Origin of the sequence: Synechococcus sp. CC9311 (assembly GCF_000014585.1) — a bacterium.
In the GTDB taxonomy this organism is placed as follows: Bacteria; Cyanobacteriota; Cyanobacteriia; order PCC-6307; family Cyanobiaceae; genus Synechococcus_C.
In genome coordinates this window covers 2078698-2134627 of the sequence record NC_008319.1, presented here as the reverse complement: position 1 = coordinate 2134627, position 55930 = coordinate 2078698, and the positions used below count along the sequence as shown (strand labels likewise).

At 51.1% G+C, this 55930-nt stretch carries 59 protein-coding genes, 1 tRNA gene and 2 pseudogenes (2 of these 62 running past the window's edge); 28 read left to right on the top strand and 34 right to left on the bottom strand.

All coding sequences use genetic code 11. The annotated features are described in order from the left end of the window. Together SYNC_RS11155 and SYNC_RS11150 are read left to right on the top strand one after the other, a co-directional pair. Positions 1–171, top strand: partial view of a histidine phosphatase family protein gene (locus tag SYNC_RS11155; protein WP_041427107.1) — the end only. It extends 420 nt beyond the left edge of the window; the window shows 171 of its 591 coding nt (coding positions 421–591); the start codon falls outside the window, past its left edge; the stop codon is at positions 169–171. Positions 172–455: 284 nt separating this feature from the next. Continuing rightward, positions 456–665 carry a hypothetical protein gene (locus SYNC_RS11150; protein WP_011620340.1) on the top strand — a complete coding sequence of 70 codons (210 nt, stop codon included), beginning with the start codon at positions 456–458 and terminating at the stop codon, positions 663–665. A 197-nt stretch (positions 666–862) separates the two neighbouring features. Here SYNC_RS11150 and SYNC_RS11145 read toward each other — a convergent pair whose 3' ends face one another. Together SYNC_RS11145 and SYNC_RS14415 are read right to left on the bottom strand one after the other, a co-directional pair. Then, complete coding sequence (locus SYNC_RS11145) at positions 863–1309, bottom strand: superoxide dismutase [Ni] (protein WP_011620339.1); 447 nt, start codon at positions 1307–1309, stop codon at positions 863–865. Between the two features lie 471 nt (positions 1310–1780). Further along, positions 1781–2509, bottom strand: coding sequence for a hypothetical protein (locus tag SYNC_RS14415; RefSeq protein WP_148201904.1), 729 nt, complete (start codon positions 2507–2509; stop codon positions 1781–1783). A gap of 1117 nt (positions 2510–3626) precedes the next feature. On the opposite strand from SYNC_RS14415, the gene SYNC_RS11130 reads away from it, so the two are divergent. Together SYNC_RS11130 and SYNC_RS15180 are read left to right on the top strand one after the other, a co-directional pair. Continuing rightward, positions 3627–3983, top strand: a complete 357-nt coding sequence (locus SYNC_RS11130; protein WP_041426713.1) for a hypothetical protein — start codon at positions 3627–3629, stop codon at positions 3981–3983. Positions 3984–4244: 261 nt separating this feature from the next. Continuing rightward, positions 4245–4379, top strand: a complete 135-nt coding sequence (locus SYNC_RS15180; RefSeq protein WP_255321987.1) for a hypothetical protein — start codon at positions 4245–4247, stop codon at positions 4377–4379. A gap of 19 nt (positions 4380–4398) precedes the next feature. Here the strand turns inward: SYNC_RS15180 and SYNC_RS14410 are convergent, their stop codons facing one another. Beyond that, on the bottom strand, positions 4399–5076 hold the full coding sequence (locus tag SYNC_RS14410) for a hypothetical protein (protein ID WP_148201903.1): 678 nt from the start codon (positions 5074–5076) through the stop codon (positions 4399–4401). A gap of 275 nt (positions 5077–5351) precedes the next feature. After that, positions 5352–6407, bottom strand: a complete 1056-nt coding sequence (locus SYNC_RS14405) for a hypothetical protein (protein WP_011620335.1) — start codon at positions 6405–6407, stop codon at positions 5352–5354. A gap of 2146 nt (positions 6408–8553) precedes the next feature. Here SYNC_RS14405 and SYNC_RS13915 point away from each other — a divergent pair. After that, positions 8554–8727 (top strand): metallothionein-related protein, encoded by a 174-nt coding sequence (locus SYNC_RS13915; protein ID WP_011620331.1) that lies wholly within the window; start codon positions 8554–8556, stop codon positions 8725–8727. Positions 8728–8962: 235 nt separating this feature from the next. Here the strand turns inward: SYNC_RS13915 and SYNC_RS11110 are convergent, their stop codons facing one another. Together SYNC_RS11110 and SYNC_RS11105 are read right to left on the bottom strand one after the other, a co-directional pair. Continuing rightward, a complete protein-coding gene (locus SYNC_RS11110) occupies positions 8963–10315 on the bottom strand; it encodes a cytochrome P450 (protein ID WP_049750360.1) in 1353 nt (450 codons plus the stop codon). Positions 10316–10591: 276 nt separating this feature from the next. After that, the gene (locus SYNC_RS11105) at positions 10592–10747 is read right to left on the bottom strand and encodes a hypothetical protein (protein WP_237699212.1); all 156 of its coding nucleotides are present in this window, start codon (positions 10745–10747) and stop codon (positions 10592–10594) included. 1492 nt (positions 10748–12239) lie between these two features. Between SYNC_RS11105 and SYNC_RS11095 the strand changes: the two genes are divergently transcribed. The 3 genes from SYNC_RS11095 to SYNC_RS14815 all read left to right on the top strand — a co-directional run bounded on the left by SYNC_RS11095 (position 12240) and on the right by SYNC_RS14815 (position 14744). Continuing rightward, the gene (locus SYNC_RS11095) at positions 12240–14024 is read left to right on the top strand and encodes a hypothetical protein (RefSeq protein WP_237699211.1); all 1785 of its coding nucleotides are present in this window, start codon (positions 12240–12242) and stop codon (positions 14022–14024) included. Between the two features lie 154 nt (positions 14025–14178). Continuing rightward, the gene (locus SYNC_RS15080) at positions 14179–14322 is read left to right on the top strand and encodes a hypothetical protein (protein ID WP_237699210.1); all 144 of its coding nucleotides are present in this window, start codon (positions 14179–14181) and stop codon (positions 14320–14322) included. 266 nt (positions 14323–14588) lie between these two features. Continuing rightward, entirely contained in the window at positions 14589–14744 is a 156-nt protein-coding gene (locus SYNC_RS14815; RefSeq protein ID WP_167897225.1) for a hypothetical protein, read from the top strand. Positions 14745–14957: 213 nt separating this feature from the next. Here SYNC_RS14815 and SYNC_RS11090 read toward each other — a convergent pair whose 3' ends face one another. The 5 genes from SYNC_RS11090 to SYNC_RS14800 all read right to left on the bottom strand — a co-directional run bounded on the left by SYNC_RS11090 (position 14958) and on the right by SYNC_RS14800 (position 18694). Further along, positions 14958–15407 carry a hypothetical protein gene (locus tag SYNC_RS11090; RefSeq protein WP_011620322.1) on the bottom strand — a complete coding sequence of 150 codons (450 nt, stop codon included), beginning with the start codon at positions 15405–15407 and terminating at the stop codon, positions 14958–14960. Between the two features lie 511 nt (positions 15408–15918). Continuing rightward, the gene (locus SYNC_RS11080; protein WP_011620321.1) at positions 15919–16137 is read right to left on the bottom strand and encodes a hypothetical protein; all 219 of its coding nucleotides are present in this window, start codon (positions 16135–16137) and stop codon (positions 15919–15921) included. An 804-nt stretch (positions 16138–16941) separates the two neighbouring features. Then, positions 16942–17346 (bottom strand): hypothetical protein, encoded by a 405-nt coding sequence (locus SYNC_RS14810; protein WP_041426707.1) that lies wholly within the window; start codon positions 17344–17346, stop codon positions 16942–16944. Beyond that, entirely contained in the window at positions 17312–18097 is a 786-nt protein-coding gene (locus tag SYNC_RS14805; protein ID WP_041426706.1) for a hypothetical protein, read from the bottom strand. Before SYNC_RS14805 ends, SYNC_RS14810 begins: the two co-directional genes overlap by 35 nt. Before the next feature lie 450 nt (positions 18098–18547). Further along, on the bottom strand, positions 18548–18694 hold the full coding sequence (locus tag SYNC_RS14800) for a hypothetical protein (protein WP_167897110.1): 147 nt from the start codon (positions 18692–18694) through the stop codon (positions 18548–18550). Between the two features lie 788 nt (positions 18695–19482). Between SYNC_RS14800 and SYNC_RS11060 the strand changes: the two genes are divergently transcribed. The 4 genes from SYNC_RS11060 to SYNC_RS11045 all read left to right on the top strand — a co-directional run bounded on the left by SYNC_RS11060 (position 19483) and on the right by SYNC_RS11045 (position 21881). Continuing rightward, on the top strand, positions 19483–19938 hold the full coding sequence (locus tag SYNC_RS11060) for an ester cyclase (RefSeq protein WP_083756096.1): 456 nt from the start codon (positions 19483–19485) through the stop codon (positions 19936–19938). Positions 19939–20557: 619 nt separating this feature from the next. Continuing rightward, entirely contained in the window at positions 20558–20908 is a 351-nt protein-coding gene (locus SYNC_RS11055; RefSeq protein ID WP_148201997.1) for a hypothetical protein, read from the top strand. 375 nt (positions 20909–21283) lie between these two features. Next, on the top strand, positions 21284–21526 hold the full coding sequence (locus SYNC_RS11050; protein WP_041426705.1) for a hypothetical protein: 243 nt from the start codon (positions 21284–21286) through the stop codon (positions 21524–21526). A 91-nt stretch (positions 21527–21617) separates the two neighbouring features. After that, on the top strand, positions 21618–21881 hold the full coding sequence (locus SYNC_RS11045; protein WP_011620314.1) for a sulfiredoxin: 264 nt from the start codon (positions 21618–21620) through the stop codon (positions 21879–21881). Positions 21882–21940: 59 nt separating this feature from the next. Here SYNC_RS11045 and SYNC_RS11040 read toward each other — a convergent pair whose 3' ends face one another. Then, positions 21941–22312 carry a hypothetical protein gene (locus SYNC_RS11040; protein ID WP_041427105.1) on the bottom strand — a complete coding sequence of 124 codons (372 nt, stop codon included), beginning with the start codon at positions 22310–22312 and terminating at the stop codon, positions 21941–21943. A gap of 328 nt (positions 22313–22640) precedes the next feature. Between SYNC_RS11040 and SYNC_RS14795 the strand changes: the two genes are divergently transcribed. From SYNC_RS14795 to SYNC_RS11015, 4 genes are all read left to right on the top strand, one after another. Beyond that, entirely contained in the window at positions 22641–22787 is a 147-nt protein-coding gene (locus tag SYNC_RS14795; RefSeq protein WP_011620313.1) for a hypothetical protein, read from the top strand. 924 nt (positions 22788–23711) lie between these two features. Next, entirely contained in the window at positions 23712–24200 is a 489-nt protein-coding gene (locus SYNC_RS11025) for a L,D-transpeptidase (RefSeq protein ID WP_011620310.1), read from the top strand. Between the two features lie 143 nt (positions 24201–24343). Continuing rightward, a complete protein-coding gene (locus SYNC_RS11020) occupies positions 24344–24616 on the top strand; it encodes a DUF1651 domain-containing protein (RefSeq protein ID WP_011620309.1) in 273 nt (90 codons plus the stop codon). A gap of 282 nt (positions 24617–24898) precedes the next feature. After that, a complete protein-coding gene (locus SYNC_RS11015) occupies positions 24899–25081 on the top strand; it encodes a hypothetical protein (RefSeq protein WP_011620308.1) in 183 nt (60 codons plus the stop codon). Between the two features lie 533 nt (positions 25082–25614). Here SYNC_RS11015 and SYNC_RS11010 read toward each other — a convergent pair. Together SYNC_RS11010 and SYNC_RS11005 are read right to left on the bottom strand one after the other, a co-directional pair. Beyond that, the gene (locus SYNC_RS11010) at positions 25615–27261 is read right to left on the bottom strand and encodes a SulP family inorganic anion transporter (protein WP_011620306.1); all 1647 of its coding nucleotides are present in this window, start codon (positions 27259–27261) and stop codon (positions 25615–25617) included. Between the two features lie 3 nt (positions 27262–27264). Continuing rightward, positions 27265–27633: a hypothetical protein gene (locus SYNC_RS11005; RefSeq protein WP_011620305.1), complete on the bottom strand. Its 369-nt coding sequence runs from the start codon at positions 27631–27633 to the stop codon at positions 27265–27267. Between the two features lie 115 nt (positions 27634–27748). Here SYNC_RS11005 and SYNC_RS11000 point away from each other — a divergent pair, with 115 nt between their 5' ends. The 4 genes from SYNC_RS11000 (at position 27749) to SYNC_RS10985 (ending at position 32683) form a co-directional block, all read left to right on the top strand. Beyond that, positions 27749–28729 (top strand): DnaJ C-terminal domain-containing protein, encoded by a 981-nt coding sequence (locus SYNC_RS11000; RefSeq protein WP_011620304.1) that lies wholly within the window; start codon positions 27749–27751, stop codon positions 28727–28729. A 42-nt stretch (positions 28730–28771) separates the two neighbouring features. Further along, complete coding sequence (gene hemB, locus SYNC_RS10995; RefSeq protein WP_011620303.1) at positions 28772–29773, top strand: porphobilinogen synthase; 1002 nt, start codon at positions 28772–28774, stop codon at positions 29771–29773. A 91-nt stretch (positions 29774–29864) separates the two neighbouring features. Next, entirely contained in the window at positions 29865–30266 is a 402-nt protein-coding gene (locus tag SYNC_RS10990) for a VOC family protein (RefSeq protein ID WP_011620302.1), read from the top strand. Then, on the top strand, positions 30266–32683 hold the full coding sequence (locus SYNC_RS10985; protein WP_011620301.1) for an endonuclease MutS2: 2418 nt from the start codon (positions 30266–30268) through the stop codon (positions 32681–32683). The genes SYNC_RS10990 and SYNC_RS10985 overlap by 1 nt, the downstream gene beginning before the upstream one ends. Positions 32684–32692: 9 nt before the next feature. Here the strand turns inward: SYNC_RS10985 and SYNC_RS10980 are convergent, their stop codons facing one another. Beyond that, a complete protein-coding gene (locus SYNC_RS10980) occupies positions 32693–33925 on the bottom strand; it encodes an ABC transporter ATP-binding protein (protein WP_041427102.1) in 1233 nt (410 codons plus the stop codon). Between the two features lie 60 nt (positions 33926–33985). Here SYNC_RS10980 and cgtA point away from each other — a divergent pair, with 60 nt between their 5' ends. Next, positions 33986–34975, top strand: a complete 990-nt coding sequence (cgtA, locus tag SYNC_RS10975; protein WP_011620299.1) for an Obg family GTPase CgtA — start codon at positions 33986–33988, stop codon at positions 34973–34975. A gap of 76 nt (positions 34976–35051) precedes the next feature. On the opposite strand, the gene SYNC_RS10970 is transcribed toward cgtA, so the two are convergent. The 4 genes from SYNC_RS10970 to SYNC_RS10955 form a co-directional block, all read right to left on the bottom strand. Next, entirely contained in the window at positions 35052–35270 is a 219-nt protein-coding gene (locus tag SYNC_RS10970) for a CP12 domain-containing protein (protein WP_041426702.1), read from the bottom strand. Between the two features lie 134 nt (positions 35271–35404). Continuing rightward, on the bottom strand, positions 35405–37324 hold the full coding sequence (locus SYNC_RS10965) for an ABC-F family ATP-binding cassette domain-containing protein (protein WP_011620297.1): 1920 nt from the start codon (positions 37322–37324) through the stop codon (positions 35405–35407). Continuing rightward, on the bottom strand, positions 37321–37983 hold the full coding sequence (locus SYNC_RS10960; protein ID WP_011620296.1) for a DUF2301 domain-containing membrane protein: 663 nt from the start codon (positions 37981–37983) through the stop codon (positions 37321–37323). Before SYNC_RS10960 ends, SYNC_RS10965 begins: the two co-directional genes overlap by 4 nt. Then, positions 37980–38972, bottom strand: coding sequence for a glutathione S-transferase C-terminal domain-containing protein (locus SYNC_RS10955; RefSeq protein ID WP_011620295.1), 993 nt, complete (start codon positions 38970–38972; stop codon positions 37980–37982). The genes SYNC_RS10960 and SYNC_RS10955 overlap by 4 nt, the downstream gene beginning before the upstream one ends. Positions 38973–39027: 55 nt before the next feature. Here SYNC_RS10955 and SYNC_RS10950 point away from each other — a divergent pair, with 55 nt between their 5' ends. Continuing rightward, positions 39028–39966: an aspartoacylase gene (locus tag SYNC_RS10950; protein ID WP_041426701.1), complete on the top strand. Its 939-nt coding sequence runs from the start codon at positions 39028–39030 to the stop codon at positions 39964–39966. On the opposite strand, the gene SYNC_RS10945 is transcribed toward SYNC_RS10950, so the two are convergent. The 4 genes from SYNC_RS10945 to SYNC_RS14790 all read right to left on the bottom strand — a co-directional run bounded on the left by SYNC_RS10945 (position 39955) and on the right by SYNC_RS14790 (position 41371). Further along, entirely contained in the window at positions 39955–40323 is a 369-nt protein-coding gene (locus SYNC_RS10945; RefSeq protein WP_011620293.1) for a hypothetical protein, read from the bottom strand. The genes SYNC_RS10950 and SYNC_RS10945 overlap by 12 nt on opposite strands. A gap of 65 nt (positions 40324–40388) precedes the next feature. Beyond that, positions 40389–40757, bottom strand: a complete 369-nt coding sequence (locus SYNC_RS10940; RefSeq protein ID WP_049750359.1) for a hypothetical protein — start codon at positions 40755–40757, stop codon at positions 40389–40391. A gap of 90 nt (positions 40758–40847) precedes the next feature. Next, entirely contained in the window at positions 40848–41198 is a 351-nt protein-coding gene (locus SYNC_RS10935) for a hypothetical protein (protein WP_011620291.1), read from the bottom strand. Between the two features lie 32 nt (positions 41199–41230). Beyond that, positions 41231–41371, bottom strand: a complete 141-nt coding sequence (locus SYNC_RS14790; protein WP_167897223.1) for a hypothetical protein — start codon at positions 41369–41371, stop codon at positions 41231–41233. A gap of 198 nt (positions 41372–41569) precedes the next feature. On the opposite strand from SYNC_RS14790, the gene psbA reads away from it, so the two are divergent. The 3 genes from psbA to SYNC_RS10915 all read left to right on the top strand — a co-directional run bounded on the left by psbA (position 41570) and on the right by SYNC_RS10915 (position 44401). Further along, the gene (gene psbA / locus SYNC_RS10930; RefSeq protein ID WP_011618340.1) at positions 41570–42649 is read left to right on the top strand and encodes a photosystem II q(b) protein; all 1080 of its coding nucleotides are present in this window, start codon (positions 41570–41572) and stop codon (positions 42647–42649) included. Between the two features lie 303 nt (positions 42650–42952). Next, positions 42953–43729: an SDR family NAD(P)-dependent oxidoreductase gene (locus SYNC_RS10920; protein WP_011620288.1), complete on the top strand. Its 777-nt coding sequence runs from the start codon at positions 42953–42955 to the stop codon at positions 43727–43729. A gap of 165 nt (positions 43730–43894) precedes the next feature. Further along, the gene (locus SYNC_RS10915; protein ID WP_049750407.1) at positions 43895–44401 is read left to right on the top strand and encodes an HIT family protein; all 507 of its coding nucleotides are present in this window, start codon (positions 43895–43897) and stop codon (positions 44399–44401) included. Between the two features lie 6 nt (positions 44402–44407). Here the strand turns inward: SYNC_RS10915 and SYNC_RS10910 are convergent, their stop codons facing one another. Beyond that, positions 44408–45661 (bottom strand): DUF389 domain-containing protein, encoded by a 1254-nt coding sequence (locus SYNC_RS10910; protein ID WP_049750358.1) that lies wholly within the window; start codon positions 45659–45661, stop codon positions 44408–44410. Positions 45662–45820: 159 nt separating this feature from the next. Here SYNC_RS10910 and SYNC_RS15070 point away from each other — a divergent pair. Continuing rightward, positions 45821–45913: pseudogene (locus SYNC_RS15070) on the top strand (metallothionein); the annotation flags it as partial. A gap of 226 nt (positions 45914–46139) precedes the next feature. Here SYNC_RS15070 and SYNC_RS14785 read toward each other — a convergent pair. Continuing rightward, a complete protein-coding gene (locus tag SYNC_RS14785) occupies positions 46140–46313 on the bottom strand; it encodes a hypothetical protein (protein ID WP_011620284.1) in 174 nt (57 codons plus the stop codon). A gap of 136 nt (positions 46314–46449) precedes the next feature. Between SYNC_RS14785 and SYNC_RS10900 the strand changes: the two genes are divergently transcribed. Continuing rightward, positions 46450–47106, top strand: a complete 657-nt coding sequence (locus SYNC_RS10900; protein ID WP_083756076.1) for a phosphoribosyltransferase family protein — start codon at positions 46450–46452, stop codon at positions 47104–47106. A 99-nt stretch (positions 47107–47205) separates the two neighbouring features. Here SYNC_RS10900 and SYNC_RS10895 read toward each other — a convergent pair. Next, positions 47206–47278 (bottom strand) — tRNA-Thr (locus tag SYNC_RS10895). 41 nt (positions 47279–47319) lie between these two features. On the opposite strand from SYNC_RS10895, the gene SYNC_RS14780 reads away from it, so the two are divergent. Continuing rightward, positions 47320–47577, top strand: a complete 258-nt coding sequence (locus SYNC_RS14780) for a DUF3493 domain-containing protein (RefSeq protein WP_071813692.1) — start codon at positions 47320–47322, stop codon at positions 47575–47577. 186 nt (positions 47578–47763) lie between these two features. Here SYNC_RS14780 and SYNC_RS15065 read toward each other — a convergent pair. The 8 genes and pseudogenes from SYNC_RS15065 to grrA all read right to left on the bottom strand — a co-directional run. After that, a pseudogene (locus SYNC_RS15065) lies at positions 47764–48324 on the bottom strand (low-complexity tail membrane protein); the annotation flags it as partial. Beyond that, positions 48324–51713, bottom strand: a complete 3390-nt coding sequence (gene infB / locus SYNC_RS10885) for a translation initiation factor IF-2 (RefSeq protein ID WP_011620280.1) — start codon at positions 51711–51713, stop codon at positions 48324–48326. The gene infB and the pseudogene SYNC_RS15065, both read right to left, overlap by 1 nt. A 62-nt stretch (positions 51714–51775) precedes the next feature. Continuing rightward, complete coding sequence (locus SYNC_RS10880; protein WP_011620279.1) at positions 51776–52057, bottom strand: YlxR family protein; 282 nt, start codon at positions 52055–52057, stop codon at positions 51776–51778. Further along, entirely contained in the window at positions 52054–53559 is a 1506-nt protein-coding gene (gene nusA, locus SYNC_RS10875; RefSeq protein ID WP_011620278.1) for a transcription termination factor NusA, read from the bottom strand. Before nusA ends, SYNC_RS10880 begins: the two co-directional genes overlap by 4 nt. A gap of 55 nt (positions 53560–53614) precedes the next feature. Then, entirely contained in the window at positions 53615–54082 is a 468-nt protein-coding gene (gene rimP / locus SYNC_RS10870) for a ribosome maturation factor RimP (protein ID WP_041426698.1), read from the bottom strand. Between the two features lie 113 nt (positions 54083–54195). Further along, positions 54196–54705: a hypothetical protein gene (locus SYNC_RS10865; RefSeq protein ID WP_011620276.1), complete on the bottom strand. Its 510-nt coding sequence runs from the start codon at positions 54703–54705 to the stop codon at positions 54196–54198. Between the two features lie 17 nt (positions 54706–54722). Continuing rightward, positions 54723–55874, bottom strand: coding sequence for a cyclophane-forming radical SAM/SPASM peptide maturase GrrM/OscB (grrM, locus tag SYNC_RS10860; protein WP_011620275.1), 1152 nt, complete (start codon positions 55872–55874; stop codon positions 54723–54725). Next, on the bottom strand, positions 55868–55930 hold the 3' end of the coding sequence (gene grrA, locus SYNC_RS10855) for a GrrA/OscA1 family cyclophane-containing rSAM-modified RiPP (protein ID WP_011620274.1). Its footprint extends 252 nt past the window's final position; only the last 63 of its 315 coding nucleotides appear in the window; its start codon lies off the right edge, out of view; the stop codon is at positions 55868–55870. Before grrA ends, grrM begins: the two co-directional genes overlap by 7 nt.

The following is a 55930-nucleotide window of genomic DNA, read 5'->3' as shown; positions in this document are numbered from 1 at the left end:
TGGAATCACAGTGAGATTCAACATATCGCTCGAGACCTCGGGGTGAAAAATCCACCACAATGGAGTGGTAAAGATTTCGATAGTATTTGGGCCATCACTTTCAAAAACGGTAAAGCTGCATTGGATATCAGTAAACAAGGAATAACTCCGTCGCCCGACTGCAACTATTAGCATTAGTGTTTGCCTAACAATCTCCTGCAGATATTTGTAGTTGAAGTTCTTCTCCGCATTGCGGTATTCAAAGCTGGGGTGTTTCATGGTTCCAAAGAGAGACTTTGACCTCTTTTCTTTCACCTCTGTCAGCTGTGTCCGAGGATTCCTTCGTGACTCGATTGACTGACACCAGAGATACCAGAGACACCACGGACAGCTCTAACGGGGCAATTATTCGCTGGGCTTAAAAGAATTTCTGGGCCGTTCTCAGTGGTGATGGCATTGATCTCCTAGCCTCTGTTATGGCCATCACCCCACTGCCTTTGGTCTTCAAGGCGCATTGCAACGAGCAGGAACACACAATCAAGTCGGTATCGGCAGGCATGTCGCTGTCAGTTCGCGACAACAGCGTCTTCTTCTTTGATGCACTGGAGAACGTCAACTTCGCTGATTACAGCAATGACAGCATCATCATCATCTACACCAATGTTGCTGGAACAATCATCAGTTGATCACCTCGGCATTGTTATTCACGTTCCTGACTAATTGATGCCGTGCAGTCCGTTAAGGATTCAAGCTTTAAATAATAGTGCATTTTGAAAACCAAGGGATAGACTCAAAGGATTAGATTGGTCTCGGTAAGCATCACTTCTTTGCCGATGCAATTCTTTACAGGGCGGCTAGATATTGGCCGCCCTTATTGATCAGTCTAATTTGATTGTTTTGGGTAGTATTCTTCCAGCTCAACGATTGTTGCTTTTAAGTCGTCAACATGTTGTAAGTCTGAATTTTGTTTTGCTTTCATCGATGCAATGATCACTGCATGATGCTTTTTGAGCCGCTCGGTGTAGTCGTCTTGACTGGGTTTGACGCGTTGAGTTAAAAAGTAGTCACTAATTGTTTCTATGATTGATTGTGCGTGAGATTCCTTGTTGGCAATTGATCTTACTAGCTGATTGTTGGATTGGGGATCATTCTTTCCTGAGTTGTCTTTAATCAGAATGACTGTCTTTTGAATGGTATCAGCGTCTTCAAGCATCGAGTGAATGCGTGCATGGTCATCGTAAATACCGCACGGTAGTTGGCAATGGCTGTGGGCAACGCCAGTGCTTAGCAGCGCTGTTGTAAGAGTGAATCCGGTGAGCAGGAGTTTCATGAAGGCTTTTTCTTCGGAATGAATCCAATTAGCAACTTATCGATTTCTCATCTATTTATCATGCTTTTTTGGCCAATTAATCCTATTTTCATGAACTTCTCACTTGCTCTTAATGTAAATCTTCTTGTCTGATTTTCTGTGAAGAGTTCAGAAGAAGCATGCACACCATGACGACTCCACCCTGATAGATGGCTTCCCCTGCGACTTCACGAAGCTGGACGGCAACGTCTACACCGACAGCAACCGATGGGCGTTTAAGTTTCCTGCCGCTGAACAGGGAAAGACCTACGAGCTGTAGAACACTGTCGATTGACCGTATATCAATCCGGCAAGAAGCCGAACGAGCCGGACGGCTGTTAACGACGGAAGCCGGGTGCTCTAGCTCCTGTGTATTGATGAAGGACTTACGCAAATCGGGTTTGCGTGCTGAAGGCCAGGAGCTACCAATACGACAATTTTTTTTGACGTCCTTTATGGGCAACCATCGTGAGGAATTTTCAAGCCTTTCCCTGGATCTGTTTTTGAATTGTGGCCTGACACTTTAACTTCAACCTTGCAGGCTTTCCACTTCAGGCCTCCCAAAAGCTTTTTAATGGCATCTTGATTTTTATATGCTGAAAGATTGTCAAAACTCACATGGAGTTTTGTTGGTTCGTCTACGAACTCCACAAATTGACTGTTGAGTTTTAATGCTGACTTCAGCAATGAGAAGCAACTTTTTGATTTGCAGACGAGTGGATATTTTACATACTTAATGCTTCCTTCGCTAACCTCAGGCTTGCCCCAGTTGGAGTACCCTATGTGATACGAGTGTGAGATCTTGTTATTGAAACTCCTTACTCCTTTGGTCATAGACTCATTATGTTTTTTGCAGCCTGAGCTTATCTTTTTCTTTGAATTCGATGGCAAAGCAAATCCCGTCAACGTGATATGTACAGGCACCTTGGGTGCTCCCCAGTATCTGTTTTTTACGATCTGAGATAGTTTTTTTGATGGATTCCAGTTGGTAGGGATTAAGTACATCGCAATGACTGATTCAGTGATGGGCTTGCATTTTTCGACAGGATTCCCTGCAAAAGCGCTAGGGCTGCTCAATAGGGAAAAAAGAGTTGTTGAGCAGCAGCCGACAACAATTAATTTTGTTTTTTTCAATGGATTGAGTTTATGTAGATGTCTCTTTTGTGTAGCATCTTTTGCCAATTCTGGCTCTCATCTGTAATCAACCTGTTTGAGCTGATTCAACCGTGCAGACTTGTTTTGAGAGTTTCAGGGAATCAGTACCTTCATCAATAGCTGCTGATATTGCTGAGGCCAAAGAGTCGGCGGAGCATTGGACTGTGCCCGCAACCGCAATGTTGGTTCTTCTTCAGCCGTGTGCCGGGTACCATCCCGGCGAGGTCCTGCCAGTGCGCCTATCAACATTCAGGCCCGCAGAGTCAAGGCATTTTAAGGGCTAAGACTGGCCCTTCTGAGCAGCGTGGACAGCCTTTTTAGTGAAGTCTGATCGGTTCCTCCCTACCCATTGCTATCAAGTGCAAGCGATCTTCGGTAACGTTTTCTGCGTTTTCGTCTTCAATCACACTGAGCTATGGGTGTGGTTTAGTTATTCATCCAACTTGTTCAATTCAATCTGCATAATGACTAGATCGACTAGTCATAGACACAAGTCATGCAGTATTGATTGCTTGATGCTTGAGATCAGAGAAAGAACGCTCCAATTAATAAGCCAATGATTAGCCCTTTAGCCCACACAAGCGCTGCCATCTGATAGTTGCCTAGTCCAAGCTTACTTTGAATCCAGTAGTAAGCGTCTCTATCTGCGAAAACAGTGGCACGGATGGGCTTAATAATCCAGTTCTTTATGCTCTTGTTCACTGAACCTCATTTGATATCAATAATCAAATTGTCCTCAACCCACGTCTAATGTCAATACAATTGACTCAAAGCTTCTTGCTTCTCATCCTAGTCCTTGGTTGGAGTTCTTGTACTTGTCTATTCGGTGGGAATTAGTTGACGATTGTTGAGTTGTATTCGCATCGGTTGCGGAGGATGCCGGTGTCTAGGTTTTTGCGACCGTAGTGAGCGATCTAAACAGCTCCCAATCACAGACTTTGTCCTTGCTAGGCCCGGATCGCAAAACGCGAATCAGAGTTTTATAAACTCGAGCAGGCCAGTTGCTGTCTTAGCGATAGTGCGTCATGCTCTTGAGTTTCTGCTGCAGTGGCTGTTTTGGCTTTTCTGCTATTTGGTTGGCAATAAAAAATCTCCCACTTGGCTGAAATGTTGCTATTAAACCTGTAGATCGGCACCTCAACCAATGCATAACAACTTCAAAGGCTTAATGAAGTCCGTCGGTGCTCTATCGGGCTTGTGCTTGTTGGCGGCATTTACTCCAGCTGAACTCAAAGCAGAAGAGTGCATTGTCCAAGGATCATCTTTGAGCTCTAAGCAAGTTGCCAATCTTCAAGTTGGAAATGTCGGTGATTCTCCAGTGCGCCTATCGTGGATCAACTTCCAAGGGAACCGCCAAGAATGGGCTGTGATAGAACCAGGAGGATATACCGATATTCAGTCATATGCCACGCACTTATGGGTTATTGAAGATGTTGGAAGTGGTGATTGTGAGGCATCAGTCCGAGTCGGTAAAACAGTGTTAGTAAAAGTGGGTAGATAAACAATTGCGGTAGTCACAGCTTTGCTGATGCTTCTCACGCCAATGTCCCCCGCATTGCGCAGCATTGGTTGTTATTGAATTGCAGTAAAGATGTTTTGTAAGACAGTATGTTCAGTGTGAAGTATGTGTATGAAAGGCTATTCAGGGTGATTTGGGTCAATACTCACACCATTTATGAACCACCGGCAACGCTAAGACTGCCCACGGTAGTGGTCAGCAGCACCAAAGCCTGGACATCTTTTGCGGAATTTATCAAGCTCTATGCTGAGTCGCCTCTCTTTAGGGCTTCTGGCTTCTGTCATCTATTTGTTGCTTTATCTGCCATTGCTCATGAAGGCATTGCTGATGGCCAGTGCAGCAGCGGTGAGTGTGGCAAGGATCATTCCCCAATTCTAGGTTTTCGACGATCAACGATTTAATTGCATCGCCAGATTCCATCAGTGAATTTAATACCTGAACCTTGCTCGGAGCAGCCGGTTTTAATCGCAGCTGGATCAAATTGAGTTGTTTGATTCACTTGCTTTTTGTCACTGCAATACCACCCTGCACCTAAGGATCCTGTGCTTGAAAAGCCTGGAGTGCTAGAGCAACCCCTGTGGATGTATGCCTTCTCTAGGCATTCCCAGCTTTTGCTATCCATTACATAGCCTACATAGTTTTTGTCGCTTGTACAGCCCTTGCGAATATTACATTTGTCAAAACTAGTATTTGTATTGACAGGTTTTCCATCCGTGCAATACCAACCTACTCCCATGCTGTTGTCACTGTTGCTGCTATATCCAGCACCAGCTTTGCAGTCAGGATGGATGAAGCATGGGTCGTAATTCCCATCGGTAGATGAGGTGTTGGAGTTAGAGTTGTCGTCATTCGAACCCGAATTCGAGTTGTCGTTTGTGTTTGAGTCTGAATTGTCGTTATATGAGTTAGAGCTGTTCTCGTTTGTGTTTGAGTCGGAATTATCGCTATTCAAGCTTGAGTCTGAATTATCGTCTTTAATTTCAAGCTTAGGTTTCCCTCCTCCAAGCTTTAAATCAATTCCGATTTCAGCAAAAGCCTTGGGACTTGCTGTGAAGCTGAAAACGCCAAGAGCCAAGCAGGCTGCTAAATGAATTGATCGCATTGTGCTAAATGAGATTTCATTGATGGTTTATTGATTCTACGTATGCAAAATAGAAAAAGTTGGAATTACTCCTGATTGAAATGATTTGCATTAACTAATGCGTCAACGTATAGGCTAGATGGCTAGATGATTGCAGGGCATTTGGCCAAAGCTCAAAAGAGACATCGGCGATGAGAGTTCTGCTTTAAATGTATAAACTTGTTCAATTTATTTTGGGGGATAGGATGTTTTGCTATCTGCTTTTCATCCTACCAAGGGCTTCCGTATGGCTCTAGAGTCCATTGGCCTAATGATCTCATTGTCATGCTGTTGTTGTCTAAGGTATAGCCTCTGACGTCCAGATATTTCTTTTCGTTGTCTGTTATGAGATTCATCCAATAAAGATTCATTTGTGGTGGCCAATATGGGTCCAGTGCTTTTTTGTCTCCACTATTTGCCTGGTCTTCGGCCTCACCAGGGGCTCCACTTTCATTATCCCAGTAGCACTTTACGCCTGGAGTATTGGTTTGAGTAAACAAGCCATTCGTGGCGTCACCCTTTCCAATACCAGTGCATACCCAAGGAAATGTCATCATATAAAGAACCGGTCCTCTGCTGTTAGGAAAAGGATTTCGAATGGAGAGAACCGCATTCTCTGCATGTTGAGACCAGGCTCCTGTTGCCGCTGATCTAAAATTTGTCAAATCAATTTGAGTTGAACGATCTCCCCATTGCCACATGCCAGCTTCGTAATTCTCGTAAATATGGCCAGTCCCTGGATGCTTGAACTGGCATTGTCTGCGGTTGGAGTTTGGATCGTTTTTTCGCGAAGCCACTTGGTTGATCGTGATTGAGTGTTCACCGTTTTCACCTTGGCACCAGACTGTTGATTGGTCTTTTGACCACCCGTAAAAACGCTCCAAGAACAGAACATCACCTTTGCAATCTGGCATAATGCCAGCTCCATCGCAGCCGTGAAAGACCCAATAACTTGTATCCTTAGAGCCATTCCCCTTGTTAAACATCCAAGCTTGAGATTGATATGGCCCACCAGCTATGTCTTTGACCGTATCTGACATGCAAAAATTATTTTTCTTGTTTCGGTTTCCGACTCCGGTTTGATTGTTATAGCTCCATGGTTTGTAAGCAAATGGCGAGCAACTCATTTGATCAATAACATTCCCTGCGGTGCTACCGCCGCCACACCAAGCCTGGCTCCCTTCGCCTGGGCAAAATTCAGCTCGAGCCGGTGTGGCCAGTGAAATCGCTCCAGCGCCACATGCGAGCAAAGCAAAAGTCAGTACCTTGCTCAATTGATATGTCATTTGATACCTTTTCGCTTTATAACTTTACTCAAGCCCTTGCAATATGCCGTCAAGACGCATGATTTGTTAATCTTTTGTCCAGGCTGATTTGTGGGATAGTTTGTAGCAGGTCTCTGCGAGATCAATCACAAAGTGACACGTTGCATCTTCTTGTTCCGCTTTCTCATATTGTTTCTTGATGGATCGAGGCTGTGACTGTTTCATCTTCGGAATGCATGGATGACACGTCTGTGCAACTTTGTCTAGACAAGCTTTCTTGGTAAGCATGGCTAGCTAATTGCCTGGTTTTCATATCTGCTTGTGTGTCGCCCCTCCAAGAGTGAGATTTTTATCAAATAAGCTGGGTTTACGCCGATTTGGTGATCTGGATTGTTTGTGTTTTAGATGGACTGGAGGCGGCAATATAGTCAGCTATAAAAAGGCCCCGTAAGACAGATGTCCAACGGGGTGGGTGATGGGGAACCATAAGAATGGTTTGTATTTAATCATTGTCAATGAACAAGACAGTTGAAAACATACCCGCAAAACCACTTATGCACCAAAAAAGCAGAGGTTCTCCAATCCTCTGCCTTGGTGTGTGAGGTGGAACCACTGCTCCCCAGCGTTGGCTCCCTTTCAAGATGGCTCCGCTACTGGTTTGCTGACCTTGGATCAGCAGTTAGGCGCAAGACCTCAATGCCGCAATGATCAGCGAGATTCTTTCCACTAGAGCTTTCCAGCCGGTGGATTCAGAGCAGACCGTTGTTCTTGATCATCTCATCATTGAGCATCACTCCCCGATCGAGAGGACAAAGAGCCCCACTCCAATCACTAGAAAGACCCCGAGCGCTGCAAACATTCTCTTAAGGCGAATGAATCAGGTCTAAGTAGAAACACTTGTTTACTGTGAGTTTTTTCTTGAGAGTGATCCTGACCTTCCTGATATGCAAAGAGGAAGGCCGCCCTCCCCAGTGGAAAGACGGCCTAACTCGCTCGTTCATGCATGGTTGAACCCATCACGACAGTAAAGATGAGGGGTCGAAGCTTCTGGCTAGAGGCGCCCTGGGGCTATTGCTCTAGGTGTTGGGTCGGTTTCTCCTAGGGCACCTGGGGCGGTGCAAGCGGAGCATCGATGGCGTGACGTATCTGATGTGTACCTACCAATCGACCAACCCAGGTCATTGTTGAGACTGTTGGAGCAGGGGCCAGAAAGTCAGTCTGCTTCAGCGATCTGCGCTGGTGGAGTGTCGGCTGTCATTAGCTCCTCCGATCTCGATGAACTTAGTTTCCATCCGTTGCATGCTTCCTGCCATCGGTCAAATCGCGCATTGCCTTCAATGGCAAAACCTCCAATAGTGGTAATGGCGTGCTCACGCTCGGTTGCAGACCACAACTGATGCTGTTGGGTGCTTCCCTCTCACTGCAGCCCCGAAATCTTGACCATCAAAAGCTGTTACAGCGGGGATACCCACTACAACCACCGGTTAAAGATCCGGTTGGCCTGTATGGACACCCCCGAGCTGAGGGGCAAGAGCGCCAACCAATTTCATGTAATGGTTGCAAGCGACTACGCCGAAATCTTTTGGAAGTAGGTGCATCATTGCTTTTCACAAATTCAAACACCATATCAAGTGCTTAGCTGTCACCCACGTCCTCCATATATAGCGTTTGCCAATAAGCTCTTCCTAGATGATTGATTCTGATTGCTTTTGGTTGTCGTGGGCCTATTTGGTCTCGAAGCTACGTTGACTTGATCTGTAGGCAGTGTTGTTCCGTTCATTGAAAAAATGCTTGTCTGTTTTCGCGCAGTGGGCTCTTTGTCGGCTTCTTTGGCGTGATCCATTGACAACTCAGTCGTTGGATCAAACGTAATTGCTTAAATTAAGAAGTCAGCTTGTTACATTGAAGCCAGTAATCATGACCCCAAAAGAAATTCAAATATTGCATCAGATGTATGTCGCTGCTGCTTCACTAAAGAGTGTCCATTAACTGGTTCTTCAATCAAATGAAATAACCTCTAAGAACATTCTTGACTGATCAGAAGAAGAGTCGCTTTCGTAGAGCCTCCTTAGGCAAGTCTTGAAACCGAACCTTTTATTACGGCTGTTACACCTTTCAAGCTGCCTGCAGCAGGCATAGACCAAAGAGGTCGATTTCGGAGATTCCCATGACAACAAATCTTGTTCGGTGCGACTGCCCACCTTGTACATGCAGTATCGAGGAAGCAACAGCAGCCATGTATGGGAACAAGCTTTTCTGCTCAGAAGCTTGTGCAACTGCGCACATCAATCAAGAACCATCCAACAGCGCAGAACATACCGAGTGTAGTTGCGGCTGTTAACCAATCATCACGCCTGCAGCTTCTACGGGCGTGATGCTTTTTATCTTCTGGCAGCCGAGGTTATGAGTCCTTGCTATCTGCTTGATCAGCCCTGAGACAATTAGCTTGTGAAATCATGTCCTGAAAGCTCCAGCCGTACAACTGAGGGCGGTTGTCTCAGCTCCCTGCCCTCGTGAATTGTCCATAGAGGACCTTGTTGAGCAGCGAAAGTGATTGGCAAGGATATGTCGGGCAATCAAGGACGTAACGACACCATCTTTAACTTCACAGGAATCGAAGGCCCAAGAGTGAAGCCGCGCCGACGTGGTTTGTTCCAACGATTGCTTTTAGGAGTGAGTTCGAACTGATTGTTTAGGAGTATTTTGGCTAAAATTAATTTCATTTCATAGAGAGCTAGAGCTGCGCCAATGCAGCGTCTAGAACCTCCGCCGAAAGCAAGAAATTCATGGAGACCGTAGGTCTGATTCATGAAACGTTCAGGATTAAATTGCAGTGGTTTGGGATAAAGATCAGGGCGTTCATGGACGGCCTGAATACATGCCATCACCACATCACCCGAGCGGAAGGCATATCCTCCCAATGTGATGGCGGATTCGATGCGACGAGGGAACGTCAGCATTGCTACCGGATGGATGCGCAGAACTTCATTTACGACTGCTGATAGGTATGGGAGCCTTGCAATCGCTTCGGGATCGGAGTGGTCAAGTAAACCATTGAGTTCATTCATCAACCGCTCTAGGACTAAGGGATTGCGATGGATCCAGTAGAACGCCCAAGTCAGAGCTGTAGCGGTGGTCTCGTGACCTGCAAACAAAAGCGTCAGCAATTCATCGTGTAATTCATCGTCACTGAGCCCCTGTCCTTCATCATCTTTGCAGGACAGCAACAGGCTGAGAATATCGGCTGACATGTTCTCTTCACCGCATCGTTCCACCGCTCTGCGTCGTGAAGCGATCTGTTCGAGTAACAACCGCCGGATGGCGGCATCTGCTGCTTTAATCCGTCCTCCTGGACTCCATCTCCCAAGATCCCTGCGAAGAAAAGGGAAGAACAACAGGAGAGACCCAAGTGGACCGGAACGGATGCTGATGCTCGAAGCGAGCGACCGTTCAAGTTGTCGAAAAGCATCCCCTTCATGCAGACCAAAAACTGCGGTGAGAATCACTCGCATGGTGATGCCCTGCATTTGTTCCCGTGCGTCAAAGACATCTCCAACATTGAGATCTATCAGGGATTGATCAGCTAAGGAGGAAATCAACTGTCCATAGGCTTTCAGCCGTTCTCCATGAAATGGAGGAGTAAGCAACTTCCTTCTCTGACGATGCGTAGCGGGTGCGAGCAAAATGATGGAGTGTTTGCCTAAAACTTGAGACAGCAATCCGTTCAATTGTCCTGGTGCAGTGATATGGCGACCCCCGTCTTCATTAATCAGCTCTTTAATCACAGATGGATCGCTGATGAGCACCTGCTGGGGAGGCAGAGTGGGAGACATTCTCACGCGAACGACACCGGAGTTGCGGAAAAAGCAGCGTCGGTAGTAGGCGATCGGCCTGAGAATCGCCTCCAGCATCTGCCAATGGGGAGCCATTGACAATGCTGGAATGGCCTTCCCCTGAGTACTTTGAAAATCGCCTTTAATGACTGATTGATTCATTAAATAAAATTTAGATGGGTTTCGGGTGTGGTCTGCTCTACTCAGGCATGCCAGCTCTTATTTCAATATTTTATTGGGTAAGTTTCTGATTAGGGCTTAATTGCTAGTGCATCAATGACTATTTAGGGGCAATACTTTGCTTGCGACCAAGCTCTGAGGTCTTGTTTGCGGGTGTAGCCAGGTGGCGGTGATGTTTGCCCACGAGTCGCTTTATGGGTTGGCCTTCTTGTAATTCTCTACAGCTATTGCAATGCAATCTTCGTCAGATTCAGTTGCTTGATCATCATCAGCAACATCTTCGAGGCATTTCTCAGTGATGTCACTCATGACATAGTCAGGTACCCCAGGAACAGCTGTAACAGCCATGGGTGCTGCAAGAGCTATAACGAGTGTGGCGAGTGCAGGTCTCATAGGGCTTGAAGATCACTATCAACGTCTAGCTATACAAAACACATTTGGGTAGCCGCTGGGATTGGCATCTCTGCCTTGCCTCACTGTCAAGTCCCTCACTGGATCGAGGTAGAACTCAGCCCTCTTTCCGCGAGGGGTTCTACGACGGACGTGGACCAGTCTCCCTAGTCCCTCACTAGAGAAAATCCGACGGACTGATGATCACAAAAATAGAAACGAGGACATCTATTTCTAAGCACATCTACTCAGTGCGCATGAGCAGGGACTGGTCCCATCACCTGCGGTAGGTGATGACTATCCAGTGCCCATCAGCAGGCGTAGCCGTGGAGTATTACGACGGTGTCGTCGCCAGCTAGATACAGCATCTAGTGGGATTGCCGTCATGCCAATGGATCTGGCCATGCCATCGGTCATGGATGTGATGATGCCCCCTCAGAATCGCCTGTGAGCGGCCTGCAGCGGTAGCTGTGGCACCGAGGGCCAGGCCGTCCTCCCCAATGATTTCACCTACCCCCAGGGCCTGCTTCGATTGCAAGAGGGGTTTCGATTTCTCGAACGGAGGCCGGCCACGGGGGGAATCGCCGCCGTCGCGTTATGGGTAGTCCCTTCAGAAAAATATCTCATTTCTTTTTGAAGGTGACACTCAGGAGGCTCTGTAAGCGTCGAAAGGTTATCCCTTATGCATCTCTGTAGCTAACACTTAAGGTGACTTCCAGGGGCATGCAGGAGCCTCTCAGGATTAATTAGATAGGGTTGCTGGTCCCAGGGCTATTACTTAAGCTTGCCCTGGATCATTGAATAGCTTGGTTGAGAACAACGGCACCAGCCTGGATGCCTTGTAAGCATCTCAGCAGCACGTAATTCAGTGGCAGTCAGTGTAGCCTCAGCTTCACATCGAGCACACTTCAGATAATAAGATTGAGTGGTCATTGTTTGATTCGATATATCGTCCAATCGCCTGAGCAACAGCATGATGCTGAGCAACAGCATGATGCTGAGCAAGCATGTTGTGAGCTATCAGGTCATTGACTGAGTCGATATGAGTAAGACTTGAGTTATGTCCCGTAGGACCAGTCCTTACTCTCTCGATCTCTTCCAGACGCCATGCGTACATGGGTCGATCCGTGATGACGGTGCGAAAGCTGCTGGCTTGCATCGCTATGACGGTGCCCAGGACTTTATCGAATCGACGAAGAATTAAGCGAAGATCTTCGAGCTGAATCTTCAGCAGGACCAGCCGCTCTATGTCGAAGTCCTCTGCGAAGCGGCGGGCATGGTGCTAAATGTTATAATTAATGAGCCCAAGTAGCAAGCTGCACGCTATCGTGAATCGTTTTTTGTTTAATAGAATATGCCACTAATCATCCATCTTTCGCTTTTATTCTTTTCATGGATATTTTATTTCTTGGGAAGCAATCAGTCAAGCGATAGCAAAGTAAATATACTCTTGGGCCAGGATCCCAGCGCGACAACAGAAGCCTTATCCGCCAATATCTTACTGCCTGAAGATGCAATACAATTAGCAAAAAATGAGTTTATTGTTGCAGACACCGGCAATAAATACCTTAAACGCCTTTATGATGGGAAGCTTTCTGTTGTTGCCGGCAGCGGTGGACAAGCATCAAAATTAAATTTATCAACCATCAGTACCCCCAGTGAAAATTTAACAACTTTCAGAGTCATTAAGTTAAACCATTCTCAATGGCTGTCATTTAGCAAAGAAGGAATACGCCTTCATAGCCCTAAAAAAATTAAATTTATTGCAAATAGTTATACGCTTAATGACGAGAACTATGTACTGAATTTTCCACAGTTTGCGAAAAAAACCGAACGAGGAATTTTTGTTTTTGATGGAGAAGTCGGAAGAAAACGTTTCTTGAAGCTTCAAGACAACTTATTAATTCCAGCCAAGCTTTTATCCAGAGAAATTTTAAATCGCAATTTAATGGGTTTTGATATTTGTGGCGAAAGGTTAGTAATTTCCCTTCAAAATATTAATGGAGACGTAACATTTTATCGTGAATCAAAAAATGGTGTCGAATATTTATTTTCAGACAGACCCTATTCCAATGGAATCAAGTGTATCGACGACAATGGTTTCATTTATGGTGCTCGATGGGAATTAAAAATGTTTAAAAATGGCACCACATCTGTATTGTCTGATAGGTTTGTGCATATTTCCTCAATTCGAGATAGCCTCAAGGCAAATACCTTCGTCATCACTGACTCTGATTCAGACGAGATAAGTCTTTTTGATCTTGAAACAAAAAGGAAAGACGTTGTCATATCCAGAGAAAATGCTTTTTTGTCATCAGTAATTACACAGTTTCAGCTACTGGCTGACGGGAAAACATTGCTTGCAATGACACCTACGGGATCTATTATTAGATACAACATATCAACAAAATCTTTTCATCGTTTGATAGATCCAAATAGAACTGCCATTTGGAACCATTTATTGAATGGACATAAATTTGAATCTCTTAGAGCTTTTGCATTGGATGAAATAAATAATTTTTTATATTTGGCCTCAAACCATGGCATATTTAAATTGAACTTACAAAATGGAGAATTTGCTTTGTTCGCAGGCTCCGAATCTGAATATGGAAATTCAGATGCCTCAAGATTAGAGGCTAGATTTGCGGTAATACGAGATTTACTTTTATTTGATGGGAGTTTGTACATTGCAGATGCATGGAATGACAAAGTACGTCAAATCGACCTTAAAAGTGACATGGTAAAAACAATTCTAGGATCTGGCATGAATGAGATTTACAATGAAAATGTTGGCATTGATGTGTGTATGCCTGCACTGGATATGGCGTTGAATCGACCGTTGTCTTTGGCAGTATTTGAAGATAAATTGATAGTCGCTAATAGTTACAGTCACTACTTAGTTTCTTTGCCTCTTTCTAATATGGATGAAGTTTGCCTTTTCGCTGGGCGACCCATTCCCTCTAAAAACCAATATGGAGGATCTTTTCTTGATGGCTTTAGAATGAGCGCGTCTTTTAACGGTATTCAGCATATTAGTGTATCTGGTCAGAAATTAATTGTGACCGATATGTTTAATAATGCAATCAGAACCATAGACGCTAATGGAAATGTTAAGACACTATTTGCGTTTAAGACTCACACCCCTCAAGCGGCAATATTTCATGGTGGCAATTTAATATTTTCAGCACTTTCTGGCACTTTAAATTCAGCCAGAATTAATGATAAAGATCTGTGAATTAGATTTTCGGGCAGAAAGTTTCACGTCATCAAGGTAACTCAAATGCCAAGAGAGTCGTCATAAGACTGGAGGTGAGCACATCTTTCGCCTAAATGAGTTACCACTACACAGGCAGCCCGCCTATGAACTTGGCGGACTGCGAGGCGTTCTGTTGATAACGATGCTCCGCTACGTCAAAGGGCTTTTCACATCATTAGATGAGCTTGATGAGTTGCTGCTGATCCAAACGATTGCAGACAATCTGATGAATGAGCAGGATCTTGCTGATGATCAAGTTGAAGGTAAGGACCAGTGACTCAAGGTCCTCCCTTGAGGAATACATGGTTGTCAGGCTGACCTTCCCAAGGCTTCTCACTCGATTGCATGCCTTCCCGAGCATCCACTTCTGGGCGTCTAGGTCGTTACCTATCGCCTTGCTAAGGGTCACTAGATACATCTGCGCCATTGGATCTCCCGTGGATGCACGCAGTATTGCATTGGTTCATACCTAAGTGTTAAGCCTTGCTACCCTATCCGCTGTTGATATGCTCCGGTCATCAATCCCACTAGCAGGATCAACCCTTGCCAATCGACGAGACCAAGAATGTCAGGATCGTCTTCGTTGTCAGTCATGAGACGAGGGCCGAGCTTGAGGTGCTAGCGAAGAAGGACCGCAGGCCTCTGGGCTCTTACCTCAGAAACCTCTGTGAAGACCACGTAGAGGAGAAGAAGGCGTGAGTCTTTGTGTTTGCCCGGGACCAGTATCTAGCTATTGTTAATGACACTTTTAAACCTTGCTCCTCTCAGGATTGCCTACAATAGGCCTCTGATTGGCCGAAGGATGAGAGATCTCGCCTATGAGGTAATTAAAGCATGCTTCAGAGGCACGTAGTCACCTTAGAGAGGACGTATCTGTTTATCTTCGCCCACCAAGCTATCGAGCTTGTTTGATTAGCAGTTTCGTCCGAAGTGATCTCGAGGGCAGTATTCATAATCGGAGGGAGTAGGCGACAGAATTATTTCTGGGAGCTTATCCAAAGCAAAAAAGAAACGTTCAGGAAGAACGAAGACATACAGCACCATCCCTCCCCAATAGCCGAATCGGTATGCAGCACTCTTTTTGTTCTTTGGGCAAGCCTCTTCTTCCTTCTTTGTCTTAAACGAATCACGGATCTTGGCCATCTGCTCTTCGTTTGGAGCTTCTCCCGGTGCAACGCCAGCAGCAGCTCTGAGAGCCCCAACTTTCGTGTAGAGATCAATCCCAGGGGCCTCTCTAGGTTCTCCTCTTGCAACTCGTTGGCATCCCGAGTCTCCACGCACAGCAGTTTTTGCTAGTTCTGCGTACTGCTTGATCGTTACCGGCGTTCCGCAGATGAGGCAGGGGAGTGTTTTAGTCGACATAGTCCCTTACAGGCTTGACGACCAGCCAAGTCCACCAGCGGTTAGCCCTTTCCCACTTAGCTAATCGGCCCTTTCCCCCTCCCGGATGAAGTATGTCTCGCTCGACCATTGGGCACTCTCTCTCGTACTTGGCCTGAAGGTAAGGTCTTAAGAAATTAAGGGCCGCAACGGAAATACCAAGAAGCGAAACAACGAAAAGAATCCACTGCCTCATCGAATAAAGCCCGCCTTGTCTAGTCACTCAGTCATGAGCTCACCTTATAGCTGTCGATGAAGGACCGGACTGTGAGTAGCTGCTTGGGTTTAGGTGAAAGTTGACTGAACGTGTCAATGAAATCGTTGACGGTCATACCACTATCAATCCCACCAACCATGTGATGAGAGATCGATTGGGTCTGGTCCTGGTAAGTAATAACGGCCTGTGTAGGCCTGTGTGATTGCACGGCAGGTGCAACCTTGTGCCTGACATAGGCACCCTCGGGGCCAGTCCTTGTCCTGCAAATGTAGTTAGTTAATCCAAAACATATTTGTCATAGAAATCTCGCCATCCAATATTTTTACCCTCATCGCACATCTCCTCGAGCATCTCAATAGTCTCTTCTATAACCATGCCAAACCTGAACTCGGTAAATCCGCCGCTAGATAAGTCTTTGGGTAAATCATTTGCCTGAAAATCCTGAGTTGCTTTCAATGCGGCCTGCTCTACTGCCCAGCACTGTCCTCTTTTCAAGCTTTTCGTCCACCAAACATCACTTACCTCACCCTTTTCGAATCTTGCCTGTGGATCAAATGCGATCCAGATCTTGTCGAATTGACCCCCAATTTCAACTAAGTAGATAAGGCTTTACCTCTCGGCATATTCAGGATCTCCTGCATAAGCTCTGTGCCCTTCGTTATGGAAGTTAAGTGGTCGAGTTTCTAAGCCAAGGCAGCCACAGCTTTGTGTTGCTCCGGATTTGACAGCTCCAATCGGAAGAACAACACTATTTCCACAATCACATAACCATTCCCAGTCTCCAATTGGTCGTCCATTTCTCCTAATCCTTTGCTCCTCATCTGGCAACCTTCTTACTGCAGCAAGTCTTACGTACCTTTTGCCTGTGATGTCCTGGAGGCGAAGTTGCCTGGGTACCTCTACTACTCTGCAGCCACAACTTTGAGTGTGACCACTGCGTAAATGCTTCCCGCTTACGACAATCTCTCCTCCGCAATCGCATTTGCAAAGCCATGCTCGTCTTTTCTGTCCACTCCAGGCAAGACTTTCTGATCTCTTGACTACAGTTAGCATCCCATATCTTTCACCAATCTTTTCAGTTTTACCTCCTCCTTTCTGGCACCCGCACGACTCGACTCTTCTGGCTAGAAGTCTTGATGCAGAGGTTTCTACGGTCTCTCCGCAATCACAATCGCATCTCCAATAACCACGCCGCGTAGGCTTTTTCTCAAACTCTTTTACAAAATACTCACGGGCAACAAGAAGCCCAAAGCGTTTACCTGTTAATCCTTTGGCTTTTTGGGCATTATTTGTTTGTCCTCATTGGACTGGTCCTACCCACTCGTCGAGCTGTTCCCAGGCAGGAGCCACAGCCTTCCTCATCGCCTCTGCTCCGTACTTGCCGCCATGCCTGTTGGCCATATCGGAGTGACTGAGCCTGTGACCCAGCATTGCTTCGATAGCGATCTCATTCGACTGGAGATCTCTGCCCAGCTTGGTGAGCCCATGCCTGAACGAGTGTGATGAGAGATCAGGGTTGATTGTCTGGATCTGTTTGTTGATGTGAGCAGCTGAGCCCCAGACAAAGTCGAAGTCCCTCAGTAGATCCAACACAACAGGAGGGAGAGGGATGGTTCTCTCGCTTGCCTTGTTCTTGGCTGTTTCCACCACTACCTCCATGGTTCCCTCGTCAAGGTCGAAGTCTTCCGCCTTGCGTCTCCTCACCTCTGAGATCCGACACCCCGTGTAGGTCTGAATGAGGATCGGGATGAGCTGTCTCTTCAACAGAGTTGGGACCAGTCCCTTCAATCCTCTGTAGTCCTGCTCCTCTGCAGGTGGGATGTGATTGGCCTCGCCTGCTGCGTAGTCCACCAAGGCGAATGGGTTCGAGTGTCCAGCTAGGAGTCCTGACTTGATGCAGGTGTGCACCAACCCAGAGAGCAAGGAGCACTTGCTGTTGATGGTCAGGCCACTGAGCCCATCCCCTTCCATCGTCTTGATCCATGCCCCTGATGGTTGTCGGTGATGCCTCCTGAAGAGTGAACGGGCACTGCTTGATCGCGATGCCGACATTCCTGTGCCATGAGGCTGAGTAGGTCTTCTTGTGCTTGCGCTTCAGCACGCCCTCGGCTTCCCTCACTAGCTCCAACCAGTCGGTCTGCTTGATCAGGTCATCGTTGGCTGCAACCTTTCCCCAGGTTTTCTGCTTGGCAACTGCTTGGGCGTAGTCGTTTCTTCCGTCTGGAAGCGTCGGGATGTCCCACTCAGTTACCGCTGTATCTGCTCTCCACCTGCTCTCGCCTCTCGCTGTTGCTGCCTCTGCCTCTAGCTCTTGCATTGCCTGCTGTGCCCTTGCTGCTGCCTTGACCGGGTCCCGTGTCTCAAGGGACTTCACTCGGCGCTTGCCATCTATCCAGAGCTGAACACACCAGATACCATTCGGTCTTCTCTGTAGTGGCTTCTTCGGTCTGCCCATGGGCTTAGTTCTACGAGTTCTACTACGACGACGTGGTGAAAACACAGTGAAAGCCTGTGGTCGTCTGTCCGTAATGTCATCGCAGCCTTGACCACATGCGGAAGCCTCGGTTGGGGGATGGGAACCAACCAAATCTCACCCGATCGGGGATGTTCAGATAGGGGTGCTTCGCTGCAGTGATTTAGAAGCCATGTGAGCAAGATCACAGGGCCGCTTAGATTGACAAGGCTTGCCGAGTAACAGGAAAGAAACAATTGAGAGATAGAGATCTATCTCTAGATGTTCGTCATCTATTTGATAATTCCAACTGCTCTCACTTGTTGGATTTATCAGAAAAATGTTGGTCGTAGCGTCTTTAATATTCCGACTTCCACTCATGGAAGGTTGGCTCGGAGTGTAGCCAAAAGATTTTTTGCATTTAATATCTATGGATGACGTCAATTCCGTTTGTTAATAGTCGTTGACTAGTCGTTCACTCCAATACACAACCGCTCCTTGAGCTTCAAGTTCAGTCCGCCTGTGGCGGGCCATGGAGACGGGAACGGTTTCCTCAGTACGTCGGCCAGCTTCAAGCCATCGAATCAAAACCATGGACATGATTAACCCTCTGTCTTTGGTGTGAGCTTTAAGCCACTGCTCCTCAACGTTGGCTCTTTTTCAGAGTGGCTTGATTCAAGGTTCGTGTCCTCGAAACTGCAGATAGTCGCAAGACCTCAAAAACTCATTGCTTCTTTGGCAGACATAAAAAGGGACAGTTGTCTGATGCTGACTACCTTCTTGAGCGCAGTCGAGCAGATGACCTTGGAGCCACGTTAAGACGCAAGTCATTAAAATCCCAAAGACATGCTGGCCGAAATGAATGGGTGCTTGCGGCGCTATACAGCATCTTTTAGAAGAAATAATTGAAGAATAGAGGCTAATCACTATTGGTTTGTCTGCGATTTCTGTTGGCAGTGAGCTGTTATTTGACTCACTAGTGATCTTCTATGCCTTTTAAAATGGACCTAAATGTCAATGTTGTAGCCAGTAACGGCCATGGTTCGCCTCTTTTGAGTTTCTAATGCTTTGCCCTGCTCTTGTCGCTGCATTTGAGCAGCTCTTGCTCGATCAAATTGTGCTGCTAATTAAAACTGTTTAGAATGAATGCAATTGATATGTTGCGGTTAATTGGCTGATCTTCACTGCAAATGATTTAACCGTGCTCATGTGCACTCGGCGACAGGCTGCAGGTCAGATCACCGCGATACAAAGTTGTGATGAGATGTGTCTTCTATTGCCGCTGTAATTGATTTGCGAAATGTCTTTGAGTTCCTATCCTCAAAGGAGATGTAAGCAAAGCTGTGAAAACTGCTCACACCCATGCCTCTGAGCTTTTTGATGCGCACATGCAGGCAGAGCTTGCTGGAGATTTGGACGCCACTATGGAAACGATGGTTGAGAACCCTCACCTCATCAATCTTGGATCTGGCTTAGGAGGTGTGGGGCATGAAGGTGTTCGTCAGTTTTATGCGGAACAGCTAATAGGACAGTTTTTTCCACCGGATGCAGAGTTCGTGCCAATCTCACGAACAATTGACGGTGAGCGCCTAGTCGATGAAGTCGTCATCAATTTCACCCATACACAGACGATCGGACACCTCCTCCCTGCAGTGGAACCCACAGGGCGGAAAGTGACGATGGCCGTGGTTGTGATTGTGGGTCTCCAAGACGAAAAGGTGTCCTATGAGCATATTTATTGGGATCAAGCTGGACTGCTCGTTCAACTCGGGCTGCTCAATCCCCATGGTCTTCCTGTTGATCCAACCGCTCCAAAGCGCTTACTTGAGGCAATGGGTCACTAAGCGCACGGGTGGGATGCCAAGTTGATGGAGTCTGAATAGTTACCGCTCTCCTACGCTGACACAAATAGCAGTGGCTAGATTGAAAATGGTGCTGAGGTCAGAACTTGCCTAGTTCACGTTGGATCTGAGTCCTAGGTCTAACCGGTGCTGAAGACTGTGGAGATGTTTGTGTTTCCGCTGATCCTGGTTTTTGATCGCAGTTGCAACGCGGCTCTTTAATGGCAAGAGCAATGACAGCTAATGCCAGCAGTGCTACTGCAATGGAATTAATGGGAGCTTTGTTATTGCTAGTCATCGAATCTTGAAACATAGATGAATATATACCCAGTCGAGTTGTTTGTAGCGGTACATATGCTTGTGTATTTCATCTCCCAAGAGGCTGGAGTCACTTGCTGGCGCCTCTGTTGTTTGTCAACATACAATACCATTTCGGTTTGTCGCAATCAAAAAAAGAAATATATGTTGAATGGGGCTCTCCCCGTTTCTCCCGTCTATTAATTGAGTTTTTTGATGGGGCGGTAATTTCCGTTTTGGTTGGTGGAAAGATCTGGTTTGCAGCAAGAGCGACGTTTTGCTCACTTGGTTACGCTTATGCTCCAACTGTGTTGTTGTTTTCAAAATGCTGGCGCGGAAGCTGCAACTGGCAAATAGAAAAATTGCCTTGCTTATCACTGACAAGGTGGGAACAATGGGTTGCGCCTATTTATTTGTTGTCTTGGCGTTGATCTCATTCCCTGAGGCGATTATGAGTCATGATCCACTTAAAATTGTTTCGTGGATTGCTCAAACATTTTTGCAGCTTGTTTTGCTGCCAATAATTATTGTTGGTCAAAATATACAAGGTAAAGTGGCTGTTCAACAGGCTGATACTGATAGGGAAACGCTGTCTGCGATAAGAGACATGGCTACTGAAATCAGGGATTTGGGTCGGCAGCATAATCGCATCTTGGCAGATCTAGAGGGTAGATAGTGCTTGACTGCTTGTTTTGGAAGTATTGATGCTCATCTTTGATGATTCGGTATAAGAGCGTCAGTTCTTTGTCTAGAAGAAGGCTTTCCTCGAACTTCTGCAATGCTACTTCTGGTGTGATCCCCTCCCCTATTAAGTGGAGGTTGTTGATTCATAGTGTCTTGTGTTTATCAGTCACTGAAGGCAATAGGTTTTAGCCCATAAGGCTGCCTACTAGAAAACATCGCTGAAAGCCGATTACGCACAAGCTCCGCACCACCATTTTGAATGACCTACTTCTCCGATCGGTGAATGCATTTGATCTAAAGAAGAGTCTCTTTCCGCTTGTCGTTCCCTTGTCCTTGGGTCAGAAAGGGGTCAGTTCAGGAGCAGAGAATGTCTTCCGCTCGCAACCGCTCGCAGTCAGGCGAAAGCCCTCAGGTCAGTCAGCGTATTCTTCAGCATGACCTGGAAGGGGTTGGTGAAGCCATGACGGCCTTCGACGGGTTCAAATCCGCAGGGCCAGTGCTGGAGTCCATGGTCTTGCAACGACCCATTGATTCTCAGCAGCGCAGCTTTCTTGAGCAGTTGGTCTACAAAGCCCGCAATCTATTTGGATTGGTTCGATCTTGGCGGTGAGGCCACGCCACATGATGGCAACCTCAGTCTCTTGGCTGGGTTTATTTCCCGATGCGTAATGGATAGCTTCATTGCAATAAAGTGCTGAACTATGAAAAAGCGAGTCACAGTGCCGATTGAGTCGATTAATCGCCCTCATGAGAGCGTGATCGATGAAGGCAAAGTGGATGAACTAATGAGAAGTATCAGCGAGATTGGGCTTCAGGAACCTGTCGATCTCATCGAATTTGATGGTAAGTACTATGGATTTAATGGCTGCCATCGATACACAGCACATAAGCGTCTGGGGCGGAAAACGATTGAGGCCAATATCCGCCAGGTTGATCGGGCGACATTTCGCCTTCATTTGATGTGATCCAGCGGCAATCAGATCATGTTGTCCCCTTTTGGATTGAAAATCATCCTAAATTGATTTTATTTTCCTTCTCTACACCTTTGACATTGTGAGATGTTGTTTTTATGGCCATCGGGAAGTGTTAGGAAATAGGGATCTATGTCGAACTCATAACCACAATCACATGCCACATGGTACCTAAGCTTCTTCGATTTTGTGAGTCTTGTGAGCAGGGTAATCCTTCCATGTTTTTGTCCCGGCTTAAATCTTTCGAGTTTTTTGTCTCCAAGAGAAGCTCGATTAACTCGTGCTTTTAATAGGGAATTTCGCACTGAATTTTCGCTGCCTTTGCCGATGACTTTGGCGATTTGAGAAAAGGTTCTTCCTTCCTCTACATAGAGGCGCTTGATCTCTTCAAATTCTCTTTGAGTGAAGCCAGACTTTCCTGCCATTAGAGGTTCTCCTGCCTTCATTACCAAGTATCTCAGGGTTCAGATCACGTTTCACAGATTGTGTGTGCCTGCAGTCCAGGTTCTTTCTCGATTCGCTTTGACCGCAGTGAGCTTTGCTTTTGATCCGCTATGCGCCAACTGATGTTGGTTTTGATCGCTCGGAGCCCTGTGGCGTGAGGAAGGATCGGTTGTTACGCCATCGGACGTTCGGTTGTTGGCTTTTCAATCCGCGTTCACTCCCCTATATTTGAAAAACGTTGGTCCCCAGTAGGGGACGCAGTCCGATCTCAAACAAGCAACGGGGTTTGAGGCGCTGTCGGTCGTTCCCATGAACACCCTCCTCCTGATCAAAGAGAAAGAGCTGAAGGCACAACGCCTTCAGGATGCTCAGCGTTGTTTTGCTGCCCATTCAGAGGGCATTGATTACACCTCTGCGCACCTTTCTCCAACGAAGCTTGCTTCCGTGGGCAGTTAACTTCGTATCGATCTCTGAGAGCCACCCCGCATTTAGCGGGGTTTTTTTGTTTGCTCAATACAGCCAGCCCTCAGGCGGTTTTGCACCAAAGAAGTTCTGCATCTCCTAAGGCTATGAATGCAATCTGCTGAAAACGAGGGTTTTGGTCAGAAAACCTTTTGTTTTGTTGAGGGGCAAGATGCCTTTTCCACCTTCTTTGCCGCCTATCTTTTTTTGCCAATTCGTACCACGCGCGGATTCAGGGGGCAGGCCAAGGCGTGGAAAGGTGTATGGATTCCATCATGGATCAGGCTTCCCATTGGATGGGCGTTGGCACTATCGAGCTTCATTGCATGGAAGTATCACCTAATTGTTCTAATGAGCCGAGTATCCCTACGGCGATAGGCATAACTGCCCATTTTTGATTCCTCAATTGCGCTGCAGGTCTTCCAGCTCGCATGAGCCCTGCAAAGGGCGTGATTTGAGTCTTTATTTCAACAAAACTCTGTGGTCATTGCTGATCAATGCCTAGCTGGTTGACTCAGCTGCCTTGACTGTTGCTGTCTTCATTCAAACTGCATGTGCTGGCAGTGTTCTGTTCGCCTGTCAGCTTCGCCGAAGATATAACCGCTTGATGTCTAGCTCGTTCTCATTTCAGCTGGAAATTAAATTGCAATATCTCAAGATGAAATCAAGCATGAGAATGAGGTTGATTGGTCTAAAAGCTGTGTTTGGATTGAATCTCTCGTTTTTCGCAATGCAGACGGCGTAGTGATGGCAAGTATCGATAAAACAATTGTCCAGGAATTTGGGGATGCTTAGCATCTTGTGGAAGGAGATTGAGCGGTTAATTTTTAATTCTCGCGTTGCAAGCCTTCCGGGGTTCGCTTGTGGCTTCTCTTTGCTGTTGATTGATGTAGAGTGCTTAAAGTTTTAATTTGACCAATGTTTAAGCTAAAGCCTTTCCTGAAAGTGTTTTTGGCGGCTTCTTTGGGCTATTTTGCTTTCAACTGTGTTGCTTTATCTGAGGCTAAAGCTGAGATTGAGATTGAGGTAAGCCTTAAGGAACGCTACCTTTGGCTTAAAGACGCAGGAACTGTCGTCAAGAGATATCCAATTGCGATTGGTGCACCCGAATCGCCCACGATCCCTGGTGTGTATAGCATTCTGAAAAAAGTAAAAGACCCTACATATTATTCAAAGTCTCACCATAAAGTTTTCCCTGCTGGGCCTAATGATCCAGTTGGTGTTCGATTTATGCCTTACTTGAAGTCGGCAGCAGATGGAAAGGTTTATGCCGTCCATGGAACGGCTTGGCCACGGTGGGTTCACCTTCGTGCGGCTGCAAGTTTGGGTTGTATCAGAATGCTGAACAGTGACGTCATTGAAGTCTTTAATCAGGTTGAGGTAGGCACTCCTGTTGTGATTCGATGAGAGGTTTTGCCACTTCCACTTAGTTCGCCTTTTCTTAGTCACTGCTTTCTACGGCCTTGGTTGGGTGGTTCTCAAATCAGTACAAATATCTGTTGCTCTTTACTAATGCAGCCGTTTTCGCTTGAGGCTGTCATAATTAATTAATGCCACGACTTCGTCCCGATTCAAAACGCCTACCGGACATCCCTGGTGGAGAGGGTTGGCTTTCCAATGAGCTTCAACAGCAATTGGTGCATTTTCAGTCTGCTGGCAACTCTGCTGACGGCGAATTAATCGCGTTAAGGACGTTTCAATGGACGCCGCCCTATCCGCCAGTGCCCCTTTCGCGTCGTCGGATGCTGCGTCATCAGGCGATCGACACCTGGGACACCATGCGTGAGGCAGGTTGGCAGCGCTGTTACCCCCCGGTTCGTTAGCAAAAGGTCTTATCTCGTATTCCGGTGAATCCAGTTTTGGTTCATCAATGTTCGAATCCAGCTGGTTTTTGATGGTTGTATTTGCCCGGGATTCGTTTCTTGGCTAGGTCCTATTTGAAATAAGCGTTGCAAGGGCTTGGCTTTTCCTAGACTCACCCTTTTTTTCAGCAAGATGAGCCAAGGTATGTTGCGTCATGAAACGAATTGATGAGCTTCATCAATGCAGCCTGTTTTATTGTCTCTGGTGCTTCATAACTGATTTGTAGCTTGTTGTTCAGGTGAATGGCTCAACGTCCCTCCCTTCCTGGCCGTAGCTCTTCTGCAATACGTGTTTCATACGATATCGCCATTGCTGGTGGCATTTCCATCACCCTTCTCGGTATTGGAATCACGATCTTCTTGGCGCTCGCTGAGGCTTCGTCGAGGCCCTATGGCCATTGGCTTTCAGGACAGGTTTTCTTTTGATCATTGCTTCATTGCAACTCCTGAAATACGAATAAGTTGGTCCGTCGATTCGAGCAAGATTTGAAGGCTATTTGTCTCCTATTTGCGTGTGGGATATGTGCAGGTTTGAATAAAAGTATGGGATTAATCTGGTATTGAAGAAAGACGAAACGGCCAAGAGGCCATTTTGATGTTTAGTCTTGCAAGGTAAGAGTTGCATTAGTGTGTGTGCAAATAATGCTCCAGGTCTGGTTTTTTTTGTGCGTAGATCAATTGAATCCGCGAAGTGTAATCAGTCGACCAGTCGATTAATTGTTGCTTGCTGAGTGGCTGTAACTTGCTTTTATCGATTGTTTTGTTCTTCGAGTTCAGCTTCTCTTGCTCCGAGTACGAGTGCTGCCAGGAATGGGGCGATAGCGAGTGCGGTGAGGATCTCCATGGGAAATTAACTAGTATTTACATTTTGCCGGCAAACGCTCTCTTCCGCGTATTCACAGCTACCGCCTCTGCTTGTTGAGTATAAATACTGGGTCTTGCCTGCTGTTTCGATGCCGTTAGGCCGGATTCAGTTCATGAGCGGCATGCGCTAAGGCTTCTTTTCTGCTTCCGGTTAGCTGATGGATTCGGAATTGTTCCAGTCGAGCTTTGACCTTTGCATTGGCGCCCGCGATCAGGACTTGGCGTTCGTGGTGTTCTGCCTCCTCCACCATTCTTTCGATCGCCAACGTGGCCGTGATACCAAGATGCGGAACGTCTGTCACGTCGAGTAAAAGTATTTTATATTGCCTGATTTGGGTCATGCGTTCGCTGATTCCTTTTGCTGCCCCAAAACTCAGTGGTCCCTGCAAGCGAAACAGCATGAGTGCATCTCCGCAACGATTGAGGAATTGTTGTTCTTCTTGATCGAGCTGAGAACTATCTTCTGAATTCATGCTTTCCAACTGATGCGTCGTAATCGATTCAATGGTTAGAAGGTTGGCAACGAACATGCCAACAAGCACTGCGCCGATGAGATCCCAGAACACGGTCATCAGCAAAACACCCCACATCACAAGTGCTGTCTTGATGGAGAGACGGTGCGCTCTTAATAGGAATCCCCAGTCGATGATGTCTAGGCCAACTTTGATTAATATTCCGGCCAATAACGCTTCTGGAATGCTCTCGGCAAGTGGTCCCGCGCCCAGCAGCAGCACAAGTAAAAATACTGAATGCGCCATCCCTGAGATGGGGGTTCGGCCTCCTGATTTGATATTGATCACTGTTCGCATCGTTGCTCCAGCACCTGGGAGTCCGTTAAATAGTCCAGCCACGCTGTTGGCAATGCCTTGCCCGATCAGCTCTCGATTGGACTGGTGACGACTTTGGCTGATGTTGTCGGCCACAAGTGATGTGAGCAGCGAGTCAATGGCACCAAGCACCGCAAGTACAAGACCAGCCCGTAATAAGACGGGAAAATGATCTTTGATATTAGGCATGCTGAAATTCAATCCCCCTTCCGGAATCGTTCCGATTCGGGGGATGCCGTCTTGAAACAACAGCATGGAAAGAGGTGTAATGATCACCAAGGCAATGAGTGGCGATGGCACCCAGGTGCTGATTCTGTTGGGTGTTAAAAAAACAACTGCCAATGTCAATGCACCAACCAATAATGCAGCCAAGTTGGGTGTAAATTGACTGAAAACTGTCCCGAGCGAGGTGATCACTCCGCCCTGGCTTTTGATTCCTAATAAGGGTCCGATTTGTAGGCAGAGAATAATTACTCCAATGCCAGACATGAAGCCCGAAACCACTGAATAAGGAACGAGGGTGATGTACCGACCAAGCCGCAGAACTCCCATCAGGATCTGAATGAGCCCGCCGATCAAGACGGCCCCCATGACGAGCGGGAGTAGCTCATTGCTCCCAAGTTCCCGAGAAATCCCAACGGCTGCGAGTGTTCCAATGACCCCGGCAACGGTGACGCTCATCGGTCCTGTCGGACCTGATACTTGCGCAGGTGTACCTCCAAAGAGAGCGGCCAGAAAGCCCGTAATGATCGCTCCGTACAGCCCGTAAATCGCTCCGCCCGGACCCAGTGCTGCGTTCCCAAACGCAAGGGCTAGGGGTAAGGCCACCACGGCTGCCGTGAGGCCGCCTAGTAAATCGCCTCTCCAGTGCCTCCAGCTGAAGCCGTTAACTAAGGCCAGTCTTCGACGTGCCATGGATTAAGGACGGCTTGGCATGGATGTCCATACCTTGAGTTGCTCGAGGGTTTGAACCCCTATTCGTCGTTGGCCGTTTTCAAGAATCCAGGTGGGATATGCCCGAATCTCGGCTGTTTGACAGGCTGCCGCCTGAGCTGGCATTTCCTTGGGTTTCGCGCATTCCACGTAAGGAAGCTTGTTGGCTGCATCGCCAAACAATTCGGTTTGCTTGATGCAGGCAGGACAACGCCAGGATCCGTAGTACATCGCCTTGCTTGAACTGAGATGGTCAGCCAGTTCTGCTGGATCGGGAGATGCTGCTGCGTGAATTGGAAGCGTGATCGCCGCCAGTGATGCCAACACAGGCAACAGTTTGCTGATTTCAACCATTTCCTAAATCTAAGAACGGTCTGCCGTTCGGGCATCCCGCCATTGCTCCGGTCCGCATCCACGGACGAAACTGTGATTCGGATCTGATGTGCAGCTCTAAGGGCTGATGAATTCCATGGCCGGCAGTGGCTACCGCGATTACTTCAAAGTGCTGGGTGTGGAACGCAGTGCAGACGCCGACACGGTGAAACGTGCTTTTCGCAAGTTGGCTCGTCAATATCACCCTGATGTGAATCCGGACGATCAGGACGCTGAAGCACGTTTCAAAGAAGTAAGCGAAGCCTATGAGGTGCTTTCTGATCCTGAGAAACGCCGCCGTTACGAACAATTTGGCCAATACTGGAACCAGGCAGGAATGCCTGGCGGTGGTTCAGGCCCCGCAGGAGTTGATGTTGACTTTGGCCGCTACGGCAACTTTGACGACTTCATTAATGACCTCCTGGGCCGTTTTGGGGGTGGGGCTGGAGGTGGCTCTGGTCCCGCAGGATATGGCGGAGGTTTCCCTGGAGGTGGCTTCCCTGGAGGCGGCTTCCCACGCGGTGGATCGAGAGGACCCCTCAACCTTGATGCAGAAGCAGCGGTCAAAGTGACGTTCTCGGAAGCGTTTCGAGGTGGGGAGCGCACCTTATCTGTAAACGATGAGCGGGTTCAGGTCCGGATCCCTCCTGGCGTGAAAAGTGGTTCGAAGCTTCGGCTTAAAGGCAAGGGAAATGTTCAGCCGGGTACTGGTCGTCGCGGTGATCTTTATCTCGTGATTGAGGTTCAATCGCATCCGATCTGGACCCTGGATGGCGATCAGTTGCGTGCTGAATTGCCTGTTGCTTTCGACGAATTGGCTCTAGGTGGAATGGTCAAGGTCATGACGCCCGATGGTGAAGCAGACGTCACCATTCCCCCTGGCACTGCTCCAGGGAAAAGCCTTCGCCTTCGGGGGAAAGGTTGGCCAGGAAAGTCTGGCCGTGGAGATCTGCTGCTGACTCTTGATCTTCAATGGCCGAAGCAGTGGTCAGACGAACAGCGTCAGCTGCTTGAACAGCTTCAGAGCAGCCGAGACGGAGACATCCGTCAACAGTGGATGCAGAACGCCAGCCTCTGAAGCGGGATTTACGATTTCAGCATCTTCAGTCAGACCTTATTAATGGATATCTGCTATCGCCCCCGCCGTTTACGTCGCTCTCCTGCCTTAAGGGCCATGGTGCGCGAAAACCAATTGCTTCCAGCCGATTTTATCTATCCGCTGTTTGTTCACGAAGGTGCTGAGGTTGAACCGATCGGTGCCATGCCAGGCGCGAGTCGCTGGAGCCTCGATTACTTGAGCGCTGAAGTTCAAAGAGCCTGGGATCTGGGGATTCGCTGCGTGGTGCTCTTCCCTAAGGTGGCTGAAGGCCTGAAAACTGAAGACGGTTCAGAAAGTTTCAATGCCAACGGTTTAATCCCACGAGCGATTCGGCAGCTCAAGGGGGATGTTCCCGATATGGCGATCATGACCGACGTTGCCCTCGACCCTTATTCCTGTGATGGCCACGACGGGATTGTGAGCCAAGAAGGCGTCGTTCTGAACGACGAAACCGTCGAGCAGTTGTGCAAGCAGGCTGTGATGCAGGCGGAGGCCGGGGCTGATCTGATTGGACCTAGCGACATGATGGATGGTCGCGTTGGCGCCATTCGTGAAGCCCTTGATGACGCCGGTTTCGAGCACGTCGGCATCATCAGTTACACCGCAAAGTATTCCTCCGCTTATTACGGCCCGTTTCGCGAGGCGCTGGATTCCGCTCCTCGCGCGACCACTGAGAAGGTGATCCCTAAAAACAAAGACACTTATCAAATGGATCCGGCCAATGCTCGCGAGGCCATCACGGAGGCCCAGCTTGATGAGCAAGAGGGTGCCGACATCATGATGGTGAAGCCAGGGTTGGCTTATCTGGACATCATCTGCCGCCTGCGGGATGAGTCAGAGCTTCCGATCGCTGCTTACAACGTCAGTGGCGAATACTCCATGGTGAAAGCGGCCGCCGAACGGGGATGGATTGATGAACGTGCGGTGGTTCTCGAGACTTTGCTGAGCTTCAAGCGTGCAGGTGCTGATTTAATCCTCACTTATCACGCTTGTGATGCCGCCGAGTGGCTACGGATGCGTTGAAGACGGCTAGGTCGTGGATGGTCTCGGTCGTGGAGTCACTCCACAGATTGCGATTGACACACCAGAATGACCCTCTTCTTTCACAGCCTCTATGCCAGCGGTACAGCGCCTTGGCCACGTTGCCATCCGTGTGCAGGACATGTCACGTGCGATCGCTTTTTACTGTGATCTCGGCATGCGCTTGGTCTGGAAGGCGGATGACTGGTGTTATCTCGAGGCGGGAGGAGGCCGAGATGGGTTAGCCCTTCTCGGGCCCAGCTACAAAGCAGCTGGGCCGCATTTTGCTTTTCACTTTCGCGATCGTGCCGAGATTGATGTGGTTCATGACCACCTCAAAGCGTCTGGGGTCAGCGTTGGAGCGGTGCATGACCACAGAGATGGAACAGCCTCCTTTTACTTCCGGGATCCAGATGGGAACTGGCTAGAGATGCTGTATGAACCTCCCGGTGGCATCCCCTCTAACCAGATGGAGGCATCAGCGGGTCTCTCCTGATGACATCCGAACCCCGTGCGATATCGACACCTCCTTCGATTTCGATTCTGGAAGAGACCCTGGAATTGCTGGAGTGGCCGCGGTTGTGCCAGCACTTTTCAACATTTGCGAGCACCCCACAGGGGCGCCAGCAATGCTTGAAGGGGCAGCTCCCAGCTGATCTGGAGACCACGCTGACCTATCAGGCCAGAAGTATGGAGCTCGCCAGCCTGGACGGCCTGCTTGACGGCGGTTTGAGTTTTCAAGGGGTGTATGACCTCGAGATGGTCTTGCTCCGCTGTTACAAAGGCGGAACAGCCTCAGGCGAGGAGTTGCTGTCTGTGGCGCACACACTCGCTGCAGCCCGACGACTGCGCCGTCAGATCGATGACCCTGACTTGAGACCTCGCTGTTCAGCTCTGCTGGAAAATGTGGCAACGCTTCCGGAGCTCGAGCAGCGTTTGAAATTTGCGCTGGAAGAAGGTGGGCGCGTTGCCAACCGAGCGAGTGAATCGTTGGAAGATTTGCGTCTCCAATGGCAGGTTGCACGTCAGGAGAGGCGTGATCGTTTACAGGCGGTTGTGCGGCGTTGGTCGACTCTGTTGCAAGACACCGTGATCGCGGAACGCCATGGTCGTCCGGTTTTGGCGGTGAAGGCCGGTGCTGCGTCTCAATGTCCGGGAATGGTTCACGACAGTTCTTCGTCTGGCAATACTGTCTTTGTTGAACCGAAAACTGTGATCGGTCTCGGCAATCGTCTGGCGGCTCTCGATGGCCGGATCAGAGACGAGGAGCGAAGGGTCCTGGCCGAGCTCAGTGCTGCCGTTGCAGAGCAAAACGATGTGATCGATCGCTTGATGGCCGTGCTGTTGAAGTTAGATCTGGCCTTGGCAAGGGGGCGTTATGGCCAATGGCTCGGTGCCGTACCACCACGGCTTGAAGCTGAAGCTGATTCGCCCTTCCACATTCTGGAGCTGCGTCATCCACTACTGGTTTGGCAGCAGCGCAAGGAGGGTGGCGCCCCTGTGGTGCCTGTGAGCGTTGAGGTGTCGGAGCAGCTGCGGGTTGTTGCCATCACTGGACCCAACACCGGCGGAAAAACAGTGACCTTGAAGAGCATTGGCTTGGCGGCATTGATGGCTAGAGCCGGTATGTGGATTCCCTGCAACGGCAGCCCCTCACTCCCTTGGTGTGCGCAGGTTCTTGCCGACATCGGGGACGAGCAGTCGCTTCAGCAGAGTTTGTCCACGTTTAGTGGCCATGTAAAAAGAATCGGAAGCATCCTTCAATCCATTGCTTCTGGACCGGCGCCGGCGTTAGTGCTGCTCGATGAGGTGGGCGCTGGTACAGATCCCAGTGAGGGCACGGCCTTGGCGATTGCTTTGCTGCGCAATTTGGCCAATTGCGCCCGACTCACTATTGCTACAACCCACTTTGGGGAGCTCAAAGCACTCAAGTACAGCGATTCACGCTTTGAAAACGCCTCCGTCTCCTTTGATAGCGACTCCCTTTCGCCGACCTATCAGCTGCTTTGGGGGATCCCAGGACGCAGCAATGCGTTGGCGATTGCCACGCGGCTTGGATTTGACAGCGGCGTGATCGAACAAGCCAGGCAACTGCTTAAGCCCAGTGGCGATGGAGATGTCAACGCTGTGATCCGTGGCTTAGAGGAGCAGCGGCAACGCCAACAGGCCGCGGCTGAAGATGCGGCTGCACTCTTGGCTCGGACTGAATTGCTGCATGAGGAGCTCCTTCAGCGGTGGGAGCAGCAACGCAAAAACTCTGCTCAGCAGCAGGAGTTGGGACGTCAGCGTTTGGAGAGCTCGATTCGTGATGGGCAAAAAGAAGTGCGCCATTTGATTCGCAGATTGCGGGATCAGAAGGCCGATGGAGAAACCGCTCGCAGCGCCGGTCAGCGGCTGCGCAAGCTTGAATCCAAGCATCGCTCCGTTCCAGAGCGTCGCCTTCATCCGGAATGGCGGCCCTCTGTGGGAGAACGCATTCGCCTGCTTGCCCTCGATAAAGCTGCCGAGGTGCTGGAGGTGTCAGACGATGGCCAGCAGCTGAGTGTCCGATGTGGCGTGATGCGCAGCATGGTGGACCTTCAGTCGGTGGAAAGCTTGGATGGTCGCCGAGCTGCACCGCCAGAAAAGCCTGTGGTTCAGGTGAAAGCGCGGCGAGGATCCGGCGGCTCCCAGGTGCGTACCGCTCGGAACACGGTGGATGTTCGCGGCCAGAGAGTGCATGAAGCGGAAGCGGCTGTGGAAGAGTTGCTCCGTGGAGCTAATGGTCCAATTTGGGTCATCCACGGGATTGGGACTGGTCGCCTCAAGCGCGGCTTGCGTCAGTGGCTTGATTCCCTTCCCTATGTGGAACGAGTGGGTGATGCCGATCAGGGAGATGGTGGTCCAGGTTGCAGCGTGGTTTGGGTGCGCTGATCGCTGAGATCAGCTCAGTAGGGGAAGTTGAGGTTCATCGGGTTCGGCTGGTGGGGGCTCTGGTAAAGCAATGGCATCCCCAGCCTCATCGAATAACCGCCAGCCATCTGGATCGGCTTCTAAATGAATCGATCCTCCAATTGAAACGTTCAGGCTTGGATCGGCTCTCACCTGTACTAAATGGTCCCCGTCCAGCAGGCGGCAGGTGAGCAGTTGTTCGTTCCCTAAAACCTCACTGTGACTCACTTCCGCTGGAAGGTTTCGGTTGGTTGCTGGTGCAACATGAAGCTGCTCCGGACGGATCCCTCCGCTGATCCGTTGACCTTCAAGGGTCTGAAGCAAGGCCCTAGTGGGACCCTCCACGTTGAGGCGTTTGTCCTGAAGCATCAACGTGGCATTAGGCCCAACATGAACGGGCAGCACATTCATTGGTGGGCTGCCGATGAATTGGGCCACAAACAGATTGGAAGGCCAGCGGTACAGCTCCATCGGAGTGCCCAGTTGCTGGAGGTGTCCCTGGTTGAGAACGGCGATCCGGTGCCCCATGGTCATCGCTTCCACCTGGTCATGGGTGACATAAATGGTGGTGGTTCCGAGTTGCCTCTGAAGATCAACGATCCGCGCGCGAGTGCTTCCGCGCAATTTTGCGTCGAGATTGCTCAGCGGTTCATCCATGAGGAAGACCTCTGGTTTGCGGGCCATTGCCCGGCCCAGGGCCACCCGTTGTTTTTGTCCACCAGATAGTTCTTTGGGGCGTCGATCGAGGAGTTGATCCAATTCGAGAGATTGAGCCACATCCTGGATGCGCTTCTCGAGCTGCTGCTCACGATGCGAGGGGATTCTTAGAGCAGCAGGGAGACGGCGTGTGTTGCGGTGAAGTTGGTCTTGCAGCTGCTGCAAACTCGTGCGCTGTTGGCTTCTCCTAAGACCGAAGGCCAAGTTGTCGCGAACGCTCAGATGGGGATAGAGCGCATAGCTTTGAAACACCATCGCGACATTGCGCTTCGCTGGCCTAAGGCCAGACACGGGTTGGTTCCCCACCAGGATCTCTCCAGAGCTTGGGGCTTCCAGGCCTGCCATCAGTCGCAGAAGCGTGCTTTTGCCGCAGCCAGAAGGACCAACGAGCACCAGAAATTCGCCGTCAGCGATGCTCAGGGAGAGATCACGAATCACCTCAACAGGCTTGCCCCCCCCACGGGCGGGATAGTTCTTGCTGAGTGCCTCGAAGCGAACCCCGGCCAAGCTCTTGTCCTCGTACTCTTCGATCCTAGGGTTGGGAATTGGCCCCAACTGAGGCTTGCTGTGCAGTTCATCGACCAAGCGCGCATTTCCGTGCGGGGTGGCCGTGGTGGTGATGGCATCGTGGCCTTTCGTCGAGAAAAATATGTCCCAGCGGGAGGTCCCTCCGGCGGTGATGGAGGCCAGGGCGCGGATGTGGTGTTGGAGGCCGACTCCAACCTGCAAACCCTTTTGGATTTCAAATACAAGCGTCTGTTCGCTGGGATCGATGGGCGACGGGGAGGCCCCAATCGCTGTACTGGTGCGTCAGGTCCGCCCCTAGTGATCAAAGTGCCTTGTGGCACTGAGGTCCGACACCTGAGTACGGGAATCGTGCTGGGGGATCTCACCACCCATGAAGAACGCCTCACCGTGGCGTTTGGTGGGCGTGGAGGACTGGGCAATGCCCACTACCTCAGCAATCGAAACCGTGCTCCCGAAAAATGTACGGAGGGTCGCGACGGCGAAGAATGGCCGTTGCAGCTGGAGCTCAAGCTTCTTGCTGAAGTGGGGATCATTGGGCTCCCGAATGCCGGTAAAAGCACCCTGATCAGCGTTTTGTCTGCAGCCCGACCCAAAATCGCCGATTACCCGTTCACAACCCTGATTCCGAATCTTGGTGTGGTGCGCCGCCCGACAGGTGACGGCACTGTGTTCGCTGATATCCCTGGTTTGATTGCTGGTGCAGCCCAGGGTGCGGGGTTGGGCCATGATTTTCTTCGCCATATCGAACGCACGCGACTCCTCATTCACCTCGTGGATGGCGGTGCCGAAGATCCCTTGCTCGATCTTCGCGTTGTTGAAAAAGAGCTTGAAGCCTATGGACATGGGCTGGTGGAGCGTCCCAGAATTCTGGTCATCAACAAGCAGGAGCTCATCCAGGAAGAGGATCTTGACGCGATTGTTTCGGCCCTTACTGAGGCCAGTGGACGCACTCCTCTTTTAGTCTCGGCGGCGATGAACCGCGGGCTGGATGACATGTTGGATCGTGTCTGGAGCGAATTGGGGATTTAAGGCTGCCAGCAGGATTGAAAGTGCATAAAAAAACCTGCCTTATGGGCAGGCTCATCACCAAGAAGCCCCTAGTGGCTCAGTCGTCGTAGACGCGGCACTCTTCGGCTTCTGGGTTTGCATCGCAATAAAGCTCGAGAGAGGTTGGATCGTGCTTGTCCCCAGGGTTGTGCTCCTTGTATTCCTCAAGAGAGTGCAGTTCCTCAGTCAGATGACGCACCTTGGCTTCGTCGCCTGAAGCACGAGCGGCTTCAATCTCAGACTGATCTTTCTTGATGTGCTCGTCGATGGATTTCATGGAATCGGCGGCTCGTGAAGCCAGTTGCGATGAATTCATTTTACGACTGGTTTTTTGTAAAACCACTTGTCTTGTAGGCGAAATAGTTTCCGTAACAACACGCCACCCCTTCCTGAATCAGCCGATGCAAGGGGTTATGGCTCGAGTTCGCTGAGCTCCAGCCAGCGCTCTTCACTGGCATGAAGCGAGTCCAACAACGCTGCGAGTTCCAAGCTCAGAGAACTGAGATCTCCTATCCCGCCAGCAATGGCCTGTTCCAGCTCCTGTTTTCTCTCCTCGAGCGCGGGAAGATCGCTATCCAGGCGCTCGAGCTCCTTCGATTCCTTAAAAGTGCGCCGTTTCGGCTTGTCGTCTTGAAGTGAGACCCGTTTGGAAGCTGATTTTGCGGTGCGTTGGGCTGTTTCCTGCGCTGCCAGTGTTTCGTTGTGCGCTTTCTCCAGATCGCGACGGAAATCAAGAAATTCGCTGTAGTTTCCTTCAAAACGCTGTAAGCGTCCGTTCTCAAAACAGAAAAGACGATCGACTGTACGGTCCAGGAAATACCGATCGTGCGACACGACGACAACACAGCCACGGAAGTCTTCGAGGAGGTCTTCGAGCACACTCAGGGTCTGGACATCCAAGTCGTTGGTTGGTTCGTCTAGCAGCAGCACATTGGGTGCCTGAATCAACATGCGGCAAAGGCTTAAGCGCCTTCGTTCTCCACCAGAGAGTTTGCTGAGGGGGCTGTGTTGTTGAGCTGGCGGGAAGAGAAACCGTTCCAAGAGCTGGGAGGCACTGAGCTGCTCATGGCCTAGGTCGATCGTGGATGCCGCTTCCTCTACAAAGTCGATCACTTTGCGCTCCAACCCTTTCCCATCGCTTAAGACATCGGTGTGTTGGTCGAGATATCCGAGATGAACGGTCTCTCCAATCTGAAGGGACCCGCAGGTTGGCTGACGCCGTCCCGCAATGAGGTCCAGCAGGGTTGATTTGCCACTGCCGTTGGGACCAATGATTCCGACACGGTCTTCTGGGCTGAAGCTGTAACTGAAGTCTGAGAGCAAAAATGGCCCGTCCTTGTTGCCATTAGCCGAAACGGAGAGATGCTCCGCCTCGATCGCGACTTTCCCGATGCGACGACTCACACTGGCCATCTCCAGCTGAGCGCGGCTCTGTTTTGTGGGCGCAGTCCGCATTTCGTCGATGCGTTGCAAACGTGCTTTTTGTTTGGTGCTTCGGGCCTTTGGTCCCTGACGTAACCAAGCCAATTCGCGTCGGAGCACGCTTTTGAATTTGGCAGCAGCAGAGGCATCGGCGAGATTTTGTTCGGCTTTTCGCTGCAAATAAGCGCTGTAATTGCCGTCGATACTCCGTGCTTCCCCCAGCTCAACTTCCACGATTCTGCGGGTCACGCGATCTAGTACATAGCGGTCGTGCGTCACGAGGACGACCGCTCCTGGGTAGCGATCTAGCCAGCTTTGCAACCACTCCACCGCTGCGGCATCGAGGTGGTTGGTGGGCTCATCGAGAAGAAGGACATCAGGACAAGCCACAAGGGCCGATGCCAGTCCAACCCGTTTGCGATATCCCCCTGAGAGCGCTTCCACAGGGCTATGTAGATCCGTTATCCCAAGCCTTTGCAGGACTTCCTGGCACTGTTGTTCGAGACTCCACGCCTCGGATTCATCCATTCTTTGACTGAGTACGCCTAGCTCCGCTAGGAGCACTGAGTTGTCCGGATTGTCGGCAACGGCTTCGCTGAGTTCACTGAAACGCAGAAGCAGGTCTCGTTTCTCACCACAACCGGCCAACACCTGCTCCAAGACGGTGAGGCCTGGGTCCACTGTGCTCTCTTGCCCCACGAGCTCAACCCTCAACCGCGACGAGCAACGTCGTTCTCCTCCCCCAAGTGGCTCTTCTCCTGCGAGCACTTTCAGTAAGGTCGATTTGCCTGAGCCATTAGGGCCAATCAGTCCAAGACGGTCGCCCTCACGAATGTGCAGGGTGAGGTCGGCAAACAGCGTGCGGATGCCGAAGTCTTTGGATGCATCGACAAGACTGATCAGGCTCACGTGCTCTTGGCCTTACGCAGATCTTCCAGATAAGCAAATACGCTCTTATCTCCAACGTCAGCAGCGGCTTCCATTCCGAATTTGCGCAATGCAAGAAGCACGAGAAGAGCGGAGCAAATTGCCATCATGCTGATGGCTGCAGGACCTCCAATCAGACCACTTAAATGACCGAGGAGTGCCACTGGCAGAAGCAGGGTGAGTCCAATTGCTTCTGGGCGTCTGAAGCAAAAGAATTCCTTGAAGCCGATGCCTGCCAGGGCTGCAAAGAGGGGACCAATCGCAAGGGTCCACAGAGGTTGGCTCTCGAGTGCGTTGAAAATCTCAGATGGACCGGCCTGGATCGCTAAGACCAGCCAGCCGATGCATCCAGCGGCCCAAAACAATTGAAGGGCTTGATGGAGTGGGCGCAAATAAATGTGAATCCAGCGCAAGGCCAGGCCGAGTGAGAGGGCAAGGGGCAACAGCCATAGGGGTGCCAGCTGTGGCCCTGCCAGGATCCATTGCCCGAGTCCAGCGCTGAAGCTCAGACCACAGATCAACAAGCAGATTCGGTAGCGCTGAACCTCCTGCTGATCCTGAAGGGTGATGCAATAAGGGCCATACACCCCTTCAAAACAGGGTTCCGATTGTTCTGCTGTTGCCTTGATGTTGGTTGTCATTCCGGTTGTGCCACTCCCGCCCCTATCAGTCTGCTCAGGTCAGGGTTATCTGGAACAATTCCGCTGGGGTTGAGGGGAAAGAGTGCGCCGAAATAATCCTGTGTCCACCCTTTGCTGTCGCAACTCTCACTGACCCCAGGAAGCGCAAAAAAGCGTTGACGCCAACTCCACAGTGCTGGAAACATCCAAAGCGGTTTGGCACTACAGCCGAAGAGCGAGGCATAGACCAGTTCCCAACGGATCAACGTGGGAAAAAGACGGATGTCCGCCAGCGTGACTTGCTCGCCGCAGAGCCATGGTCCTTTGGCTTGCAAGCTCCCCTCCACTTCCTCCAAAGCGGAGAACAGGGCTTGGCTGGCTTGATCAAAGGCGCTTTGGTTCCGCGCAAATCCACATCGATAGACGCCGTCATTGATCGAGGGTTGGATCAATTCCTGCCAGGACTCAATGGCAGGTCTTAAGTCGCTTGGGGCGAGATTGAGGGCTGTCTTCTCTGCTGGCCATGAACACAGTGCTGCGCTGAGGGGGGTGCTGTCATTACCCAGCAATCGGGGGTGATCGGATGCGCTTGCACCTGGATCAACCAGGACTGGCACCGTGGCTCGGTAGCTGGGAGGTGCGCCGCACCGCTTGTAAAGATCAAGCAGGCTGTTGCAACCAAGCCAGGTGGGCTCTAGTCGCCAACGCCCTTCGTCGTGACTGGCATCGGCCTTCAACAGTTTGATGCTTGAGCTGAGTCCTCTCAGTTGAAATACAAGCCAGACACGATGGGCCCATGGGCAACTTCGGCCAACAATCAAATGGGGTTTGGTCTTGCTGGTTCTCGCTTCGAGCTCCTTCTTCTCCAAGACGAGGGTTTGCATCGGCGTGCTGTTCGGGCGCCGATAGTGGCCCTCTTGATCGGCAGGGCCGAGGCCTCCCATCAAGCGCAGCCATTGCCAGCGCCATCCTTCACGAGCGCCGCGCACAATCAGTGGATGGATCGCCATCGTTCTTCCATTTCCACTTATCTTCCATCAGATTGTTTGTGGCTGCTGAGAGTTAATGCCAAGCCCTCGAGTGCTTGTGGTGGCTGCAACCCATGGGAATGAGATCAATGCGTCTTGGTTGTTGGAACAGTGGCAGCAGCAGCCGCATTTGATTCAGACCCATGGCTGCGAGGTTCTCCCGGTGATCGGCAATCCCGATGCCTATGCAGAGGGTTGTCGTTATCTCGACCGTGATCTCAATCGCTCTTTTCGGCCTGATCTTCTGCAGCAGGTTGGTGCAGAGCAGATTCCATCCTCCAAGCTGGATCGCGAAGTTCAGCGTGCCTTCGATCTGGTTAGCCGTTACGGAATAGGGGGCATCGATGCCTGTGGGGTGGTGATTGATCTCCACAGCACCACGTCCTCGATGGGGAACTCACTTGTGGTCTACGGACGTCGCCCTGCTGATTTGGCGTTGGCGGCCCTCGTTCAGGGACGTTTGGGCCTACCTATTTATCTCCATGAAGCGGATCAAGCTCAGCAGGGATTTTTGGTGGAGAGCTGGCCTTGTGGCCTGGTGATTGAAGTGGGGCCCGTTCCTCAGATGGTGCGTCACCACAAAATTCTGACGCAAACTCGTCTAGCTCTCGAGGCCGTTCTTGAGGCTTGCTCTGATGCGTTGGCCGGCCGAGCCCGCTACCCAAGGCAATTGGTGGTTCATCGCCATCTAGGGAGTCTTGATCTCCCACGCTCCCAATCCGGTTCACCCGACGCCTTCCTTCATCCACTGCGCCAGGGTTCGGACTGGCAGCCCTTGCGTGACGGCGATCCGCTCTTTCTGAAGGCTGATGGCAGCTGTATTGCCTATGAAGGGGCTGATGGATTAGTCCCACTTTTCATCAATGAAGCGGCTTATGCCGAGAAGTCCATTGCGTTGAGTCTCACTCTCAGGGAGTGCTGGCCTCTGTCTTTGGAATGGACAGAGGCATTTCAAGCGCAGCTATCAGCGGGGTGATCCGTTGTAAAGGATCTCACTCACGGTGCGCCCATCTGGAGCAATCTTGATCTCTGTTTCCGTGGTAGGCGAGCTGCCGTCTTCAGGCCAACCTGGCTCTCCACCAAGAAATTGAAAGGTGTATCCGTTGACGTCCTTATTCACAAGGCAATCCCCCCCTCCAGAACTGGTCTGAAACATGCAGGGCTGAGGGCGATAAACAGTGAGACCACCATTTTCGGCAACGGCAGTGTTGCGAGCCAAATTGATCGCCCTAACTTGTGACGCTGGGATTGTGCCTTGAGCGAGACCAGGTGTTGCGCCCATCACGCTTGCACCAGTGATAACGGCCATGGCCGAAAGGGTACGGAGATTCATGCAGAACCAGGTAGTTCATTTACATCGCAGTCATGGTGACGCGATCTGTCAACTGGATTTTGCACTTAACGGATCGTTCCGTTGTAAGACACCTCCAGGATTCGGTCACCGTTTCTGGAGACAAGCACCGATGTTTCGATCGTTGGGTTAGGAGGGGTTTGCTGTTGCCAACCTGGAGCACCGCCTTGGAATCGGAACAGGAACCCTCTATCGCTGATGGACTCAAGGCAGGGCCCTGCTCCGGTTTCGTACATACAGCTTGCTGCTCTGTATTGACCTAATCCCCCATTGAGCGACTCAGCGCGCATGCGCGCAAGATTGGCTGCCTTGGGTTGGGCCAGTGGTAATGGCTTGGTGGACTGGGCCGTTGCAGCATTTGGCGTGAAGAGCCAAAACCCGCTGATGAGCGCCAACACCGTTTTGAACTGATTCATGCCGCAATTTTGACGCGATGAATCACTTGTTGAATGTTTCAACCAGGTGGCAGGTGTAAAAGGTTGTGACTGGCCTTCCCTGGACAGCTTTTATCCACAGGCCCAGGTGTTCTGTTCTTTGGTGCAGGGAAGATCACTGCGTGTGCCATCAGCCCAGTAAATCCTCAACCTGTCATCACTAGTTCCAGTCCTCAGCGTGATCGAACTGACAGGGCCTGAAGGAACCTTGTTGCTGTTGTCTGAAGGCGGTGGGAGCTGCTCTCCGACTTGGCGTTCAAGCTGCTCTAGGCGTTGTTCCAAGCGATTGATCGCTTCGCTCTGTGTCTTGTTGTCAGGAGCCGTCTTTGATCCGCAGGCACTGAGAGCCAATGCCGTAGAACTCGCTAACGCAACAGTGATGAGCCCACTTCGGAAGCAGGATGCCCTTGAGCTGATTGTCATTGTTCCTGTTGCGACGAAACCAGTTTGGATGGTTAGAAGGCGTTGACTAGTCGTTCGCTCCAGTACACAACCGCTCCCTGGGCTTCAAGCTCATTCCGTCGATGGCGGGCCATGGCCACGGGAACAGTTTCTTCAGTGCGCCGGCCAGCCTGAAGCCATCGAATCAAAACCACGAGACTGTCCTCAGGGTGTCCACCCAAACCTTAAGCCTTTCTGAAGGTGCTCTTTTGAGGTCGCTCCCGCTGCGTAGCGAAAGGAAACGTTCGCCCTTAAAACTCGAACACAAACCGCAAAGTTGCTTTACAATTCAATCGGCAGGGCATCCTGCCCTTCCGTAACCGTCTCCTTGTGAGACCTTCTTTTCCGTTCTCATGACTACCACCATCCAGCAGCGCTCCGGCGCTAACGGTTGGCAGCAGTTCTGTGATTGGGTCACCTCCACGAACAACCGTCTGTATGTCGGTTGGTTCGGTGTGTTGATGATCCCCACACTGCTTGCCGCTACCACCTGCTTCATCGTCGCTTTCATCGCCGCACCTCCGGTTGATATCGACGGCATCCGCGAGCCTGTTGCAGGTTCACTGATGTATGGCAACAACATCATTTCTGGTGCTGTTGTTCCTTCCAGCAACGCCATCGGCTTGCACTTCTACCCAATCTGGGAAGCTGCCTCACTCGACGAGTGGCTCTACAACGGCGGTCCTTTCCAACTGGTTGTGTTCCACTTCCTGATCGGCATCTACGCCTATATGGGACGTGAGTGGGAACTTTCCTACCGCTTGGGCATGCGCCCTTGGATCTGTGTTGCATACAGCGCACCTGTTGCTGCTGCATCTGCAGTGTTCCTGGTTTACCCCTTCGGTCAGGGTTCGTTCTCTGACGCCATGCCTTTGGGCATCTCTGGAACCTTCAACTACATGTTGGTGTTCCAGGCTGAGCACAACATCTTGATGCACCCCTTCCACATGCTGGGAGTTGCTGGTGTGTTCGGTGGTTCACTGTTCTCCGCCATGCACGGTTCATTGGTGACCTCCTCCTTGGTTCGTGAAACAACCGAGACCGAGTCCCAGAACTATGGCTACAAGTTCGGCCAAGAAGAAGAGACGTACAACATCGTGGCTGCTCACGGCTACTTCGGTCGCCTGATCTTCCAATACGCCTCCTTCAACAACAGCCGTAGCCTTCACTTCTTCCTTGCAGCCTGGCCTGTTGTCGGCATCTGGTTCACCGCCCTTGGCGTGTCAACCATGGCCTTCAACCTGAACGGCTTCAACTTCAACCAGTCCATCCTTGATGGTCAGGGCCGCGTCCTGAACACCTGGGCCGACGTGTTGAACCGTGCCGGTCTCGGCATGGAAGTGATGCACGAGCGCAACGCTCATAACTTCCCTCTCGACCTGGCAGCTGCTGAGTCCACACCTGTGGCTCTTCAGGCACCTGCAATCGGTTGATCTGGAAACCAACCAAAGTTCAGATCAACTGAACTAGAAAGCCCCCGCCGATTGGTGGGGGCTTTTTGTTGCCTGTCCTGTTGCGGTCTTGGCTGATGACTCGAGAAGCACGTTGCATGGATAGCAAGCAGACCAACGCCAATCACATAACAAGATTCAATCAACCTTGAATGCTTAGATCCACCACATCAAATTTTTCAATCACAAACAAACCACAGGCCTATCAATTAAGCCAACCCCGCTAGTGATGACAGTGATTTTGATTGCATTCATCCTTTGACTAATCGTCAGTGATTCAGAGAGATGATCTCAATTGATCTCAGCGGCGGGTTGGTGTTGGTGACCGGCGGAGCAGGATCCATTGGTCGTGCCATCGCCACGCAGGCAGCTCAAGCCGGCGCCTCTATCGCCGTCTGCGACACCAACGTCGAGGAGGTGGAAGCCGTTGCTGCCCAGATCAGAACGAACGGTGCAGTCGCAAAGAGCTTCGATATGGACGTCACCGATCCGGTAATGGTGAAACAGGTGATCGACAGCGCCGTCAAGGAGCTCGGCCCCCTTCGAGGGCTTGTCACCGCAGCAGGAGTGCTGCGCACTGGCCCTCTCTCCAGCCAGAGCCATGAGGACTGGAAGCGTGTGATGGCTGTGAATGTGGACGGCACTCTTCATGCCGTGCAAGCTGCCATTCCTCATTTGGAATCGACTCACGGCTCAATCGTCACCTTGGGTAGTGTCTCGGCATTCATCGGCTCAGCTGATGGAGGGGCTTACACCACTTCCAAGGGAGCCGTGCTCAGCCTCAGCTACGCAGCGGCCGGAGAGCTGGCACCAAGGGGTATCCGTGTGAATAACGTGGCGCCGGGATGGGTGGATGGCGGTTTCACCCACCAGGCCCTTGCAGCAAGCGACAATCCAGAGCACCTCAGAAAACGGGCCTCTTCGCTTCACCCCTTGGGGCGGATGGCTTCGCCGCGCGATGTTGCCAACGCGGTGATCTGGTTACTGTCCAATCAGGCAGCTTTTATCACCGGCTCAATGCTGCTGGTCGACGGTGGATTCATGATCCAGCACAACAGCTAAGAGCCGAATCGATTGGGCCCATACATAAGGGGGAGATCAGCCAGACAGCCCTGTTTCTGATCTGTCAGTCTCTCTGGCTGGGCTGACTCGTGCACTCAGCAACGCTTTAGCCATGACGCCCATTCCCAGAGGATTGGATGATGAGTGGATCTCAGTCATGGCTTCATGGCATCCAATCCAGATCGAGCAGCTTCTGATGATTTGCCTGTTGGCTTGGAAGACTGCGCCATTTGTGAACTTCACTCCGATGTAGTCCGTCTTTCCGAGGTGGAAATTTGGCGTAATCCTCTCTGGCTGTTGCGTCATCATCCTGATCCGTCCCCTTTGCTGGGATGGTGCTTGCTGGATGTCCGTCGTCATATTGCGGGTCCGATTGACTTTGTGGATGAGGAAGCACGTGAATGGGGCAATGTGGTTCAAAAAGCATCAAGGTTGATTCAGCACTTCACTGGCTGCGACAGGGTCTACGCCATCGCTTTTGGGGAGGGCGCACGCCACCTTCACCTCCATCTCATCCCTCGGTTCCAGGAGGATCAGCGCAGTGCGGCATGGAGTGTGGCTGATCTTTATCGCGATGTAGAAGCAGGGCGAGAGCCCCCTGTTCAGATTGAAAATGTTCAAGAATTTCTTGTAGCGGCTCGCCTTCAAGCTCAGAACAGTTTCATTATTTGATCGAAATTAATCCTGGGTTTGATCCGCAGTTCGACTGTCAAGAGGTAGTCCTGGTGCCTTGATCGCCTCAGGTTCAATTGTTGAGTTGAGATTGTTGTTATTCTCTTTTTTCTGTGATTGCATATTGTCAAGAAAAGGTAATTGATCGATTAGGGGGACTTCTTTGAATGGTCTAATGCTATCAACGGGTTTGATGTTATTAAATGGCTGAGTATTTGTATGTGAATTGATAGGTTGTTTAGGGGTTGGGCTTTCAATGTTAGGCTGTTCTTTGGGGCCGACGATGTCAACAGCTGTGCGTTGCACGACAAGTCTAAATCGAACATCTTGCCGTTTGTTGATCTCTTCTTGAACGGCTGAAACTTGTTTGAATGTTGGACGTTCTGGGTCTGCAACACGCACGATCACTCGTATGACAGGTGGGTTTTGATCCCAGTCAATGTCGACCTTCTCGACATCAATTTTCTTTTTATCGCCAAAGGTTAAGGTCTCCTGCGTTAGAAATTTTGCAATGGTCTTTTCCACTGATTCGCGTGTATTTTCGTTTTTCGCTTGGACAAGGAGATTGATAAAACTTCCCCCTAGTGGAATCAGCAATAAGCCAGTGAGTGCAAAGCTTGCGGCTCCTAACTGGCTTCGCCTGAGTTCTTGGCGAAAGTAGGAATCTCTGCAGGCCATTAAGACCAATCCTCCGGTCAAAATTCCAAGAAGGTTTGTGGCAAATAGCAGGCCGGCATTCAATGCGTCCTCCCAGCGCGCATGGGATAGAAGAAGTCCCATCACGCAGACAGGTGGTACAAGAGCAACTGCAATGGCCGTTCCTGCAAGTGAGCTCACTGCATCACTGCGAAGCTTGGCGTAGGTGGCCAGTCCACCGGCCACAAGGGCGATCCCTAAGTCGAGAAGGTTTGGCGATATCCGCGCTTCGACTTCCGAGCCGAATTGAGGCAATCCGGCCAGCTTCCCCAACACAATGGATAGGACAGCGGTAGTGCATACTCCCACCATCAACGTCCGCAAGGAACGGTTAAGCAGGGGGATGTCACCAAAGAGCACGGCAAAAGCGGCAGCTCTTAGCGGCATGATCCATGGAGCCACGACCATCGCGCCGATCACGACGGCGGGGCTGTTGGCGAGTAAACCCAGAGTTGCGATGAGCCCTGCGCCGACACTCAGCACGATGAACACTTCATCGAGTGCTGCATCGCTTCCAAAGCTGCGTTTCATGCGATCGAGCTTGCTGGGTTCGATGCTGGACATGAACTCTGGTTTAGATGGTTTCAGTTTGATGGCATGTCAGCACCAACCTGAGGAGTGCATCAACGGATGAATTATTTGCGGGAGTCTGCTCTCCCCCAAATGGGTAATGGACGTGGACGCATTTTTGTTTTATGAAAGAGGGAGACGTCCACTCAAGACATGGCTACTAGCAATCAAGTTTGTGCCTGTGATCCCTGCTCTTGCGCAGTGTCTGTTGAATCCGCTGTCCAGAAAGATGGCAAGGTGTATTGCTCGCAGCCTTGCGCAGATGGTCATTCTGGCTCAGATGAATGCTGCAAAAGCTGCGATTGCTGCTGATCTCCAGTCGTTGTTTGGCTCATTAGCACTCCCCGATTAGTTCCGAGCCTCATGCTCAATCAGTCGGGCAACCACGTCTAGGCAGGTGGTCTAATGAGCAGAAATCGTGCCAATCGCTCTTATGGGGACTTGTGCCAACTCTTTTTAAGATTTCATTGGCCTAGGCATTTATTCGCTTGGCAGCACGGGCGCATCTTGTGGTGATCACTTGGCTCACGCGGAAGAATTCTGGATTGAGATAAAAGCCCATCGGAATGAACCAGGTTGGCTTGATGTTGCCTTGGGCTGGATTGGAAGTTTTGCTGGTTTTCAATGAATCGCGTGTGCTCAGCAATGCGCCTTGCTTGAGGGTGCATTGGAGCTAGGCCAGTGCAACGCTTTTAGGCCATGGCTTTGTCTCTTGCGAGTGCTTGGTTGTAAGACCGTGTGGGCTTTGCCAACCTGTCGGTAGTGGTCAATCCATCGTCGCTATGTCTACGAAGCAGAGACAGGAAATGACAAGAAAAATCCTAGAATCAAGTGGAACGCTGATCGAAAATGACCACTTTGTGTACGCTTCGGGAGATCATGGCTCCGGATGGGTTGCCAAGGATCTTATTAACTTAAGGCCGGAACTTGCTCATCAGCTTGGTCAGCTTTTGGGTGAAGAAATTCAAGAGCAAGGGTTAAGGCCTGGCTTGATCTGTGGTCCTGCTATAGGCGGTGTTATTTGTGCCCAATATGTAGCTTTGTCGCTTCAGGCTCGTTGTGTATTTGCGGAACGTCTGCTTGGCAAGGCAGGAAAAACAGAAAGGTTTGAGATTAAGCGGGGATATGATGAGATTATTCGAGGTCAATCTGTCCTGATTGTTGATGATGTTGTTAATACTGGATTTTCGGTTCGTCTTACGTGTGAGGCAGTCGTTCAATCAGGCGGCCATCCGATGGGTATTGCAGCGTATGTGAATAGGGGCAATGTAGGGGCGGCAGATCTTGGGGTGGAGAATTTCATTTTTTTAGATGAAGTACTCCTTCCGTCCTGGCCCGCTGATGAATGCCCCCTTTGTCAAGCTGGGGTTCCAGTCAATGTTCGTTATGCGCATGGATCTGAATTCGTCGTGTGTGAACAGGCCCATGCGATTTCATGAGCTAGCGCATATCAGTTGCGATCTTGCTCTCAGCCAGTTCCGAGCAATAAAAGACCAGCTGCAGCGCGGATTCCATGCTGAAACTGGGTTGCTCTCTTAAGCCGATGACCTGACTTGAACAGGCGACCCACGCTTTACGAAAGCGTTGCTCTACCAGCTGAGCTACATCGGCAGCTTTAGGAACTTAACATTTGGAATTGCGCTGTACAGGGTTTGAGCGACCGCGACTCTCAAAGACAGTTGGACCCAGCACTGAAAGATCGGCTCTTACAGGAAGCACGCACTCCCTGGAGAACGTTACGGCGCTTGCTCTGGCTCGCTCTCTTCGCTTCCGGCGGCCTTGGTCTGTTCGTCATGACCTTCAGAGTCACTGCTGGAGACACTGTTGTTGTCAGCGACCTCGTGATCCAGATCAGTGCTGTTGCTCTGTTCGGCAGCTTGCTCTGGTTCGACCGAACTCGCGAGCCCTAAATCTGTCGTTTCTGTGGGATTCAGTTCTTCTTGCTCAAGCGCTGCATTGGCGACGTCTTCTGAAGGTTGCTTCGTTGAATGGTCAGGGGGAGGAGGCGTCTCAATGGTTTTTGGAGACTCCTTAGGTTGAGCAACGGCTGGCGTGTTGAGATCTTGAGATTGCCAATCCAAGCTTTCTAGGCGTAGGAGCCCCAACCCGAGTGAAAACCTTGAATCCTCAAGTTGTCGGTCACTCATCGCTACGGCCTCTTCAATGGCCATCGAGGGACGAGTAAGAAGCCAGATCGATTGGACCAGCTGATGCCATTGCCAAACAATGACGGCCAGAAGTGGGGTCGCGATCAGCAAACTTTGAAGGCGATGTCCACTTTTTAAAGGAGAAAGATCTGCAATCAATAGCGAGGAACGATCAATCCACCAGAACAACGCGAGCAAAAGAACTGCTCCTGCTGCTCCCACCAGTTTTAAGAGCAGGTTGTCTTGGCAGTGACTGATTTTGCGTTGCCAGGTTGTCCTCCCCGTTAAAGGTTGACGAACTAGGAGAAGGGACCCCCAATCCACAGGGCGTCTCCAGAGCAAGATTGAAGGAGCAACAACGGCGATCCCCCAACAGAGAAGACGTTCCACCGAGGGCACCGGACCAAGATCCGAGCCAGCCAAGATCAACCGAAGCAGCTGTAGCTCCAGTGGAATGGCTCCTATCGCCACCAGCTGGAGCCAGAGAAGCGGCTCGTTGCGAGGGGACATTAGGTGGCGAGCTTGCGGCGCTGGGTTACGAGCTTGTAGCCCTCAACGATGTCGCCGTCCTTCCAATTGGCGAAGCGATCACAGCCGATACCGCATTCGAACCCTGTGGCCACATCCTTGACGTCGTCTTTGTTGCGGCGTAGTGAATCGAGATCTCCAGCAAAGACGATTTCTTTGCCGCGACGCACGCGCACCTTGCAGTTCCGTTGCAGCTTTCCGGTTGTGACATAACAACCAGCCACAGCGCTCTTGCCGATCGTGAAAACGGCTCGAACCTCTGCTTCTCCAAGGGACTCTTCCACAAGTTCTGGTTCCAGGAGACCTTCCATGGCCAACTGGATGTCCTCCAGCAGCTTATAGATGACGTCGTAGTCGCGAACGTCAACGCTATTGGCATCTGCCGCTCGTTTTGCACCTGACGCCATTGAGGTGTTGAAGCCAACGATCACAGCGCCAGAGGCTGCCGCTAGATCGACGTCCGTTTCTGTGACTTCGCCAGGAGCGGACAGCAGGACACGGACTTGGACCTCGTCCTTCGGTAGCTGTTCAAGTGAACCAAGGATCGCTTCCACACTGCCTTGAACATCGGCCTTGAGGATGAGATTGAGCTCTTTCAGCTCGCCCTCTTTGGCCTGGCCAGACATTGCCGTGAGTGATACGCGACGTGATGCCATCTGTTGCGCCAATCGACTCGCGCGGGCATCTGAGGCACGATCGCCGACGACAGCACGTGCTGACTTCTCATCGGGGTAGACCTCAAATTCGTCGCCTGCGGTGGGCACTTCGCTGAAACCAAGTGCTTCCACTGCACAGGAAGGACCTGCTTCTTTCAAACGGCCGCCGCCGTCATCCACCATGGCGCGCACTTTGCCGAGAACTGGGCCTGCGGCGAGGACGTCACCAGTGCGAAGCGTGCCGTTTTGAACCAGCAATGTGGCCACAGGACCTTTGGCCTTGTCGAGATGGGCCTCGATCACGGTGCCTTTTGCGAGTCGATCGGGGTTGGCTTGTAAATCCTCAACCTCTGTCACGAGGAGAATCATTTCAAGCAACTTGTCGATGTTTTCTCCGCGGAGGGCGCTGACGGGCACCATCACCACATCGCCTCCCCAATCTTCCGCCAGCAGGTTCTGTTCAGAGAGTTCCTGTTTGACACGATCGGGGGAGGCTCCCTCTTTGTCGATTTTGTTGATCGCCACAACGACCGGCACTTCTGCCGCCCTTGCATGGCTGATCGCTTCCAAGGTCTGAGGACGAACACCATCGTCTGCCGCAACCACCAAGACAGCAACATCAGTGACTTTGGTCCCTCGAGCACGCATGGCGGTGAATGCCTCGTGCCCTGGGGTGTCGAGGAATGTGAGCCTCTGGGGTGAATCGTTGTGCTGAATCTCGACTTGATAAGCACCAATGTGTTGGGTGATTCCACCGGCTTCTCCAGCGGCGACGCGGGCTTGGCGGATCGCATCAAGAAGGCTTGTCTTGCCGTGGTCAACGTGACCCATGACGGTGACCACTGGGGGACGGCGAATGAGATGAGCGTGGTCTTTCTCCTCGATCATCTCGACGGTCTTCTTGGCCGCCTCTTCGACATCATCCTGAAGTACAGGTACGCCGAATTCTTGTGCCACAGCTTCAATGGTTGGCATGTCCAAGGTCTGCGTGACCGTGGCAATGACACCCTTGAAGAACAGGGATTTGATGATTTCTGAGCTTTCGATGCTGAGCATGTCAGCGAGCTCTTGCACCGTCAGATTGTCCTCGGGGACCACGATCATCTCGGGCCGTACCTGTTTGGCCTCCCTGGCTGCACGAAGTTCCATCGCGCGACGACGCTGACGCTGACGTGCGGTTTCCTTACGCCGCTTCCTGATTGCAGCAACTGGCTTGGGAGCTGGCTTGTGCTTGGTTCTCGGCTTGGAAGGACGGGCCAAGCTGGCGGACAGCACCATCGCCTGGCGTTCACCAGCGAAGCCTCCGGTCTCAGCGGTTAAGGCATCATCGTTTTCGCCGATGATATGAACCTTTTGACGCTGTTTCTGAGGTGATTTACTGCGTAGCGCTTCCAGTTTTGCGCTGTCATCCCAGTCAGGCCGTCCAGGCCTGCGTTGACCACCAGCTCCTGGACCAGGCCTGAAGCCTGGACGCCTCGGTGCTGCTGGTGGAGTGGCGGTAGGACGTGAAACAGGAGGAGTTGCTTTAGCTCCACCAGCAGCAGCCTCACCGCTACGCGTGGCAACAGGAGTGCCATCAACGCGTCTAGGCGGTGGTGCTGACGGGCGGCTGTTTGGCTTTTGGAGCTGCATGAGCTCACCGGGGGCCACCGGCTTACGCATCCCAGGCATACCGCCAGGACGTGGTGCTCCAGGTCTTGGGGCACCAGGAGGACGTCCCTGTCCATCGCTACGGCCACCGGCGCCATCATTACTGCCGTCTCTGCGGATGGGTTTTCCGACTAACTCAAGGGAACTCGCGCCTGAGCGAGGTTGCCCTGGTTTAGATGGTGCATTCCCAGGTCGCGTTGGGGCACCCGGGCGTTGAGAGCCTGCCGGGCGTTGCGGCATGTTGGCGCGCTGGCCTGGAGGCCCGCTTGGCCGAGGACTCACGCCTGGGCGTTGTCCGATCTGACGAACGGGGGCGCCAGGAGCCGCACGCTTGGGCTGTGGCCGTCCCACGAGTTCTGGTTTGGGAGCGGGTCTAGCCGGTGCCCCTCGATTCACCGGGGCTTTGGGTTGAGGACGGGTTGGCGGGGCGGTCGGTCTTGGGCTGCTGGCTTCGCTGCCAGGCCGTTTCACTGGTGAGGTGCCTGTGGGTCGAGCCGGAGCAGGTGTTGGTCTGGCTGAGGTGGGCCTTGGAGGAGCTGACGGAGCAGAGGCGGTTGGAGCGGGGGCCGAAGCCTTAGGAGCCGTGGGCTTGGGCCTTGGTGTGGGCGCAGATGGTGCGGGAGCGGAGGGTGCTGCTGCAGGTGCGGCAGCCGCGGGAGTGCTTTGTCGGCTCACAGGCTTTTGTGGTGCTGCTTGACGCGACACGGGCTTCTGCACGATGAGAGGAAGGGGGGCCTCTGGTCGTGATGGTGCAGAAGGTTTGGGTGATGGTTTTGCTGCCGCAGGAGCCGCAGGTTTGCTGGGCATGGACGGAGCTGCTGGGCTGGAAGCCTTCCTGACCGAGAGAATTGCTTTTCCAGGCGCGGGCTTGGCAGGAGCAGACGCGACTGGACTCCCACCTTGCTTTAAGAGCGTTCGGATTTTGCCGGCTTCTGTTTCGCTGATGGAGCTGCTGTGGCTCCTTGCGGCGATGGACAGCTTCTCGGCGGCATCCAGGACGTCTTTGTTCTCCAAGCCAAGGTCCTTGGACAACTCATAAATTCTGACTTTGCCGCTGCTGGTCATTCAGGTCTCCGATCGGTCCGGGCACGGTGTGCCTCGGGGCTCCACACACGTGGTGCCAATGTTCATCTTGCCTCAGCGGCTGCAACCCGAGGTTCGGTGAGCCGCTCTTGCAGCGCCGTCATTAATTCTTCAGAAACCTGGCAACGCAGGGATTTCTGAAGCCTTTTGCGGCGGCGTGCCTCTTCAAAACAGGCCTCAGTCGGGCAGAGGTAGGCCGATCGGCCCATTCCCTGATCGAGGAGGACCCCCTCCTGATGGTCACGAATCACTCGCAAAAGCATGCTTCGATCGAGCAGCTGACGGCAGGCGACACAGCGACGGAGGACGGGGCGCGAAACGTTCACCGGGCTCCTTCCTCTACATCGCTTGTGTTGGGGGCATCCTCAGAATCGAGCTCGTCTTCCTGCTGTTCAGTGTGTTCTGTGGCCTGATCTTCAGCTTGTAATTCGGTGTCAGCTGTTTCGACTGACTCCTCCACGGCTTCGGCCACTGGTTCCTCTCCCGCAGCTTCAGCATCCTCGTAATACTCTCCATCTTCCGTGTATCCCTCCTCGTCTTCGGGAAGGGGATACAGCTCACGAAGTCGAGCATCTTCTTCGGCCCTGGCTGCCTGTTCAATGGCTAAGCGCTCTTCCGCCTCGCGCTGAAGGGCTTCTTCCTCTTCTCTTTGGGAGATGAGCTCTGAAACAACAGCATCCTCTGCGGTTTGGTCGTATTCCGTTGAATTCTTGATATCAATTTTCCAACCCGTTAAGCGAGCGGCAAGACGAACATTTTGGCCTTCTCGCCCGATGGCAAGACTGAGCTGATCGGGTGGCACCAAAACATGGGCATGTTGACCTTCTGGATCAACAAGACGCACAACTTCGACGCGAGCTGGACTCAGCGAGTTGGCGATGTACTGGCTGGGGTCTTGGGACCAGCGGATGACATCAATTTTTTCGCCACGGAGTTCATTCACGACTTGTTGAATGCGTGAGCCTCGGGCTCCGATGCACGCTCCAACAGGATCCACTTCTCTCTCGATGCTGTCCACAGCCACCTTGGTTCGAGGCCCCACCGCTCTCGATGGTGGATTGGCTTCACGCGCAACAGCAACGATGCGTACCGAGCCCTCTTGGATCTCAGGAACTTCGTTTTCGAAGAGATAAACCACCAGCCCTGCATTGGCTCGACTCACAAAGAGTTGAGGCCCACGGCGAGGCACTTCGCTGACCTCTTTAAGGAAGACTTTGAATGTGGCATTGGCGCGGTAATTGTCGTTGGGGAGCTGATCGCGCCTGGGCAATTCAGCTTCAACCTCGGGACGGCCAAGACCCGAACTCACGGCCATGATGATCGACTGACGCTCGAATCGAATCACGCGTGCAGTCAGGACTGGATCTTCGAGATCAGCGAATTCCTCTTGGATCATCCGTCGCTGTTGATCGCGCAGCTTTTGAGCCAAGACTTGTTTGGTCGTGGCGGCTGCCATGCGACCAAAATCCTCTTTTTCGGGAGTGACATCGAGTACGACAGTGTCGCCGGCCTGGGCATCTTCAGCCACCTGCATTACCTCGGCCAAGGCGATTTGATGGTCTTCGCTTTCAACCTCATCAACAATGATTTTGCTGGCGAGAACCCGATAGCCCTCTTCGTCTAGATCGAGGGCGACATCAAAATTGCTGAAATATTCCTCATCAAACGGATCTTCACTGATCCCTAAATAAAGCGTGCGCCGGTAACGCTCGTAGCCTTTTAAGAGTGCTTCCCGTAGGGCAGCCTCAACGACCTGAGGGGCGAGTTTCTTTTCCTCGCTGATATCTTCGATCAGGTTGCTGAGGCCGGGGAGAAGGACGAGAGCCATCGAGGACGGGAATGAAAGTCTTGAAAGAAAGAGGTTGGAGAGAGGCTTGACTTAGTCAGCCTGTGGGATTGGTGAGCTCAACTGAAAGAATTGAGTCCCGAGGGATTTGTTTAATTCGCCCATGAATACTGATCTTTAGGTGGTTCTCCGTGCGCTCTAACAGGGTCCCTGAGTGTTTTTGTTCAGCCCCATCAGGGTCACGGTGAATCACGTCGACCGGATAGCGACGAAAAGTCTGGAAATCGCGATCCGATTGAAGATGGTCTCCGATCCCTGGACTACTGATCTCCAGGACATAAGCCTCGTTGAGAACAGCAGAATTTTCCAGGGCTTCTCCCATCGGTGCGCTGAAAGCAGCACAATCATCCAAGGTCACATCGTCTCCGCTGGAGCGGCGAATTTGGATTTGCACCGTCATGGGTTGCATGTGGGCTAGGACCTGCAAATCAGCCAGCTCAAATCCATGGTCTACGGCTGTGGCAGAGGCCAAATCCTTTAGATCAGGGAGCAGTGGATGGGGCAAGAACAATCGGAGGGTTGTCGGGCATCGGCCCGATGGTTGATGCTGCGATCACCCTCCCGGAGAGAGGAACTCACCAGGCCAAACAACAATGTAGTTGATTGACCTTTCGGGTATCAGTCGCAACCCTGCACCGAGATGCGGTAGCTGAATCCCGTTGCTCCAGGATCGTTGCCAGCACCAATTTTGAAGTTCACCTGGCTGACAGCTTTCCCCGGAGGAGTCTGGAATGGACCGAACTGAGCTCCGGTTCCTGTTGGTGGCTTCATGAATTCTTTGACAACTCTTAAATTGCTGCCGTCCGAAAATTTTAGAAAGGCTTCGATTGGATAAGAACCAGGGTTGCCATCCGTTGAGTCTGCCGTGAAGAAGAGTTTGTAAGAGGCAAAAGGTTGGTTCACGACAAAGTCGGTATTCCAGTTCGTACGGCCTACCAAAACTTTGTTGCGTTGAACTCTTTTTTTGACGATGTACGGCTTTGGACCATCGCCATTGCCGCCGATTGGCATGAGGAACGTGCAACCTGCGTGAGCGACTGGTGCGTGAGCAAAAATGAGTGATGAGCAAGCCGCGACTACGCCAATAGCTGATGCAGATCGATAGGTTTTGCGTGCAAGTGAATGCATGTTTTTTGTTTGAATTGTTAGGGTGTCTTTACACCCTTGTCTTCAATTTGTTCGAGAAGAACGTTCACTGGGATTTGGGTTGAAAAACGGCAGGCACAGGTTTCACTGGAGGCCAAGGTTCCATGCTCCCAGTACTTGTTGCTTCCAGTCCCTCCGCCGCAGAAGCCGTAGTAGTCGCATTGATCACGGCAAAGCGTTGTTCCAATGGTCATGTCTTGAAGCAATTGGCGAAACGTCTCAGTTTCAGCGGCGTCTACGAGGGATTGATCACGAATATTGCCTAAGTTGAATAATCCATATTTCTTGGTTTCCACGGAGAGAAGTTCAGGGTCAAAAGTGGAAAAATTGCCAGCTGAATCCACACTCAAGATCGAGTATGGGCGATTCATTTCGTTCTGAAGCAGTCTTTGCCCACCGGCCATCATCCCAGTGATTTGATCAAATTCACGCAGGCGTATCGGAAAACCGTCCCTTTGATTGCACTCCCAAAAACATTTTAAGAAGTTGTGATATTGCTTTTCTCGACTTAGCCCCTGCATGGAAGAACTGGCATTAACGCCTTCCTGCTCTTCTACATTGAAGCCGAGATCATGAATCCCATTGTCACGGAAAAAGGAGTACATCCGCTCTGGATCTTCCATGGCCGCACTCGTGAGTACAGCGATCGCATGGATGGGAATCGCGTGATCTTGAAGTTTTCGAATGCCACGCATTGTTAGAGCATGAGATCCAATGCCATTGCGAAAGCGGCGATGGGAATCATGGATCTCTTCTGGCCCGTCAACACTGACACCTACAACAATTTGATTGCGCTGAAAGCATTCACACCAGGCATCGTTAATCAACGTCCCATTGGTTTGAACATGCTGCTCAATCTGAACTCCTTGCTCCTGCAGCTCAGCTGTTTGCTCACGCACGATGGCACTGGCCTCGTCGTAAAAGCTGCAAGGCAGCGTCATTGGTTCGCCAGCATGCCAGAGGATTGAGAGCTGAGGGCCCCAAAAGGGGCTCTCGTACACCCTGTTCAGCAAAACAGGTAATTGATTGAGATCAAAGATCCGTCGTTTCTGGCGATCAGGCAAGTAGCAGTAACTGCAATCGAGATTGCAGAGCGATGTGGCCTGAATCACCAAGAGACCGATGGGTCCGTAATCAGCGTGGTTTACCAATTGGCGAAACCTGCGCGATAGCCATTGGCGAAGCCCCTTCCACCGCCGTTACCAAA

What these genes read in the sequence shown, in the direction of transcription:
- SYNC_RS11150 (WP_011620340.1), top strand. Translation starts at nt 456, where the DNA reads ATGGCCATCACCCCACTGCCTTTGGTCTTCAAGGCGCATTGCAACGAG.
- SYNC_RS11145 (WP_011620339.1), bottom strand. Translation starts at nt 1,309, where the DNA reads ATGAAACTCCTGCTCACCGGATTCACTCTTACAACAGCGCTGCTAAGC.
- SYNC_RS11130 (WP_041426713.1), top strand. Translation starts at nt 3,627, where the DNA reads ATGCATAACAACTTCAAAGGCTTAATGAAGTCCGTCGGTGCTCTATCG.
- SYNC_RS15180 (WP_255321987.1), top strand. Translation starts at nt 4,245, where the DNA reads ATGCTGAGTCGCCTCTCTTTAGGGCTTCTGGCTTCTGTCATCTATTTG.
- SYNC_RS14405 (WP_011620335.1), bottom strand. Translation starts at nt 6,407, where the DNA reads ATGACATATCAATTGAGCAAGGTACTGACTTTTGCTTTGCTCGCATGT.
- SYNC_RS13915 (WP_011620331.1), top strand. Translation starts at nt 8,554, where the DNA reads ATGACAACAAATCTTGTTCGGTGCGACTGCCCACCTTGTACATGCAGT.
- SYNC_RS11110 (WP_049750360.1), bottom strand. Translation starts at nt 10,315, where the DNA reads ATGGCTCCCCATTGGCAGATGCTGGAGGCGATTCTCAGGCCGATCGCC.
- SYNC_RS11105 (WP_237699212.1), bottom strand. Translation starts at nt 10,747, where the DNA reads ATGGCTGTTACAGCTGTTCCTGGGGTACCTGACTATGTCATGAGTGAC.
- SYNC_RS11090 (WP_011620322.1), bottom strand. Translation starts at nt 15,407, where the DNA reads ATGTCGACTAAAACACTCCCCTGCCTCATCTGCGGAACGCCGGTAACG.
- SYNC_RS14805 (WP_041426706.1), bottom strand. Translation starts at nt 18,097, where the DNA reads ATGGGCAGACCGAAGAAGCCACTACAGAGAAGACCGAATGGTATCTGG.
- SYNC_RS14800 (WP_167897110.1), bottom strand. Translation starts at nt 18,694, where the DNA reads ATGTCCATGGTTTTGATTCGATGGCTTGAAGCTGGCCGACGTACTGAG.
- SYNC_RS11060 (WP_083756096.1), top strand. Translation starts at nt 19,483, where the DNA reads ATGCAGGCAGAGCTTGCTGGAGATTTGGACGCCACTATGGAAACGATG.
- SYNC_RS11055 (WP_148201997.1), top strand. Translation starts at nt 20,558, where the DNA reads ATGCTGGCGCGGAAGCTGCAACTGGCAAATAGAAAAATTGCCTTGCTT.
- SYNC_RS11050 (WP_041426705.1), top strand. Translation starts at nt 21,284, where the DNA reads ATGTCTTCCGCTCGCAACCGCTCGCAGTCAGGCGAAAGCCCTCAGGTC.
- SYNC_RS11045 (WP_011620314.1), top strand. Translation starts at nt 21,618, where the DNA reads ATGAAAAAGCGAGTCACAGTGCCGATTGAGTCGATTAATCGCCCTCAT.
- SYNC_RS11040 (WP_041427105.1), bottom strand. Translation starts at nt 22,312, where the DNA reads ATGGCAGGAAAGTCTGGCTTCACTCAAAGAGAATTTGAAGAGATCAAG.
- SYNC_RS14795 (WP_011620313.1), top strand. Translation starts at nt 22,641, where the DNA reads ATGAACACCCTCCTCCTGATCAAAGAGAAAGAGCTGAAGGCACAACGC.
- SYNC_RS11025 (WP_011620310.1), top strand. Translation starts at nt 23,712, where the DNA reads ATGTTTAAGCTAAAGCCTTTCCTGAAAGTGTTTTTGGCGGCTTCTTTG.
- SYNC_RS11020 (WP_011620309.1), top strand. Translation starts at nt 24,344, where the DNA reads ATGCCACGACTTCGTCCCGATTCAAAACGCCTACCGGACATCCCTGGT.
- SYNC_RS11015 (WP_011620308.1), top strand. Translation starts at nt 24,899, where the DNA reads ATGGCTCAACGTCCCTCCCTTCCTGGCCGTAGCTCTTCTGCAATACGT.
- SYNC_RS11010 (WP_011620306.1), bottom strand. Translation starts at nt 27,261, where the DNA reads ATGGCACGTCGAAGACTGGCCTTAGTTAACGGCTTCAGCTGGAGGCAC.
- SYNC_RS11005 (WP_011620305.1), bottom strand. Translation starts at nt 27,633, where the DNA reads ATGGTTGAAATCAGCAAACTGTTGCCTGTGTTGGCATCACTGGCGGCG.
- SYNC_RS11000 (WP_011620304.1), top strand. Translation starts at nt 27,749, where the DNA reads ATGGCCGGCAGTGGCTACCGCGATTACTTCAAAGTGCTGGGTGTGGAA.
- hemB (WP_011620303.1), top strand. Translation starts at nt 28,772, where the DNA reads ATGGATATCTGCTATCGCCCCCGCCGTTTACGTCGCTCTCCTGCCTTA.
- SYNC_RS10990 (WP_011620302.1), top strand. Translation starts at nt 29,865, where the DNA reads ATGCCAGCGGTACAGCGCCTTGGCCACGTTGCCATCCGTGTGCAGGAC.
- SYNC_RS10985 (WP_011620301.1), top strand. Translation starts at nt 30,266, where the DNA reads ATGACATCCGAACCCCGTGCGATATCGACACCTCCTTCGATTTCGATT.
- SYNC_RS10970 (WP_041426702.1), bottom strand. Translation starts at nt 35,270, where the DNA reads ATGAAATCCATCGACGAGCACATCAAGAAAGATCAGTCTGAGATTGAA.
- SYNC_RS10960 (WP_011620296.1), bottom strand. Translation starts at nt 37,983, where the DNA reads ATGACAACCAACATCAAGGCAACAGCAGAACAATCGGAACCCTGTTTT.
- SYNC_RS10955 (WP_011620295.1), bottom strand. Translation starts at nt 38,972, where the DNA reads ATGGCGATCCATCCACTGATTGTGCGCGGCGCTCGTGAAGGATGGCGC.
- SYNC_RS10950 (WP_041426701.1), top strand. Translation starts at nt 39,028, where the DNA reads ATGCCAAGCCCTCGAGTGCTTGTGGTGGCTGCAACCCATGGGAATGAG.
- SYNC_RS10945 (WP_011620293.1), bottom strand. Translation starts at nt 40,323, where the DNA reads ATGAATCTCCGTACCCTTTCGGCCATGGCCGTTATCACTGGTGCAAGC.
- SYNC_RS10940 (WP_049750359.1), bottom strand. Translation starts at nt 40,757, where the DNA reads ATGAATCAGTTCAAAACGGTGTTGGCGCTCATCAGCGGGTTTTGGCTC.
- SYNC_RS10935 (WP_011620291.1), bottom strand. Translation starts at nt 41,198, where the DNA reads ATGACAATCAGCTCAAGGGCATCCTGCTTCCGAAGTGGGCTCATCACT.
- psbA (WP_011618340.1), top strand. Translation starts at nt 41,570, where the DNA reads ATGACTACCACCATCCAGCAGCGCTCCGGCGCTAACGGTTGGCAGCAG.
- SYNC_RS10920 (WP_011620288.1), top strand. Translation starts at nt 42,953, where the DNA reads ATGATCTCAATTGATCTCAGCGGCGGGTTGGTGTTGGTGACCGGCGGA.
- SYNC_RS10915 (WP_049750407.1), top strand. Translation starts at nt 43,895, where the DNA reads ATGGCATCCAATCCAGATCGAGCAGCTTCTGATGATTTGCCTGTTGGC.
- SYNC_RS10910 (WP_049750358.1), bottom strand. Translation starts at nt 45,661, where the DNA reads ATGTCCAGCATCGAACCCAGCAAGCTCGATCGCATGAAACGCAGCTTT.
- SYNC_RS10900 (WP_083756076.1), top strand. Translation starts at nt 46,450, where the DNA reads ATGTCTACGAAGCAGAGACAGGAAATGACAAGAAAAATCCTAGAATCA.
- infB (WP_011620280.1), bottom strand. Translation starts at nt 51,713, where the DNA reads ATGACCAGCAGCGGCAAAGTCAGAATTTATGAGTTGTCCAAGGACCTT.
- nusA (WP_011620278.1), bottom strand. Translation starts at nt 53,559, where the DNA reads ATGGCTCTCGTCCTTCTCCCCGGCCTCAGCAACCTGATCGAAGATATC.
- SYNC_RS10865 (WP_011620276.1), bottom strand. Translation starts at nt 54,705, where the DNA reads ATGCATTCACTTGCACGCAAAACCTATCGATCTGCATCAGCTATTGGC.